Source organism: Nonomuraea sp. NPDC026600 (genome assembly GCF_040638335.1).
Lineage (GTDB): Bacteria > Actinomycetota > Actinomycetes > Streptosporangiales > Streptosporangiaceae > Nonomuraea.
The window spans coordinates 112299-166778 of sequence record NZ_JBEZYD010000026.1; the positions used below are offsets into that span (position 1 = coordinate 112299).

68 protein-coding genes (1 of these 68 cut by a window edge) are annotated in these 54480 nt (G+C 69.1%); 13 read left to right on the top strand and 55 right to left on the bottom strand.

What is annotated here, in order from left to right:
• The 6 genes from AB0F17_RS43105 to AB0F17_RS43130 form a co-directional block, all read right to left on the bottom strand.
• On the bottom strand, nt 1-222 hold the 5' portion of the coding sequence (locus AB0F17_RS43105) for a hypothetical protein (RefSeq protein WP_358035618.1). Its footprint begins 141 nt before the window's first position; only the first 222 of its 363 coding nucleotides appear in the window; its start codon is at nt 220-222; its stop codon lies off the left edge, out of view.
• Between the two features lie 378 nt (nt 223-600).
• On the bottom strand, nt 601-1227 hold the full coding sequence (locus AB0F17_RS43110; RefSeq protein ID WP_358035620.1) for a hypothetical protein: 627 nt from the start codon (nt 1225-1227) through the stop codon (nt 601-603).
• Between the two features lie 63 nt (nt 1228-1290).
• On the bottom strand, nt 1291-1500 hold the full coding sequence (locus tag AB0F17_RS43115; protein WP_358035622.1) for a hypothetical protein: 210 nt from the start codon (nt 1498-1500) through the stop codon (nt 1291-1293).
• Complete coding sequence (locus AB0F17_RS43120) at nt 1497-1700, bottom strand: hypothetical protein (RefSeq protein WP_358035624.1); 204 nt, start codon at nt 1698-1700, stop codon at nt 1497-1499. Before AB0F17_RS43120 ends, AB0F17_RS43115 begins: the two co-directional genes overlap by 4 nt.
• A gap of 60 nt (nt 1701-1760) precedes the next feature.
• Entirely contained in the window at nt 1761-2084 is a 324-nt protein-coding gene (locus AB0F17_RS43125; protein WP_358035626.1) for a hypothetical protein, read from the bottom strand.
• A gap of 123 nt (nt 2085-2207) precedes the next feature.
• On the bottom strand, nt 2208-2420 hold the full coding sequence (locus AB0F17_RS43130) for a hypothetical protein (protein ID WP_358035628.1): 213 nt from the start codon (nt 2418-2420) through the stop codon (nt 2208-2210).
• Between the two features lie 563 nt (nt 2421-2983).
• Between AB0F17_RS43130 and AB0F17_RS43135 the strand changes: the two genes are divergently transcribed.
• Nucleotides 2984-3340: a hypothetical protein gene (locus AB0F17_RS43135; RefSeq protein ID WP_358035630.1), complete on the top strand. Its 357-nt coding sequence runs from the start codon at nt 2984-2986 to the stop codon at nt 3338-3340.
• 91 nt (nt 3341-3431) lie between these two features.
• On the opposite strand, the gene AB0F17_RS43140 is transcribed toward AB0F17_RS43135, so the two are convergent.
• The gene (locus tag AB0F17_RS43140; RefSeq protein ID WP_358035632.1) at nt 3432-4868 is read right to left on the bottom strand and encodes a hypothetical protein; all 1437 of its coding nucleotides are present in this window, start codon (nt 4866-4868) and stop codon (nt 3432-3434) included.
• 225 nt (nt 4869-5093) lie between these two features.
• Here AB0F17_RS43140 and AB0F17_RS43145 point away from each other — a divergent pair, with 225 nt between their 5' ends.
• Together AB0F17_RS43145 and AB0F17_RS43150 are read left to right on the top strand one after the other, a co-directional pair.
• Entirely contained in the window at nt 5094-6389 is a 1296-nt protein-coding gene (locus AB0F17_RS43145) for a Scr1 family TA system antitoxin-like transcriptional regulator (RefSeq protein ID WP_358035789.1), read from the top strand.
• 90 nt (nt 6390-6479) lie between these two features.
• The gene (locus AB0F17_RS43150; RefSeq protein ID WP_358035634.1) at nt 6480-7280 is read left to right on the top strand and encodes an SAM-dependent methyltransferase; all 801 of its coding nucleotides are present in this window, start codon (nt 6480-6482) and stop codon (nt 7278-7280) included.
• 3 nt (nt 7281-7283) lie between these two features.
• Here the strand turns inward: AB0F17_RS43150 and AB0F17_RS43155 are convergent, their stop codons facing one another.
• The 9 genes from AB0F17_RS43155 to AB0F17_RS43195 all read right to left on the bottom strand — a co-directional run bounded on the left by AB0F17_RS43155 (nt 7284) and on the right by AB0F17_RS43195 (nt 13479).
• Nucleotides 7284-8459 (bottom strand): cytochrome P450, encoded by a 1176-nt coding sequence (locus tag AB0F17_RS43155; RefSeq protein WP_358035636.1) that lies wholly within the window; start codon nt 8457-8459, stop codon nt 7284-7286.
• A 177-nt stretch (nt 8460-8636) separates the two neighbouring features.
• Nucleotides 8637-9020 carry a hypothetical protein gene (locus AB0F17_RS43160; RefSeq protein ID WP_358035638.1) on the bottom strand — a complete coding sequence of 128 codons (384 nt, stop codon included), beginning with the start codon at nt 9018-9020 and terminating at the stop codon, nt 8637-8639.
• Between the two features lie 71 nt (nt 9021-9091).
• Complete coding sequence (locus AB0F17_RS43165) at nt 9092-9904, bottom strand: peptidoglycan-binding domain-containing protein (RefSeq protein ID WP_358035640.1); 813 nt, start codon at nt 9902-9904, stop codon at nt 9092-9094.
• Between the two features lie 177 nt (nt 9905-10081).
• A complete protein-coding gene (locus AB0F17_RS43170) occupies nt 10082-10963 on the bottom strand; it encodes a hypothetical protein (RefSeq protein WP_358035642.1) in 882 nt (293 codons plus the stop codon).
• 68 nt (nt 10964-11031) lie between these two features.
• A complete protein-coding gene (locus AB0F17_RS43175; RefSeq protein WP_358035644.1) occupies nt 11032-11328 on the bottom strand; it encodes a hypothetical protein in 297 nt (98 codons plus the stop codon).
• A gap of 56 nt (nt 11329-11384) precedes the next feature.
• Nucleotides 11385-12032, bottom strand: coding sequence for a hypothetical protein (locus AB0F17_RS43180; protein ID WP_358035646.1), 648 nt, complete (start codon nt 12030-12032; stop codon nt 11385-11387).
• A 62-nt stretch (nt 12033-12094) separates the two neighbouring features.
• Nucleotides 12095-12346 carry a hypothetical protein gene (locus tag AB0F17_RS43185; protein WP_358035648.1) on the bottom strand — a complete coding sequence of 84 codons (252 nt, stop codon included), beginning with the start codon at nt 12344-12346 and terminating at the stop codon, nt 12095-12097.
• 10 nt (nt 12347-12356) lie between these two features.
• Nucleotides 12357-12512 carry a hypothetical protein gene (locus AB0F17_RS43190; RefSeq protein WP_358035650.1) on the bottom strand — a complete coding sequence of 52 codons (156 nt, stop codon included), beginning with the start codon at nt 12510-12512 and terminating at the stop codon, nt 12357-12359.
• Between the two features lie 79 nt (nt 12513-12591).
• Complete coding sequence (locus tag AB0F17_RS43195; RefSeq protein WP_358035652.1) at nt 12592-13479, bottom strand: hypothetical protein; 888 nt, start codon at nt 13477-13479, stop codon at nt 12592-12594.
• 200 nt (nt 13480-13679) lie between these two features.
• Between AB0F17_RS43195 and AB0F17_RS43200 the strand changes: the two genes are divergently transcribed.
• The 3 genes from AB0F17_RS43200 to AB0F17_RS43210 all read left to right on the top strand — a co-directional run bounded on the left by AB0F17_RS43200 (nt 13680) and on the right by AB0F17_RS43210 (nt 15127).
• Complete coding sequence (locus AB0F17_RS43200) at nt 13680-14231, top strand: hypothetical protein (protein ID WP_358035654.1); 552 nt, start codon at nt 13680-13682, stop codon at nt 14229-14231.
• A 63-nt stretch (nt 14232-14294) separates the two neighbouring features.
• A complete protein-coding gene (locus AB0F17_RS43205) occupies nt 14295-14639 on the top strand; it encodes a hypothetical protein (RefSeq protein WP_358035656.1) in 345 nt (114 codons plus the stop codon).
• A gap of 104 nt (nt 14640-14743) precedes the next feature.
• Nucleotides 14744-15127, top strand: coding sequence for a hypothetical protein (locus AB0F17_RS43210; protein WP_358035658.1), 384 nt, complete (start codon nt 14744-14746; stop codon nt 15125-15127).
• A 185-nt stretch (nt 15128-15312) separates the two neighbouring features.
• Here the strand turns inward: AB0F17_RS43210 and AB0F17_RS43215 are convergent, their stop codons facing one another.
• The 26 genes from AB0F17_RS43215 to AB0F17_RS43340 all read right to left on the bottom strand — a co-directional run bounded on the left by AB0F17_RS43215 (nt 15313) and on the right by AB0F17_RS43340 (nt 30145).
• Entirely contained in the window at nt 15313-15579 is a 267-nt protein-coding gene (locus AB0F17_RS43215; RefSeq protein WP_358035660.1) for a hypothetical protein, read from the bottom strand.
• Nucleotides 15576-16121, bottom strand: coding sequence for a hypothetical protein (locus AB0F17_RS43220; protein ID WP_358035662.1), 546 nt, complete (start codon nt 16119-16121; stop codon nt 15576-15578). Before AB0F17_RS43220 ends, AB0F17_RS43215 begins: the two co-directional genes overlap by 4 nt.
• Complete coding sequence (locus AB0F17_RS43225) at nt 16118-16462, bottom strand: hypothetical protein (RefSeq protein ID WP_358035664.1); 345 nt, start codon at nt 16460-16462, stop codon at nt 16118-16120. The genes AB0F17_RS43220 and AB0F17_RS43225 overlap by 4 nt, the downstream gene beginning before the upstream one ends.
• The gene (locus AB0F17_RS43230; protein ID WP_358035666.1) at nt 16459-16608 is read right to left on the bottom strand and encodes a hypothetical protein; all 150 of its coding nucleotides are present in this window, start codon (nt 16606-16608) and stop codon (nt 16459-16461) included. The genes AB0F17_RS43225 and AB0F17_RS43230 overlap by 4 nt, the downstream gene beginning before the upstream one ends.
• A gap of 12 nt (nt 16609-16620) precedes the next feature.
• Nucleotides 16621-17271, bottom strand: a complete 651-nt coding sequence (locus AB0F17_RS43235; RefSeq protein WP_358035668.1) for a helix-turn-helix domain-containing protein — start codon at nt 17269-17271, stop codon at nt 16621-16623.
• Entirely contained in the window at nt 17268-17741 is a 474-nt protein-coding gene (locus tag AB0F17_RS43240) for a 6-carboxytetrahydropterin synthase (RefSeq protein ID WP_358035670.1), read from the bottom strand. Before AB0F17_RS43240 ends, AB0F17_RS43235 begins: the two co-directional genes overlap by 4 nt.
• Before the next feature lie 8 nt (nt 17742-17749).
• Nucleotides 17750-18010: a hypothetical protein gene (locus tag AB0F17_RS43245; RefSeq protein ID WP_358035672.1), complete on the bottom strand. Its 261-nt coding sequence runs from the start codon at nt 18008-18010 to the stop codon at nt 17750-17752.
• A complete protein-coding gene (locus AB0F17_RS43250) occupies nt 18007-18231 on the bottom strand; it encodes a hypothetical protein (protein WP_358035674.1) in 225 nt (74 codons plus the stop codon). The genes AB0F17_RS43245 and AB0F17_RS43250 overlap by 4 nt, the downstream gene beginning before the upstream one ends.
• A 110-nt stretch (nt 18232-18341) precedes the next feature.
• Complete coding sequence (locus AB0F17_RS43255) at nt 18342-19235, bottom strand: hypothetical protein (RefSeq protein WP_358035676.1); 894 nt, start codon at nt 19233-19235, stop codon at nt 18342-18344.
• Between the two features lie 69 nt (nt 19236-19304).
• Nucleotides 19305-19883 (bottom strand): hypothetical protein, encoded by a 579-nt coding sequence (locus AB0F17_RS43260; protein WP_358035678.1) that lies wholly within the window; start codon nt 19881-19883, stop codon nt 19305-19307.
• A 20-nt stretch (nt 19884-19903) separates the two neighbouring features.
• The gene (locus AB0F17_RS43265; protein WP_358035680.1) at nt 19904-20593 is read right to left on the bottom strand and encodes a histone-like nucleoid-structuring protein Lsr2; all 690 of its coding nucleotides are present in this window, start codon (nt 20591-20593) and stop codon (nt 19904-19906) included.
• Nucleotides 20590-20940, bottom strand: coding sequence for a hypothetical protein (locus AB0F17_RS43270; protein ID WP_358035682.1), 351 nt, complete (start codon nt 20938-20940; stop codon nt 20590-20592). Before AB0F17_RS43270 ends, AB0F17_RS43265 begins: the two co-directional genes overlap by 4 nt.
• Complete coding sequence (locus AB0F17_RS43275) at nt 20940-21605, bottom strand: hypothetical protein (RefSeq protein WP_358035684.1); 666 nt, start codon at nt 21603-21605, stop codon at nt 20940-20942. The genes AB0F17_RS43270 and AB0F17_RS43275 overlap by 1 nt, the downstream gene beginning before the upstream one ends.
• A gap of 53 nt (nt 21606-21658) precedes the next feature.
• Nucleotides 21659-22300: a hypothetical protein gene (locus AB0F17_RS43280; protein ID WP_358035686.1), complete on the bottom strand. Its 642-nt coding sequence runs from the start codon at nt 22298-22300 to the stop codon at nt 21659-21661.
• Nucleotides 22301-22354: 54 nt separating this feature from the next.
• Nucleotides 22355-23410 carry a phosphoadenosine phosphosulfate reductase family protein gene (locus AB0F17_RS43285; protein ID WP_358035688.1) on the bottom strand — a complete coding sequence of 352 codons (1056 nt, stop codon included), beginning with the start codon at nt 23408-23410 and terminating at the stop codon, nt 22355-22357.
• A 10-nt stretch (nt 23411-23420) separates the two neighbouring features.
• Complete coding sequence (locus AB0F17_RS43290) at nt 23421-23807, bottom strand: hypothetical protein (protein WP_358035690.1); 387 nt, start codon at nt 23805-23807, stop codon at nt 23421-23423.
• 87 nt (nt 23808-23894) lie between these two features.
• Nucleotides 23895-24245, bottom strand: coding sequence for a hypothetical protein (locus tag AB0F17_RS43295; protein ID WP_358035692.1), 351 nt, complete (start codon nt 24243-24245; stop codon nt 23895-23897).
• Nucleotides 24246-24367: 122 nt separating this feature from the next.
• A complete protein-coding gene (locus tag AB0F17_RS43300) occupies nt 24368-24715 on the bottom strand; it encodes a helix-turn-helix domain-containing protein (RefSeq protein ID WP_358035694.1) in 348 nt (115 codons plus the stop codon).
• 122 nt (nt 24716-24837) lie between these two features.
• Complete coding sequence (locus tag AB0F17_RS43305) at nt 24838-24999, bottom strand: hypothetical protein (RefSeq protein WP_358035696.1); 162 nt, start codon at nt 24997-24999, stop codon at nt 24838-24840.
• Nucleotides 24996-25223, bottom strand: coding sequence for a hypothetical protein (locus AB0F17_RS43310; RefSeq protein WP_358035698.1), 228 nt, complete (start codon nt 25221-25223; stop codon nt 24996-24998). Before AB0F17_RS43310 ends, AB0F17_RS43305 begins: the two co-directional genes overlap by 4 nt.
• An 80-nt stretch (nt 25224-25303) precedes the next feature.
• Nucleotides 25304-26221, bottom strand: coding sequence for an ATP-binding protein (locus tag AB0F17_RS43315; RefSeq protein WP_358035700.1), 918 nt, complete (start codon nt 26219-26221; stop codon nt 25304-25306).
• A complete protein-coding gene (locus AB0F17_RS43320; protein WP_358035702.1) occupies nt 26218-27336 on the bottom strand; it encodes a helix-turn-helix domain-containing protein in 1119 nt (372 codons plus the stop codon). Before AB0F17_RS43320 ends, AB0F17_RS43315 begins: the two co-directional genes overlap by 4 nt.
• Before the next feature lie 445 nt (nt 27337-27781).
• Nucleotides 27782-28111: a hypothetical protein gene (locus tag AB0F17_RS43325; RefSeq protein ID WP_358035704.1), complete on the bottom strand. Its 330-nt coding sequence runs from the start codon at nt 28109-28111 to the stop codon at nt 27782-27784.
• Nucleotides 28108-28356, bottom strand: a complete 249-nt coding sequence (locus tag AB0F17_RS43330; RefSeq protein ID WP_358035706.1) for a WhiB family transcriptional regulator — start codon at nt 28354-28356, stop codon at nt 28108-28110. Before AB0F17_RS43330 ends, AB0F17_RS43325 begins: the two co-directional genes overlap by 4 nt.
• A complete protein-coding gene (locus tag AB0F17_RS43335) occupies nt 28353-28946 on the bottom strand; it encodes a hypothetical protein (RefSeq protein ID WP_358035708.1) in 594 nt (197 codons plus the stop codon). The genes AB0F17_RS43330 and AB0F17_RS43335 overlap by 4 nt, the downstream gene beginning before the upstream one ends.
• Nucleotides 28943-30145, bottom strand: a complete 1203-nt coding sequence (locus AB0F17_RS43340) for an AAA family ATPase (RefSeq protein WP_358035710.1) — start codon at nt 30143-30145, stop codon at nt 28943-28945. The genes AB0F17_RS43335 and AB0F17_RS43340 overlap by 4 nt, the downstream gene beginning before the upstream one ends.
• Nucleotides 30146-30470: 325 nt before the next feature.
• Between AB0F17_RS43340 and AB0F17_RS43345 the strand changes: the two genes are divergently transcribed.
• Entirely contained in the window at nt 30471-30986 is a 516-nt protein-coding gene (locus AB0F17_RS43345) for a hypothetical protein (protein WP_358035712.1), read from the top strand.
• Nucleotides 30987-31142: 156 nt separating this feature from the next.
• Here the strand turns inward: AB0F17_RS43345 and AB0F17_RS43350 are convergent, their stop codons facing one another.
• The 13 genes from AB0F17_RS43350 to AB0F17_RS43410 all read right to left on the bottom strand — a co-directional run bounded on the left by AB0F17_RS43350 (nt 31143) and on the right by AB0F17_RS43410 (nt 49310).
• Complete coding sequence (locus AB0F17_RS43350; RefSeq protein ID WP_358035714.1) at nt 31143-31487, bottom strand: hypothetical protein; 345 nt, start codon at nt 31485-31487, stop codon at nt 31143-31145.
• An 80-nt stretch (nt 31488-31567) separates the two neighbouring features.
• Nucleotides 31568-31894 (bottom strand): hypothetical protein, encoded by a 327-nt coding sequence (locus AB0F17_RS43355; protein WP_358035716.1) that lies wholly within the window; start codon nt 31892-31894, stop codon nt 31568-31570.
• A gap of 95 nt (nt 31895-31989) precedes the next feature.
• Entirely contained in the window at nt 31990-32409 is a 420-nt protein-coding gene (locus AB0F17_RS43360; protein ID WP_358035718.1) for a hypothetical protein, read from the bottom strand.
• The gene (locus tag AB0F17_RS43365; protein ID WP_358035720.1) at nt 32406-34991 is read right to left on the bottom strand and encodes a fibronectin type III domain-containing protein; all 2586 of its coding nucleotides are present in this window, start codon (nt 34989-34991) and stop codon (nt 32406-32408) included. Before AB0F17_RS43365 ends, AB0F17_RS43360 begins: the two co-directional genes overlap by 4 nt.
• 73 nt (nt 34992-35064) lie before the next feature.
• Entirely contained in the window at nt 35065-37902 is a 2838-nt protein-coding gene (locus AB0F17_RS43370) for a fibronectin type III domain-containing protein (protein ID WP_358035722.1), read from the bottom strand.
• A gap of 70 nt (nt 37903-37972) precedes the next feature.
• Nucleotides 37973-40228 (bottom strand): fibronectin type III domain-containing protein, encoded by a 2256-nt coding sequence (locus tag AB0F17_RS43375; RefSeq protein WP_358035724.1) that lies wholly within the window; start codon nt 40226-40228, stop codon nt 37973-37975.
• 152 nt (nt 40229-40380) lie between these two features.
• On the bottom strand, nt 40381-45963 hold the full coding sequence (locus tag AB0F17_RS43380; protein ID WP_358035726.1) for a hypothetical protein: 5583 nt from the start codon (nt 45961-45963) through the stop codon (nt 40381-40383).
• A gap of 72 nt (nt 45964-46035) precedes the next feature.
• Entirely contained in the window at nt 46036-46212 is a 177-nt protein-coding gene (locus AB0F17_RS43385) for a hypothetical protein (RefSeq protein WP_358035728.1), read from the bottom strand.
• Nucleotides 46213-46274: 62 nt separating this feature from the next.
• Nucleotides 46275-46877 carry a hypothetical protein gene (locus tag AB0F17_RS43390; RefSeq protein ID WP_358035730.1) on the bottom strand — a complete coding sequence of 201 codons (603 nt, stop codon included), beginning with the start codon at nt 46875-46877 and terminating at the stop codon, nt 46275-46277.
• Nucleotides 46878-46969: 92 nt separating this feature from the next.
• Nucleotides 46970-47557, bottom strand: coding sequence for a hypothetical protein (locus tag AB0F17_RS43395; RefSeq protein ID WP_358035732.1), 588 nt, complete (start codon nt 47555-47557; stop codon nt 46970-46972).
• Nucleotides 47558-47672: 115 nt separating this feature from the next.
• On the bottom strand, nt 47673-48113 hold the full coding sequence (locus tag AB0F17_RS43400) for a hypothetical protein (protein ID WP_358035734.1): 441 nt from the start codon (nt 48111-48113) through the stop codon (nt 47673-47675).
• Entirely contained in the window at nt 48113-48370 is a 258-nt protein-coding gene (locus tag AB0F17_RS43405; protein ID WP_358035736.1) for a hypothetical protein, read from the bottom strand. The genes AB0F17_RS43400 and AB0F17_RS43405 overlap by 1 nt, the downstream gene beginning before the upstream one ends.
• Before the next feature lie 166 nt (nt 48371-48536).
• Nucleotides 48537-49310, bottom strand: coding sequence for a GntR family transcriptional regulator (locus AB0F17_RS43410; RefSeq protein WP_358035738.1), 774 nt, complete (start codon nt 49308-49310; stop codon nt 48537-48539).
• A gap of 77 nt (nt 49311-49387) precedes the next feature.
• Here AB0F17_RS43410 and AB0F17_RS43415 point away from each other — a divergent pair, with 77 nt between their 5' ends.
• From AB0F17_RS43415 to AB0F17_RS43440, 6 genes are all read left to right on the top strand, one after another.
• Nucleotides 49388-49588 carry a hypothetical protein gene (locus AB0F17_RS43415; RefSeq protein WP_358035740.1) on the top strand — a complete coding sequence of 67 codons (201 nt, stop codon included), beginning with the start codon at nt 49388-49390 and terminating at the stop codon, nt 49586-49588.
• The gene (locus tag AB0F17_RS43420) at nt 49585-49977 is read left to right on the top strand and encodes a hypothetical protein (protein WP_358035742.1); all 393 of its coding nucleotides are present in this window, start codon (nt 49585-49587) and stop codon (nt 49975-49977) included. Before AB0F17_RS43415 ends, AB0F17_RS43420 begins: the two co-directional genes overlap by 4 nt.
• 13 nt (nt 49978-49990) lie before the next feature.
• Complete coding sequence (locus tag AB0F17_RS43425) at nt 49991-50149, top strand: hypothetical protein (RefSeq protein ID WP_358035744.1); 159 nt, start codon at nt 49991-49993, stop codon at nt 50147-50149.
• A 39-nt stretch (nt 50150-50188) separates the two neighbouring features.
• The gene (locus AB0F17_RS43430) at nt 50189-50485 is read left to right on the top strand and encodes a hypothetical protein (protein WP_358035746.1); all 297 of its coding nucleotides are present in this window, start codon (nt 50189-50191) and stop codon (nt 50483-50485) included.
• A 38-nt stretch (nt 50486-50523) separates the two neighbouring features.
• The gene (locus AB0F17_RS43435; protein WP_358035748.1) at nt 50524-52788 is read left to right on the top strand and encodes a hypothetical protein; all 2265 of its coding nucleotides are present in this window, start codon (nt 50524-50526) and stop codon (nt 52786-52788) included.
• A gap of 154 nt (nt 52789-52942) precedes the next feature.
• Nucleotides 52943-54409, top strand: coding sequence for a hypothetical protein (locus tag AB0F17_RS43440; protein WP_358035750.1), 1467 nt, complete (start codon nt 52943-52945; stop codon nt 54407-54409).
• Nucleotides 54410-54480: the final 71 nt, after the last annotated feature.

Sequence of the window (54480 nt, forward strand, 5' to 3'; positions counted from 1 at the left end):
TGCGCTGATTTCGGCTATGCCGCCAGCGACGGCGTACTCGTGGGAGACGACGGCGACGTGCCACTGCTTGACGGTGTGCGCGTCGCGGTGGTTCAGGTAGCGCGCGTCTCGGTATCCGGCGACGAGGCGGCCGCCGAGGAGGAGGGGCGCGCCGTGCTCGCTGTCGGGGAGGATGTCGTAGCGGTCGCCGGTCCATTCGATGCTGGCGGGGCGGGTGGTCATTCGTCTTCCTCCCACGTGTGTCCGTAGTGCACGTTCTCGTGGGGTTGTCCGGTGTGTCCGGCTGGGAGGGAGCAGGGGACTTCGCTGGGGTAGGGCGGGCGGGGGAGTCCCATCCTTCGCAGGCGGGGCCGCCTTGGCGGGCGGCTTCCTCCATCTCGTCCATGCGGCGCTGCTCCTCCTCCCTTGCTTGGGCGGCGGCGCGCTTCCTGGCGTGGGCGCGTTTCGCGGTGGCGGAGCGGCGTTCGCGGGTGGCGGCGCGCTTGGCGACCTGTTCGGGGAACGCCTCGAACGCCTCGTGCTCCTGGCGCTGCTGCTCGAAGAATGCTTCGACGGAGCGGACGATGTCGGCCCATACCTGGTCGGGGTGGCGGGCGCCGTTCACCAGACGCCTTTCTCGTCGCGCTTCGCGAGCTCCCAGCCGCCTTCGAGCTGCTCCATCATCCATTCGCGGTACTCGCGGTCGCCGTATGTCTTGCGCTGCTCGGGGGTCATGGCGTCCCACTCGGTGATGGGGATGCCGGTGTCGTGGGTGTCCGACACCTTGGACCCGTGTTTCTCGGTGCTGACGTCGAATTCGAGCTTGACCGTGTCGGTGTCGGTGGCTAGGTGGGGCATGGAGCAGCGGACGCTTCTGCATTCCAGGTTGGGGCCGTGGGCGGCGATGCGGCTACGGAGGGCGCAGTCGTCGCAATGGCCTGGGTTAATCGCGTTCTGGGGGCAGTGGTGCTCGTTGTACGGCGTGGTGGCGATCGTGTGGACGCGGCCGGTGTGCCGTCTGTCGGTGGTGACGCGGACCTTGGAGGGGCAGCCGCAGGGGTATCGCCAGATGATGACGCCGTATCGGGGGGTGGCGAGCTGGTGGGCGTGGTCGGCGATGAGGTTGCGGTGGGTGGGGTCGAGCACGGTGGCGTGGGTGTCGCCGAGGTCGGTGACGGCATGGATCGCTCGGCGGGGGATGCCGAGGACGGCGACGGTGTCCTTCATGTGCTTCGTCTCGGGGTACACGGTGGGCTCCTGGCCTTGGACGTGGGAGGGGCCGCCGGGCGGGGTGCCCAGCGGCGGGAGGGTTTACCAGATGCCGTTGCGGATCATTTTGAGGAGGCGTTGGCGGTTGCGTTCGTGGACGCCTGCCATGGCGAACGTGGTCTCGACTTCGAGGCGGAGTCCGGCGGCGGCCTGCTCCTCGGGGGTGACGGCGCGCTGTACGTCTTCGAGGGCGGAGATCAGGGTGGCGACTTCGAGGATGGCTTCGCGGGCTGAGTCGGGCGTGTGGGTCACTGCGCGATCGTCCAGCCGCCTTCGACCTGGGCGAGCATCCAGTCGTGGTAGCGGGCGTCGCCGTGCTCCTGGCGCTCCTGCTCGGTCATGGCGTCCCAGTCTGTGACGAGGACCTGGGTGTCGATGGTGTCCGAGATCTTGGAACGGACAAGGTCGGTTCTGAGGGTGACGTGGAGCTTGACCGTGTCGCTGAGGGTCATGGGGTGCTTCCTTCCGGAGGGGTTGGGGGCCGCCGGGCGGGGTGCCCGGCGGCCGGTGGGCTAGCGGATGGGGAAGCCGAGGAGGTGCGGGTCCACGGTCCAAGACGTGTACTGGCAGGTGACGATCACCTCGTGCTCCACGTGGACGGTGCGGAGATTCTCGCCGGTGCCGACGTGGGCGCCGAGGGCGGCGGTCACATCGAGGGTGATGCCGGTGTGGTTGCGGAGGGTGCCGTTGAGCAGGTTGGCGATGTCGCGGTCGTCGGCTTCGCGAAGCGGCTTGTACTCGCCCTGCTGGCATTCATTGCAGCCGCACTGCCAGGGGTCGATGGCGATGAGCTTCGGGCGGGGGTAGTTCTCGGCGAGGACCTCGCTGAGGGTCACGGGGTGCTCCCTTCCGGTGGTCGCTTGGTGATCATGTGGGCGATTAGTTCCTGGAATCTTCATTCCAGCTACTAATGCTGTGGGGCTGGTGAGGACGCTGAGACGAGCGATTGCGTACAGATCTCAGGCGTTGTCGAGGCGTCGCCGCACGTCGCCCACGAAGTTGGCCGGGGCGGTCAGATAGATGGGCGTCCCGTGGGCGTCGGTGCCGATGGAGACGCGGAGGCTGGCGGCGGCGTTGCGGCGCCGGTTCCGTCGAGCGAGGAAGACGAAGAGAAGCATGGCCGCCTTGATCGTCAGGGCAATGGCGATAGTGGCGATCTGGATGGTGGTCACGTGCAGTCTCCTCAAGGCCAAACAGGTGGGGCCGGTTGACGCGATCGGCCTGCTTACAGATCAAAACTTTAGCATGATTCTTTATTGGTGTCTATGACGGCATTGCTGGGATGTGGAGCAGTCGGGCAGCCATGCAGACTTGGGCATTACCGCGCGATGCCGAAGCGCTGCGCGTCGGGAGAGGCCGCGCCCACGTCGAGCACAGAGCGACCGCGTGCGCCGAGAACATGGTGATGGCCGTCCGCCGGGCGGTGGCGGGAGCTTCTACTGGCGTCCTGATCGCCCATTCCCCGGGCGGCCCGTCGTCTCGCACCGTGCGAGGCGGCTGGCTGTATCTGTTCCGGGGATGCCGGAGTGACGGAAGGCGCTGTGAGCGGCCGGGGGCGCTTGACCCCCGGTTGCATCCCATCAACCCGAGGACGCCGAGTTCGCCTGGGAGCGCCCCGTACGGAGAACCAATTTTCGCCGGCCTTGCGAGAGTGCAACAGACTGCGCTGCCTACCGAGTAGCTCCTCCCCCGGCTGTCTTGCCGGTGTAGCTCACGTGTTCGATAGCGTGGGCGGGTGGAGCTGTTGCGGGTGGACCTGCTCAACTGGCCGGCGGATCGCGGGTCGGGCGGCTGGGTGGTCCCGTACGATGACCCGCTGGTGTGGTGGGTGGTGACGGCGGTCCACGCCCGGTACGAGGCTCCGCGGGTGGTCGTGGACGAGTACGACGCGCTGATCGGCATGGTGGTGCCGAAGGTGAAGCGCATGAACACGCTGCGTGCGTATCTGCTGGACTTGGACGGGACGAACACGGGGCTGGACGTGCGGGAGCGTGTGCTGCTGCATCAGCGGGGAGAGCGGGCGGCGTGGTGGTTCCTGCGCGAGGTGACCGCGAAGGAGCTCGAGGAGATGGAGCGGTACCGGAAGGGGTAGGGCTTCGCCTCCGCCCCTCCCGCCAAGCAAGGGCGAGCTCTGCGCAGTTCGCCAAGAGGCGGAGACGGAAGCCCGGTTCAGGGGGCGCCGGTCAGGGGCCGTACCACCACGCCACGGCGGGTGCGGGTAGTCCAGGGGGCGGGCCGGTCGGCACGTTCGTGGGTGGTGGCGGTTCCGTGGCGCCGGCCTCGGGGGGAAGAGTGGCGGTTGGCCCAAGGGTGGGGGTTGGCCCAAGGGTGGGGGCGCCGGGGCCTGGCGTGCCGGGGTCCGGCGTCGTGGGCCCGCCGGGCGTGGGGGTGAATGACGGCGTGGGGGTGAACGTCGGCGTGGGGGTATATGTCGGCGGGGGGGGCAGCGCCGGAGTGGCTGTCGGCTTCGGCGCGTTGGCGGGGGCCGTGGCGATCACTGTCGCCGAGACGGTAGGCATGGCGGTCGCAGGCTTCTGCGTCGGCTGCACCGTGGGTGCTGCCGCCGACTTCGTTGCCTTCGATGCTGAGGTGATGGGGTTCGCCGATGTGAGAGAGGTCGTCCTCACGGGCGGGGCCGCCGTGTCGGCGGGCGGGGACGTGAACATGGTGAACGTCGGCGCGGCGGTCGGGGTGTCCCGTCCGGCGGGCTCGCCCCAGAAGGGGACGACTGAAGGCTCGGCCGTGTCCGGTTCGGCGAGCGCGACGATGGGAGTTGGCTCCCGCGGCAGGTCGAGGACGATGGGCGCGGCCGCGACCAGGCCCGTGGCGGCCATGGCGGTTGCGGCTTGCGTGAAGGTGATGCCTACGGAGTTGGCAACCTGGGTGATGACCTGACTGGCCACACCGACCAGGGTTGTCCCTCCCCCGCTGACGGCGGCGGTGCCTAAGCTCGTGGCGGCCGCGGTGCTGGCGACGGCTGGGGCCGCCGCTCCTGCGACGCCTGCCGTGCCAGCGGCGCCGGCGGCTGCTGCTGGGGTTGCGGAGCCTGCGGCGGCGGCTCCTGTAGCACTGCCGGATGCGGCTGCCGCCTTGCCTCCGAGGATCGCGCCGACCATACCGAGGGGCAGGACGCTGGCGACCGGGATGCGGCTGAATCGGCCGACGAGCTGCTTGGCTGCGTCGCGCATCTGGATGATGCGGGCGTGCGCGGCGAGCCGGTAGGCGGCTCCGGTGCGCGGGTCCTGGACGGCCTGCTGAAGGAGGACTGCCTCTCGGGCGAGGATGTCGGCGATCAGTTCTCCAGCCTGAGGGGCCCTCTTGATCAGGTCGTACAGGAAGGTCTTGCCGCGGGTGAGGGGGGTTCGGGTGGACAGGTGGGTAACGATGCGCTTGGGCTCGACTCCGTCTTCATTGACGAGGCGTTCGCACTCCAGCGCCAGGAGGGCGAGCAGGGCGGACTCACGCTGCTCGAAGAGCGCGAGCTCGCTCACGAGAGAGTCGAGCATGCCGAACTTGTAGCCGGGCACGTCGCTGTTGTTGAAGGCGGCGCGGCGGTACAAGTCCGTGATCATGGTGAGGTCGGCTGGTGGAAGGCTGTCGCCTGGATGCTGCTCGTTCAAAGCGCGGCTCCTCCCGGTAACGCAACGTATACGTCAAGATCGTGCTTACTGGCGTCTGCCATCTAGAGTTACCTCATTGGCAGCGTCAGTTACCATTTCGGCGTTTGATCGTGGCGCTCACGGGCACTCTCTGTCAACACTCGGGGCTAATGTCTTGGTGCTCTGTACGCTGATCCGTCAACAAGGGCCGCACCCCCGCGCCCTGACAGGAGGACCCGGGTGGACATGTTCGCCGCACGGCTCGACGAGATCATGAAGCGGCGCGGCCTGACTGACCGCAATGTCCGGGACAAGCTCGCCGAGCTGGACGTCAAGGTCAGCCACGTCTACGTGGTGCAGATGCGCCAGGGCAAGGCCACGAACCCGACCATCGGCGTGGTCAAGGCGCTGGCCGAGGTCCTCAACGTGCGCACGTCATGGCTACTCGGCGAGAGTGACCCGTCAAGCGACGCCCCGTTCGCCGGCTTGTCCAACGCATCCCGTGAGGCGATGCGGGTCATGCTGGAGTTGGCCCGGCGCGCGGACCGGCTCGCGCCGATTGGGTGGGACATCCCGCCGCCGCCCCAGCTCGGCGAGCGCGCCGATGCGAAGCTGTCCGCGGTTCACCCGTACCTGCCGGAGGAGGTCGAGCGGGCGCTCTCCCCCGACGCGGATCACATCCCGCCGAACAGGGTCGGTGCCCGACTTCGCGAGCTGCGTCTGAAGGCTGAGCTGTCCACGGCGGAGGCCGACCTGGTGGTCGGCACGGAGGCGGGCTGGGTGGATGGGGTAGAGGCCGGCAGCACGACGCCGTCCACAAGGATGCTGCAACAGCTCCTCTCGCGGTACGGCGTCATGGACCCGTTCCAGCAGCAGCTATTCGCGGCGGCTGCCCGGGGAGACCTGGACGATCGCTGGTGGTTCCCCTACTTCCAGCGGTTGCCGATGTGGCTGGTCGTCTTCATGGAGATGGAGGACAGCTCCGAGTTGATCCGCACGTTCTCCAGCGACAGCGTGCCGCCGTTGCTCCAGCATCCCGAATACGCCGTGGCGGTGCGGCAGGCGGCCCATCATCCGGAGACGGCGGCCGATCAGGTCGAGTTCGGGGTGAAGATTCTGCGCGACCGGCAGCGGCGGCTACTCGAGGAGCGGACCACGAAAATTTGGGCGGTGATTCAGGAATCCGTGCTGCTCGACGATCTCGGCGGAACCGACGTCCAGGTGGCTCAACTCGACCTTCTAATCGAGCTGGCGCAAAGACCGGAAATAACCATCCAAATCAACCCTGGCGGGCCCGGCCGGTACCGTCCGCGCGGCGGGCCGTTCACGCTGATGCGGCTGCCCGGCGACGGCCGCCCAGATGTGGTGTGGCTACCGCACCTGGTCGAGGATCTGCTGCTCTCGGACATGCCGCTGGTGAAGGCATACCACATGGCGCACACCCGGTTGAGCATGTCGGCGGGCGATCCGGACCGGTCCGGCAATGGGCTGGCGAGGATTCGGGAACGGGTGGTTCGGGAAGCGCTCACTGGTAGGGGTTGACAGAATTTCGGTCATTTAGTTGGGTTGCCGAGTTGTGCCGCCGCGTCTTAAATCCGGCATCCCCCCTCAAACTCCCCTATGGTGATCATCATGGGCAAGGATTCCTCCTTAGACTGGCGTGCCGGCATGGACCCCACTGTGCCGAACTCCGCACGCATGTACGACTACTACCTCGGCGGGTCGAACTCGTTCCCCGCCGACATCGCCGCGGCGCGGCGCCTGATTGAGATTCAGCCACTCATCGAGCCGGCGTCCCGCGAAAACCGGCACTTCCTACGCCGTGTCGTCTGGCATTTAGCCGACGACCTCGGCATCCGCCAGTTTCTCGACATCGGCGCCGGCTTGCCGACCGCAGGCAACGTGCACGAGGTCGCGCCGCGCGCGAGGGTGCTGTACGTGGACCACGACCCGGTGGTGGGCGCGCACGCTCGCGCGTTGATGGCGGGCGAGGACCGGGTGCAGGTGCTCCAGGGTGATGCGCGGGAGCCGGACGCCATCCTGGGCGATCCGGTCACGACCGGGTTCCTCGACTTCGAGCAGCCAATCGGGCTGCTGATGATCGGCTTGTTGCACTTCGTGCCGGACCGGGATGGCGCACACAAGGTGGTGCCCCCGTTCTTGAGGGCGCTGCCGCCCGGCTCGTACCTGGCGATCAGTCACGGCATGACGGATGGCTTCGACGCGGGCACAGTGGACGGGATCTCGCAGGTGTACGAGGACGCCATGCCCTACCAGTTGCGCACCCGGCTCCAGATCGCGGCGTTCTTCGATGGCCTGGAGATGCTGGAGCCGGGGTTGGTGCCTATCACGGAGTGGCGGCCAGACGGCGTGGGCGAGGGGATCACCGCGCAGGAGGTCGGCGTCCTGGGCGGTGTCGCGCGCATCCCTTGACCTTTAGCTGGGTTTGACGGTGGTGGGCAGGCTGGCCAGGCCGCGGATGTTCGGGTGGTGCATTCGGGTCGGCGTGCCGATGTCGTAGTCCTCGGCGACGGCGGCGACCAGTTCCTCGAGCACGATCCGCGTTTCGAGGCGGGCGAGGCTGGCGCCGAGGCAGAAGTGCGGGCCGGTGCCGAAGGTGAGCATCCGGCTTGTGTCGCGGTTGAGGTCGTAGCGTTCGGGGTCGGGGAAGACCGCCGGGTCGTGGTTGGCGGCGGCGAAGATGAGCAGCATGCGGGAGCCTGCCGGAACCGTCGTGCCGTGCCATTGGACGTCTTCGGTGACGAGGCGGGCGGTCATCTGGCCGGAGGAGTCGTAGCGGAGCGTCTCCTCGACCCAGGAGCCGATCCGGCCGGGCGTCCACGCGATCGTCCGCTGGTCGGGGTGGCGGGCTGCCTGGTACCAGGCGTTGGCCAAGACCTTGGTGGTGGACTCGTTGCCGGCGATGCCGAGCAGCATGCAGACGGCGACGATGTCGCGGTCGGTAAGCCGCTGTCCGTCGATCTCGGCTTCGAGGAGGGCGGAGACGAGGTCGTCGCCGGGATGGCGGCGCCGGTCGGCGACGAGTTGCCCGTAGTAGGCCACGATCTCCATGGTGGCGGTCGTGGACTCGGGCGAGATGGCGGTGCTGCCTTCTTCGCGTGCGATGACGGCGTTACTCCAGCCGAGCAGGTCGCCGCGGTCTGCGGCGGGGACGCCGACCAGTTCGCTGATGACGTCCACCGGGATGGGAGTCGCCAGGTCGGTGACGAAGTCGAACGTGCCCCGGTCGATGGCCGCCGCGAGGTAGCCGCGGGTGATCTCGCGGATGCGAGGCTCCAGCTCGGCCACGCGGCGGGGTGTGAAGCCGCGGCTGATGAGGGCGCGGAAGCTGGTGTGATCGGGCGGGTCCATGCTGATGAACGACGACCGCTTCCGGGCGTCGGGTGACCACAGTTCGAGGCTGACGCCGTGGCTGTTGGAGTAGACGGCCGGGTTACGGGCGGCAGCGTAGACGTCGGCGTGACGGGTGAGCGCCCAGAAGTCCACGTCGGCGTTGCGGTAGAGCGGCGCGCGCTCGCGCATGGCCGCGTACGTGGGGTACGGGTCGTCGTGGATGGCGAAGTCGTACGGGTCGTACAGCACGTCGTTCACGGTGCCCCTTGCTCGTATTCGGGTTGTTGTTGATCAGCCTCTCAGCGGGGGCATATCGGGGCAACGGCAGCACATATCGGTCGTCCGGTATGGGGCTGGTCGGGTGTGGGGGTTATCGGCGGGTTCTGGTGGCGGCCGCCTGATAGCGGAGTGTTGCGCCGGTGGCGCCGCCGGCGGTCACTGCTTGACCTTGCCGCTGTCTGTGGGCGCAACCGCGGCCGAGCGGGCGGTGTGGGCCCGGTTGAGCAGGTCGAGGGCGATCCGTTCGGCTTCGTCCACGGGCAGGCGGGAGGTGACCTGGCCCCAGTTGACGATCAGGTCGTCGGGACTGGGCTGATGGTCGGGCGGCAGGTGCGTGGTGGTACGGCCGGGAGCGGGCTTGGCCCTGCTGGGCATGTGGCTGAAGGCAAAGGCGACGAACAGAAGCCAGCCAAGCACCAAAGCGGCCACGTACGCAGGGAAGTTGCCGGGCCACCACTCGCCGGCGTACGCCTGCGGGAGCAGCATGGTGGCGATGCCGGCCATGCCGGTGGTGATCGCTTGCAGAGTGTTGCGTGACATGTGGGCTCCAGGGATGTGACCTGCGGGAGTGCAGGGTTGTGTAGGGTCTGCGGGTTTGTGCGGGGGCGGGGTCAGCCAGCGGCGCGCCAGGCATTGGGGCCGACGATGCCGTCCACGGGGAGGCCTTCGGCGCGCTGGAAAACCTTGGTGGTGGCGGCAGTCATGGGCCCGTAGCGGCCATCCACGGTGATCGTGTACTTGAGCTGCTTGAGGCGGTTCTGCCAGGTGGTGATGTCGGCTCCGCTCATGAGCGGCTGGCCGGGCCAGTAGGTGAGCAGGCGGCCGGGGAAGGCGGGCCAGTCGGACGGCTTGGAGGTGGATGGCTTGCTCGGGGTCGGCTTGGATGGCTGCTCGGTGGTGCCGCCGTCGAGGTAGTGCTTGACCTTGGCGATGAACGAGGTCCACGGGAAGTTGCCGCCGGGGTCCCAGTGGTCTGACCGCTTGTAGACGGCGCTCACGTCCTGGTGACCGACGATGCCGCGCTGGCCGGCGCGGAGCTGCGCGCGGGTCAGCCGGCGGGCGGGGATGCTGTGCTTCTTGCACCAGCCGGCGACCTGGCGGGCGGCGAGGTCGAGCAGGTCCTTGCTGTACTCGTCGGCCCACTGGGCTGCGTTTTGGCCGGCGCGCCCGGCGAGCTCAATCTGGAGCCCATCCGAATTGCAGCCGGGGGCGGCCCACGCCGTGTCCGAGTCCGATACGCAGCGGACGACGCTGTTGTTGTCCACGCACAGGTGGGCGGACGCGTTCGTGCTGGGGCGGGCGAAGTAGGAAGCGACGTTCTCGGCGACGTTGCCGGACTCGCCGGTCTCCATGGTGTGCACCACGATCACGCGGATCGGTGCGACGCGGCCCCTGGTCTTGTTCGGCGACGTGATGGTTTGCACGGGTGTGCCCCCTCGTTCGCGGTCCAGGCCCTCGAGGTCCTGGCGGTTGAAGAAGGGAGGGTGTCGGGCAGGGCGGGTTAGTGTCCGGGCCCGAACGCTGGTGAACGCTGCCGAACGGTTCTGAACGCGGCCGAGCGCCGACCGCGCGGGTCGGTCGGCGCTCGGGCCGGGAGCGGGTCAGGCTGCCTGCGGCAGGTCCTGCCCGGTCTCCTCTTCCTCTTCCTCGTCGTCTTCGTCGAGGACCAGGCTTTCGGCGGTCGCGGCCGCCTCGTCGGCGTCGTAGGCATGAACGGTGACGGCGTATCGCTGGTATTCGCCGAAGTCGCCGCTGTTGCTGTCGCTGTCGCACGTGTCGCGTTCGCCTTCGACGACTCCGGCGACGTACAGCGGGGATGGCGACATGTCGAGGTCGAGCAGGCCGGTCACGGTGTACGGGCGCGGGCTGGGCTCCGCCTCCTGGCCGTCGATCTCGACCACGCGCGGCGGCTGGGTCATGGTGGCCTCGGTGATGCAGATTGAGCCGACCGCGCCGAACGGGGCGCGCTGGAGCGCGTCGGCGAGGATCCGCTTGGCGTCTTCCACGGTGTGGGCGTCGAGGCGGGCCACGGCGTCGAGCTCGACGTCGAGGGCGTAGCTGTGCAGGACGGGCGCGTCAGGTGCGACGCCGAGACGGACGTTCGTGACTTCGATGCCGTCGTCGTTGTCGTAGTAGTGCTCGGCGAGCTCCAGCCAGTAGACGCCGCCGTCGTTGAGGTGGTCGCTGATGGCGTCCGGGTCGGTGGCGATGGCGGGGGGGACATCCACGGCGACGGTGACGGTGCGGGATACGCGCGCGTACGTCTCCAGGGTGACGATGACGCGGGTGAGGTCGGGGTCGGTGGCGGGCGGGAGCTGGTAGTCGCCCTCGCCCGGGTCGAGAAACATGCGGCAGGCGCGCTCGGCGAGTTCGCGTTGCCGGTCGGTGACGTCTTCGGGGTCGTGGCCTGCGGCGAACGCGGCGGCCACGTGGACGAGGGCGTCGAGCTCGTCCGGGGCGAAGAATGTGTAGGGCTGAATCATGAGGGTGGTGCCTTCCGGTGGTGCTGGTGGCCCGTACGCCGCTCGTACGGGCGCGCCGGTGGGTTCATTCAGGGGTGGGGCAGGAAGATGTCGAGCCCGTCGTACAGGCGGGGGCCGGCCGCGCCCGGGTCGGCGTCGTGGCCGGCCGCCGGGACGTCGGGGGCGGGGGTCTCGTCGAGGACGTCGATGTCGCCGTCGATGCTCAGCCCGTCGAGGGTGACGTCCGGGTCGTCACTGGTGAGGGCGAGGCTTTCGACGACAGCGCGCAGCTTGGCGCGGGCCTCGCTCCTGGTGCGGGCGGTGACGTCGCCGACGATGAACGTCATGGCGTCGAGCCTGAAGACGGTCAAGGGAGTGTTGCTCACGGGTGGTTCCTGGGTGTGGGGAGCCGCGCCGTGTGGGCGCGGCTCCGCCGGGGCGGTCAGAGGGGGATCTCGGTGATGGTGGTCTCGGTGACGGGCTTCAGTTCGGGGCCGGGCGGGGTGACCTTGAGGATTTCGCGGTCACGGCTGATGGCCTGGAAGGTGAGCCGGACGACGCCGTCCCCCCGCCAGAGGGTGACCGTGGTGCCGGTGATGACGTCGAGCCGCTCATGTGCGGTGTCGGCGTTGGGGGCGTCCACCGCTGCCGTGACGCTGACTGAGAGGCCGAACTCGTAGCAGCGCTGCACGGGCTGCCCGGCTGGTGCCGACGTGGGCTCGGGCTCGGTCAAGCGGTGGGCGAAGAGGGCCCAGGACTCGCACGCCCAGTAGCAGGGCTGGCCGCGTTCGGCGTCGCAGTACCGGCAGGCGTACGGGTAGGCGACGGGCGGCCGGTCGCCGGGGTCGTCGGCGCGGGCTTCCTCGCGGTAGCGGTCGTACGCCTGGCGGAGGATGACGCCGGGGTGGACGCGGGCGCGTTCGAGCCGGTGGAGGATGTCGCCGATCGTGTCGCGGGCGGCCTGGTCGAGGTCTGCGTCGTTGCTGAGGTCGCGGTTGTCGGCCATGTAGGCGTCGTTGACGTAGGCGCTGATGGCGATGATGCCGCTTTCGGCTCGGTCGCTGTTGGTGGGGTCGTTCGTGGCGTTCACGGTGTTTCTTTCCAGTGTGGTGAAGGGCCCGTACGCCGCTCGTACGGGCCCGTGGTGATCGGTTAGCGGTTCCGGTCGGTGAGGTTGATGCGGGCGGCCAGGAGGTCGCCTTGGGCGCGCTCGTAGCGGTCTAGGAGTTTGGCGACGAGCGGCCGGGTCTCGGCGTCGCGGACGGCGAGCGCGTGGGCGATGTCGAGCGGGGTGGCCATCGGTACGCGGACCGCGATGCGCAAGAAGCGGCCCCAGTGGGTGACACTGCGGTGGGCCGCGCCGAGCGCGTGCTTGGCGTGCCAGAGTTCGGCGTCGGGGTGCATGCGGGGGCTCCTAGTGGCCGGTGTTAGCGCAGACCCAGCCGAAGCCGGGGGCGTAGCGGGCGGCGGGCGCGTCGCAGGTGCGGCAGTAGGTGTTCGGCGGGGCGGGCTCGTCGTCGCAGCGCGGCGGGAAGATCAGGTCCGTCAGGTAGCGGCGGCTAGTGCGCAAGGGTTCTCCACTGGGCTCAGGGGGTGGGGTGCCTGCCCCGGCGCGGATGGTGCCGGGGCAGGCGGGGTTAGGTCTGGGCTCAGTGGTGGCGTCCGCGCTTGCGGTAGACCTTGATGCCGATCCAGGCGACGGCGGCGATCATGGCGACGATGCCCATGAAGCCGATCACGCGGAGGATGGCGTCCCAGATGCTGCCGTCGTCCTTGGTGTCGGCGGACATCTTCTGGAATGCGAGCCAAGCCGCCGTGTAGTCAGGCTGGGCGGTCACGGTGGTGACCGGGGCGGCGGCGGTCGGGAAGGTGACCGTGTTGGGGTCGGTGCCGCTGGGGGCGGCGGTCGGGATGGCCGGGACGTTGTTGATCACGGTGGGCTGCTGGGCGGTGGCCGGTGCAGGGTCGGTGACCTTGACGGTGGTGGTCGCGCGGGGCTTGGCCGTGGCCGACTTCTTCGGGGTGGCGCTGGCTTTCGGCGACGGGGTGGCGGTCTTGGTCACGGTCTCGGTGGGCGTCGGGGTGGCGCTGGCGCTGGGCGTCTGCGAGGCGGTGGGGGTTGCCGTCACGGTCTCGGTGACGGTCGGGGTCGGGGTCGGAGCGGCGGTGGCCGTGAGGCTGACCTCGCTGAGGGGGACGCTGCCGATGACCGTGAGGGCGTAGTCGCCGGGCTTGTCGGGGGTGAAGGTCCCGGTGAGGGTGATCTCACCGAGGCAGGTCGGGTTGCCCGACTCCTTTGCGAGGTTCGTCTTGTCGCCTGCGGGGGTGCGCAGGGTCAGGGTGGCGGTGCAGGCGTCGGTGACGACGGCCTTGGCCGTAACCGGCTTGCCCGTGGTGAGGGCAGTGCCGGGGGTGGGGCTGGTGATCTGCCCGGTCTCCGCCGGAGCCGCGTGGGCGGCGGCGGGGAGGATGAAGAGGCAGCCGACCGCGAGGGCGACCAGAGTCGCGAACAAGCAGGTCAGAGTGGCGAAACGCATGCGTTTCCTTCCGGTGTGTTTCCTGCGAGAGCGCCGCTCGCTCCCGCCGAACAATTAAGACCTTAGCAGTGTTCTTTAATGGTGTCCACACAGGCAAAGAGGGGGATTGCCGATATAGACAACATTAAAGAAGACTGCTAATGTTTGGGGTGTCGGAAGGGAGCGAGCGGCGCTCCCCCAGCCGGAAGGAAACACCCCAGATGAGCAAGACCCGCGAGTCCTCGCACCAGACCCACCTCCTGTGGATCCAGCGGCTGGCGATCACGATGCTCACCACGTACTACGACCTCACCCCCGCTCACCTGCGGGAGGCGCGCGACCGGATGACGGGCTCGCTGGCGCTGGCGAAGCAGATCGCCGACCGGTACAAGGGCGACCACACCGCGTGGGCCCAGATCCGCAACAACGTCATCGACGCGCTTGCCCAGATGGGCCGCATCGTCGCCGTGGAGCCGGACTTCGCGCTGGTGGAGAACTACTTCGTGGAGGCTCGGGAGCTCTGCCGGTCGTACCTGGTGGGCTTGACCCACGAGCAGCGCGTGCAGCTCGCCACGTGGGAGAGGTTCGAGCATGCGCACCTGGTGGAGGAGTCGCACGAGGAGGGCCGCGACCCGGCGCTCGTGATCGTGCTCCAGCCGGTGTACGCACCGGAGACGCCCGCCAAGAAGCGGGTGCAGAGCAAGGCGAACGAGCGGTTCGCCGAGCGGTACGGAGAGTTGGCCGTGATCAACGTCATCTTCGCCGCCGCCTGATCGTCCCTCCTGGGCCCGCCCGAGCGGCGGGCGGGCCCCCTCCCCCGGAAGGAAACACCCCCTGTGAGCGCCTCGATTCTGCTGCTGCCCAACCGGCAGATGCGTGTCGTCAACCTGCCCGCCACCGCCTGCACCCTGCCCCTGACGCTGGACCTGCTCAACGCCTTCTCCGCCGAGCGTCACCAGCTCGCGCCGGACGTCGGCATGTGGATCGACCCGAACAGGCAGGGCCTGGGCCTGGGCGAGGGCAACATGCCAGCGAGCAAGCTGTCCGTCCGCCTCGGTGGCCTGTGGATCCCGTGGTACGGCCCGGCCCTGGTGTGCGGCATCGACGAGCAGGGCCACAGCCGCGACCTGACCGCCGACCAGCTCCGCCGCCTCGCCCCTTACCTGCTCCGTCTCTCCTGACCCCACGGGCTCGCCCGCGCGGCGGGCGGGCCCGTTCCCCTAGAAGCCACTCCCCTGGGCCCGTCCGAGCGGCGGCCGGGCCCATCTACCGGAAGGAAATCCTCATGCGGTTCACGCGTTCCGACCTCATCCGCGTGCTGTTCGATGCGCAGCGGCGCGGCGACATTCCCAAGGCCGACATGCGGGCGTTCCCGCCGCTCGCGCCGCTCGACCTCGACCCGCGCCATATGACGGAGGTGGACTCGGCCAACCGGGTCATCCGGGTGTTCGTGCTGTCGAGCGTCCCGCGTCCTGAACTGGCCCGCGCCTACTTCGACGCCATCGCCCGTCACCTGGAGGGCAAGTGGCTCCTGGAGGTGATCGCAGCGCACGGGGACGCCGCCGAGCACACCGCGCACATAGCGCAGTGGTGGTTCGAGGGTCCGGCTGAGCCTGTCCCGGCGCGTCCGGTCGCGTCGTCTCCGTTGCAGCCCGCCATCCCGGCCTGAACCGGGGGTGCGGCGCGGCGGGATCGGATAGCCAGCCATTCGCCCTTTAGTTGGGCGCTGGAGTTTCCCTCGCATGAGCGCCACCCCCGACAATCGAACGGCCCGCCAGCGTCAAGATCGCTGGCGGGCCGTTCCACGTTGCAGGGCAACGCATCTCTAGGGCGCGGGCCGCCACGCCGACGAGGTCAGGAGCTGGCCCCCGCAGGCAGCTCCCGATGGATGCCGAGCGCCAGGCGCGCGGCCTGTCCGTAGGCGTGGTGTTCGCCGCACGCCGTGCAGGAGGGGCGGCCGCCGGCCGCCGGGTGATCGGGGCACGGCTTGCGGCCGCGCAGGATGCGTTCGGCGATCTCGCGGCGGAGCGCGTCTTCCAGCGCCTGATAGGCGACGGCGATGCCGGGCCGGTCAATGACGGTGGCGGCGTGCCGGAAGGCGCGCGGGCTGGGGTGGGTCACGGGGTGGCCTCTCCCCCGTCGCTGTCGCCGGCCTGGACGTCGCGGGCGGCCTGGGCGACGCGATCGGCCAGGCCGGCGAGGTCTACGCCGGCGACAGCGACGGGCCCGCCGTCCTTGCCCGTGAGTTCGATGGCCTTGACTGGCTGGTAGCGGTCGCGGCGGGTGCGGGCGAGGTACTCCAGGGCGAGCTTGCCGTTCGGCGGCGTCCACTGCTCCTCTACGCTGCCGTCCGGCCGCTCGGCCCGCTTGATCAGCACTCCGCCCTTGAAGTCCTTGAAGATGACGTCCACGGCGAGGCGCTCGGCCTCCGCGCGGGCCTGCTCGACCGCTTCGGCGAAGTCCCTCAGGTCCTGGGGGGCGTCGTCTTTGGCGGCGTCGGCGAGCCATCGGTAGACGGTGGTTTCGCCCACGTTGGTGAGAGCGCACGCGGTGGCCAGGTAGAGCCCTTCGCGGATGTGTCCGCACAGCCGTTCCTGAAGATCGGGCGTGAGCTTGGTGCGGCGGCCGCCAGCGTGCTTGGTCTCGTCGTCGTCGGTGCTCATGGGCTGCTGCCTCGCTCGGGTGTCGGCTGGGTGGTAGCGGTGTAAGCGGGTTCGCCGTCACGCCACGGGTCGAGCTGGATGGAGAGGACGAGTTCCTGTTCCTCCTGGCATCGGCACGGCACGGCGAACTTGGGCCCGGCGAGGGCCATGTGATGTGTGCAGGAGCGGTACTCGTCGCGGTAGTCGAGCGATGCCCCCAAGGGCTCGGCGACGTCCAAGGTGATCGTGTTGCCGTCCGACATCGCGGCGGTGACCGTGAGCCGGTCGATCCTAGGGACGGCGTCGCGTACCCTGGCCGGCTTGAAGAGGGCGGTCAGGGGCACGCGGCGGTTGAGGCTCAATTGCCCTCCGTGAGGTAGGTCTCGAATCGGCGGGCGGCCTCCACGATCTCGTCGGGCTTGGCCTCGTAGGTGCCGACGTACTCGGCGGCCAGCTTGAGGCACTCCAGGCGGGCCTCGTTGAGGCACTTGGGGCCGAGGTAGGGCACTGCTGTCTCCTGTCAGTGGCTGGGGCACGCTGTGGCGCGCCATCTGGTGCGGTTGCTGTGGATCTGCCGCTCTACGAGGTGGAGCGCTTCTAGCGCCCGCAGGACCTGGAGAGTCCGGTCCCGGCCGGTGGTGAGGTGATCGAGCTGCACTCTCGCGACGCTGCGCGGGTAGATGCGTTGCAGGCTGGCGAGGATCTCCTGATGGTCGTTGGCGTGGCCGAGCGGCTCGGCTGCGGGGGCTGCTTGAGGCCCGGCGGGTGCTGGGGCTTGCGCGGTGTCGGCGTAGTGGCGTTCGATCTCGATCACGCCGTCCGGGTGCTGACGGATGATCTCGCGGATCATCGCCGGCGTGGGCGCGGCTGGTGGTGTGGCGATGTGCGTGGGCAGTTGCCGGAGGACAGGGGCAGGGGCGGGCCGCGGTTCGGTACGGGCACGGTCCACGGCGGAGCTGAAAGCGGGGTGGCGACGGCGCCAGAGGTAGACGGTGGACGGGGAGATGTTGACCTCGTGGGCGGCTTGGGCCGCCGAGTAGCCGGCTCCGAGCAGAGTGATGAGGCGGCCTTGCAGGTCGGGGGTGAGCTTGGTCGGGCGGCCGGGCCTGCGGCGTGCGTGGGTCACGTCGTACTCCTGGTGGGGTGCGCTGAAGGGATTGAGCTCGGTCATGCAGGCGTCCAGGTGGCGCGGTTGGGGTTAAGCCACGTGACGGCGTTAGTGAGCGTCGCGGCGACGTCCACGCGGGCGACGTGCGCGTCGGGGCGCGGGGTGTGCAGGTCGCAAAGCCACCGGTCTGCGTAGTGAGCGATGAGGGCGGCGACGGTCTCGACGGTCGGCCAGGAACTGGCGTGGCCGGCGCTGGTGTCGAAGACGAAGACGCGGCAACCTTCGGCGCGCAGGGCAGGAAGGAGGGGGTCGCCGGCGCCGAGCATCGCGCTGTGGTCGAGGTGGGTGTCGATCCAGTCGCGCATCAGAGTCTTGTAGCTTCCGAACTCGACGAGGACGCCGGTGTTCAGGGTGGGGGCGGCGATGGTGACGCTGGCCCGCCAGGTGTGGCCATGCAGGTTTGCGTCCTTCCCAGGCAGGTTCGGGAGCCGATGGGCGGCGTCGAAGGTGTGGGTGAGCTGGGTGGAGAACATGCGGCGTCCTATCGGCTGGTCTTGACGGTGGTTCGGGCAGGCGCCTGCCGTGGGCGGCGGGCGCGATAGGTGCGGTTCGCCGCGCGGATCGCGGAGAACGCGATGAAGGCGGCGGTAGCGGACCACAGCACGCCGGACAGCACGCCTGTGGTGGCGATCGAGGCGATGAGCAGAGCGGCGATGACGAGGTTCCGTATGAGGGTGCCGACGAAGGCGCCGCAGCCGGCGAGGAGGGCGGCGTCCTCGTCGTCCAGGTTGGGGGCGTTCACGCGGCCGCTCCGGCGGGGATGCGCGGGGTGAACCACGGGTTGGGCGGGGTGATGCGCGGGATCACGGCGGTGTCGATGCTGGCCTGGTCTGCAGCGGCGGCCGAGGCTGCGGCTGCGTCCCAGGGGGCGCGATCGAACAGGCCGGGGTGCTCGGCAAGGAGCTGGTCGTAGATGGGTGTGCCGGTGTCGGCCAGCGTGGGCGGCGTGGTGTGGGCGATCATGCGCGGGAGCATCCCGGGCGGACGGGGTTAACGTCTCACTTCGATTTGCTGGGCCAGTGTCGCGCGAACGCCCTCACCGCGCGGGGCGGTGAGGGCGTTCGCGGAAGGGGCTACTTGACGGCGGGGGCGTACTCCTCCGCGCCGTCCCACACGTAGCCGTGGCCGTGGCAATGGTTGCACGCCTTCGCCGATGCCGAGCGGACGACGTCTAGCCAGAACTCCACCTGCTTGTCCCAGTTCTTGAGGGCGTCGGCGTGGCTGGCGCCCTGGACGCGGTCGGGTACGGGCAGGTGAAAGCTGCGCTCGGCCTTGATCTCGCGCAGTTCGGGCTTGGGCTTCCTGCGCCGGTTGAGCGTGACCGGGGTGACCCACTTCTGCTCAGGCATTTCGAGGGGGACCCTGATGTAGACCTTGAGGACCTGGTCTTGGTTGAAGCAGTACTGGACGTTCGGCATGCGCTTGATGCGGTCGGCGAGGTGCTCGCGTAGGCCGGACAGGTAGCCGGGGAACAGGTGCCGGTACTCGGGCCGGTGCTTGAGGGCGTTGGGCAGGCTGGCGGTCCACGGCGGAAGGGTCTTGTCCTGGGGCGGGAGCAGGGCGTCTTCGAGGATGGTCCACGGGCCGTCCACGGGGAGGATGGTGGGTTCGGCCGGTTCCTGGACAGCGGAGTACATCGCGTACATGACATCGGTGTCCTGGGATGACTGCCTGAATTGCTCGGGCGTGAGGGTGCGCGGGAAGCTGGCGCTTTCGGCTTCGGGGTCTTTCAGGTCCCAGCGCACTGTGACGTCCATGTTGGGGATGTGGACGACGATCTCGTGCGGGCCGGCGCTGGTGGTGCCCCACCAGCCGGAGACGTTGAGCTTGGTCATGGGCTCGCCGTTGGCGTAGGCGGTGGCTGCGTCGCCGCGCCAGTTGTAGTTGCTGGTGACGGATGCCAGGTAGTACATCGACATGCCGTCCTGGGCAAGGACATAGCGTTCGTTGATGTCGGGGGTGGTCACGTGGTGGTTCCTTCCGGGTACCGGGCGGGGAGCGCCGCGCCCGTACTGGTCGGGCGCGGCCGGGCGTGGTCAGGGGTAGAGAATCTGCTTGCCATCGGGCAGGAACACGCGGGCGTCGCACTTCTTGCAGCCGAAGTGATCGGTCTCCCAGTTGCCCATGTCGCCGAAGTCGGCCACGATCTCGCCGTCGTCGAGGCGGAGGCTGTTGGTGCGGCTGGTCGCGTCGTGTTCGACGATCGTGTCTTCAGCCCGGCAGTACGGGCAGACAAGGTGCCCGTTCTCCACGGTCACAGTGTTCGACGGGTCGGCCCAGAAGTCGTCCGGGAACGTCTCGGCGAGGATGGGGCGAAGCTGGTGGAGGTGCTCCATCAGGGCGTCGAGGCTGGCGACGGAGGCGAACCGGAGCGCCAGGCCGTAGGCGCCGAGCTCGTTGGCGCCGCTGGCGTCGGGGATGACGAGGCTCGCCGAACGGTAGCGCTGGCCACCGGGCCGATAGCCGGGGTCGTCCACGTCGGACTCCGACTGGCAGGTGTACGGCGTGAGCGGGTCAGAGCGCCTGTGGGTGGCGAAGTCGATGGTGAGGGTGTCGGCGCGGTGCGAGCGGGTGGCGCTCGCGTTGAGCATGGGGGTGTCGTCGGTGGCAGTCATGGTGCCATTCCTTTCGGCGGTTAGGCGGTGGGGTGGGCAGCGTCGTACTGGTCGCGGATGTGGCCGGGGATGCGGCCGAAGTCGCCGATGCCGAGGTTCTGGGCCTTGGCCCAGGCGCGGATGGCGCGGTCGCGCTCGCGGTCACCGGAGGGGGTGCGCTTGGGCACGCCCAGGGCCTTGGCCTTCTCTTCTGCGGCGGCGAGCTCCAGCTTCAGCGTGGCGACGCGGTCGGCGGCGGTCTGCTTGGCGGCTTCGAGCTGCGCTGCGGCGATCCGGCGCTCCTCCGCCTCTGTGAAGAGGGTGTGGAGCTTTTCCATGGCCTTCCGGGCGCGGTCGAGTGCGGCCTGCACCTGGCGGTCGTCGCACTCGGCGGCAGCGGCGAGCAATTCGCTGGCGTTGTACGGCTCGGCGGGCTCGTCGAGGTCTTCCACAACACGGGGGCGGCCGATGAACTGGGCGGCCAGGGCCTGGAGGTCGGGGGCGAGGACGGGCGTGAAGTTCTCGCGGTTGGGGTCGGTGGCGCGCTGGGTGGTGGAGTGGATCTCCCATCCCTGCTGACGGGCGAGGGCAACCAGGTGGCCGAGGGCGACGCCGGTTGCAGCGGCTGCGTCCTTGGCCTGGTGGCCCTGGGTGAGGAGGAGCAGGGCGCGGGCGTAGGCCGGGGTGATGGGCTGCTGCGGGGTGGGCCCTTCGGCCACGGCGGCGGTCATAGGTGGGTGTCCTTCGGGTCGGTGGTGAGCCAGCCCGCGCGGGTGCGCAGGGTGGTGATGAGTGGGGTGGTGACGAGCCAGGCGTGCGGGTCGTCGCGCATCTCGGCCGTCTCAGAGGAGAAGGCGACGATGTCGTAGGCGACGGTGTCCACGTCGGGGAGCGGCGCCCGGTCGATGGCGGCGGCGGCCGCGTTAGTGACGTCGCCGGCGTGGCGGTGGAGCCAGGCCAGGACCCGGCGGCAGTACGCCGGGTCCATGGCGGCGATCTGGTGCTCGCGTCCGTCTCCGTCGATCCAGACCTGGTCCTGGTCGAGCAGGTCGAACCAGTCCATGACGTGATCGCTCATCAGTCGAGGTGGTCGCGCCAGGCGTCGAGCGGCTGCTCAGGGAGGGTCGCGCCGGGGTGGCCGGGGATCACCCTGGGCATGATGAGGGCGAGAAAGACACCGCCAGCGGTGGCGATAAAGGGGCGGTCGCTGCCGCGCAGGTGGATGTTCATCGGCTTGCGTGGCTTGGCGAGGACCTTCGCCGGTCCGAGTCTCGCCAGGTGGGATGCGTCGATCATGAAGCGGTCGGTGAGAACGTCGTCGGACGTCAGGTGGTCGGTGATGACGCTGCGCCAGGGCAGTTCGCTGGGGCGGGCCGGGAGCCGAAGCTCGGTGCGTCCGTAGGCGAGCGTGATCTGTTTCAGTTCGATGGCGAGGGAGACGCGCATCTTGTCCTTGATGTCGTCGAGGCGGCAGGCGATCGTGTAGGCGGGCACGGACACGCGGACGGCGAAGTTGACGGACGCGACGGTGAGCGGCTGCCGGACGACGGCGATCGTTCTGCGATCGGTGCCGATGAACAGCAGTTCGTTGTTGACGGCCTCGATGTGCAGGTGCGTGATGGGGGCCGGGGCATCGTCCTCCTCACGTTCGGCGACGAACGGGAGGATGGATCCGGCCAGGGCCTTGAAGCGGGCTCCGCTGGTGTTGAGCAGCGCGGCCGGGCCGGTCACGGTGATGGTCACGGGGTGTTCTCCGGTGGGTGGCGGGGCGGCAGTGGCGCCGCCCCGGCGGGTTGTCAGTCGGTGGCGTCGGGCGTGCTGGCCTTGTCGGCGGCGATCTCGTCGATGAGGTCGCGGGTGTTGCCGTGGCCGTACTGCTCGATCAGGTAGGGGATCTGGGTGCCGAGGCCGTTGTTGTTCGTGGCGCTGGCGTGCTCGCTGGCGACGTCGTGGACGGTGTCGTACAGGTCGTCCTGCCTGATGCCTCGGTGCTCGGCGTAGCCGACCAGCCCTTCGAATTCGAGGGCGGCGAGCGCGAACGCCTCGCACATCTCGTTGCGCTCGGCGATCAGGCAGGAGAAGACGGCGCGGATGGCGGGCTCGCCGGGGGTGGCGTTGGCTGTGTCCTTGAGGTCCACCATGTTGATGAGGTCGGACTGGAGGGTGAGCCGGTGGGCGAGGTTCACGGCGAGGAGGAAGTCATCGTTGCGGCCGTCAGCGACGTACCAGAGCTGAATGTCGGTGATGGCGTCGATGCGGCGCTCGTCGTCCTCGAACAGGTTCTCTCGAAGCGCGTTGTGTGCCCGGATGAGGACGTTGTGGACGCTGTTGAAGTCCTCGACGGTGAAGCCGTTGACCCATGGGGTGTCGGCGAGCAACAGGGCCCACTGGGCGTCTGTGAGGGTGATGGTGCTGGTGTCGCGGAGGGTGTCGATCACGGGGGTCCTCGGGTGTGGGGGCCGCGCGGCTGTGGGCGGGGCGGCCGGGATGGGTTAGGCGGCGAGGTCCAGCGCACGGCGCGCGGCGGCCACGGTGCGGGTGGTCTCGGCGGTGGCTTTCGCGGCGATGCGCGTGGGCGACCACATCGGGACGGGCTTCTCCTTGGTGAGGCTCTTTTCGTGGCGGCGGCGCTGAATGGTCTCGATGCGGGTGTAGGCGAGCTGGTAGACCTGCTGCCGGGCCTTCTCGGCGTCGTCCGGGGCGGTGGTTTCCAGTTCGGCGGCGTCGAGCGCGGCGCGCATCTCGGCCAGGGACAGGTCTTGCTTGAAGCTGTGGCCGATCTGCTGCTCGGCCTGGATGAGTTCGGCGAGGAGTGTGGGCCTGCGCTGCGCTGCGATGGCCAGGTCCTCGACGGTGGCGAGGACGCAGAACGAGCAGGACAGGCGGGTCATCCCCCAGGAGTAGGCGGCGTGCGGGCGGAGCCCTGCCTCCTTGATCTGGTCCCAGACCTGGTTCCACGTCCAATCCCGCAAGGGGTGCCAGCGGTGGATGGTGCGGTTACTGCTGGAGTGCGAGGTGTCCACAGCCAGGATTTCCATGCCTGCGCGCCGGTCGGACTCCTCTCCTCTGATGCCGAGCGCGTACAGAACCTCGACCGGGCGGTCGGTGATGCCGAGTTGCTCACGCAGCTCGGTGACCAGTTCCGTCACGAGCTTCATGCCCTGGGAAGTTTTTTGATCTGAGGTGCACCATCGCGCTGAGCTGGATGGCCAGTTATGGCGTTCGTTGACGAGTTGGTGCCACAGTCCGCCTAGTTCGCGCCTGCGGATGACGAACTCGAACCCGTACTTGTCGGTGTGCTCGCGGGCAAGTTCTGCCACTTCTGGCCACTCGATTGGCTGCCCGGAGGGGGTTTTGCCGAGGTCGTTGTGTTGCACCACGACGCGGCCGGTGTAGTCCTGATCCTTGATGAGCTTGGCGACGTAGGCGAGCAGCGCCATGGAGTCTTTGCCCGCGCTGCTGTTGATGACGATGACGTCGTAGGCGTGCAGGTTGACGAGGAGGGGCGCCGGAGGGGCGAACTCCGGCGCGTCGAGCGTGAGCTGCATGGGCCTGCGGTCAGGCGGCCATCGGGAAGGCGGCGGCCAGACTGTCGAGTGCTGGCGAAACGCGGCTCATCACGTCGCCGAAGGGCCGATCGACGTGGTGGTGCTGGGTGAGTACGACCCAGGCGGCGATGCTGACGGCCGAGATGTCGGCGCCCTTGAAGGTGCCGCTGGTGAAGGCGATGGGCCAGCCGTTGGTGTCGTCGGCGTCGTCGGCGAGGCGGTTGACGGTGACGTCGCCGGTCTGCTCGTTGACGATGACCTCCGCCTGCTGGTGGCGGTAGGTGCGCAGGTACCAGTGGCCGGTGTCCTGGTCGCCCTGCTCGATGACGCCTTCGGGGAAGCCGAGGTGGGCGAGCTGGGGGGCCAGGAAGCCCTCGTACGGGGTGGTCATGCCCATGGTGGTGGTTGTCCTTCCGGTCACAACTGGGAGTGCCGCTCACTCCCGCTGACAGATCAAAACTTTAGCAATGTTCTTTAATGATGTCTACACGGGGCCTGAGTTGAATGAGTCCTCCAGTGCGACCAGCGCATCCGCCTCCTGGCCCTCGTGCTCGACCAGCACGGCAACGATCGCCAGGTCCCGGCGGGCGATGTGGAGGTCTTGGCCAGTGCGGGCGCGGGCGGCGATCGGCGCGAGGACCTGGCGTAGGCGCGCGAGGCGACCAGCAAGGCGCCGCTTGTCCTGCTCGGCCGTAAGCGCGCTCGTCACCGCTTCGGCCTGGGCGATGCGCAGCTCGGAGATCCGCCGGCGGGAGAGGATCCGAGAGCGGAGCAGCAGGATCAGCGCGATGTTGATGCCGATGATGTAGAGGACCAGCGCCGTTCCGGGCGTCATTGCATCGCCCCAGGTCGGGGTCGGCCTTGCTGTGGTGCGGGCATGAAAAATCCTCCCGGCGGTGTTGGCTGGCCGGGAGGATGTCGCGTAGACGCGACTAACGTCTCGCTTCGATTGGCTCGCTAGGCCGCGACTGGTAGAGCGGCCTTCCGGCGACGAGAGGGCGGGTTGGCGCGCAAGCCGGTTTGCTTGAGATAGCGGCGGATGGTGGATTCGCTGACGCGGTGCTGTGTGGCGATCTCCGCCACGGTGAGCCCCGCCTCGTGGTCAGTGATCACCTTGGGCGCATTGACGTGCTTGGGGCGGTTCTGTGGGCATCTGAGGGGTATCTGGGCGGCGGCAGCGATCTGGGAGATTCGCGCGGAAGTGAGCCCGAACTCGGCGGCGATGTCCTTGACGGGGATGTCGCCTTGGTAGAGCGCGATGATCTGGGCGTCGCGGTCGATGAGGTCGGTGGTGGTGGTTGCCACGGGGTGCTCCTGGGCGGGGGTCTGCCAGTGGGTGCCGCACTGGCAGACGAGGCGGGGGTCGTCGGTGTCGTCCGGGTGGCGCCCGGCGCAGGCCGGACACAAGGACGGGGTCGGGTCGCCGGTCATGGTTGGTGCTCGCAGATGCGCGTCACGGCGAGGGCGATGAGCCAGGCGAGCAGCGCCGCGGGGACGAGCCACGGGTGGGCGCCGGTCGTGGTGGCGACGGTGATGGCGGCCGCGGTGACGGTCCAGCCTGTCCAGAACGTGATGTCGAGCGGGGTCATGGGGCGCTCCGGTCGGGGGCGGCCGCAGTGGGCGGCGTGTAGTGGAAGTAGTCGTAGTGCTCGTTGAAGCCGTCGAGGGCTCCGCGTTCGGTGTCGGCTTTCTGCGGGCGGCCTTTGAGGGGGCAGCGGGGGACGAGGCAGCGCCAAGTGCGGCCGGGGTTGGGCGTCTGGGTGACTTTCGCGCCGCTGGGAGGGGGCGGCGTTTGGGCGGGACCAACCGGCACGCGTTCACAGCCTTTCTGCGGGCCGCTGCGGCGGCACATGAACATGTGGCCTGTCCAGGCGGGGGTGATCGGGTCGGCAGTCACCACGGCGCGGGCTTCCGGAAGGATTCGCCGAGGACGCGCACGACGGTGGCCTCGTGCATGATGCGGTGGACGATGCGGGCGCCGTACCGGTCGATCATGTTCGGGGTGACGGGCTGCTGCTCCTTCGGAGTGTCAGCGAAGCCGCGCTTGTCGTAGGGCAGGTTCGTGCTGAGTCCGGTGCGGCGGCGGTTGCGGACGCGGGCGTCGATGAGCCGGTAGAGCTGCTCAAGCGTCCACTCACTGATCTTTTCCGCGCCGAGGTCGTCGAGGAAGAGAAGGTCGCAGCGCTCGGCGAATTCGTAGGCGCGGATCGACCCGCCGGGGCGGAGCTGGTCGTTGAGGTCGGCCACGTTCCAGGCGATGGTCCACATGTCGCGGCGTACGGCCTCGTTGCACACGGCGAACCCGGTGTGGGTCTTGCCGAGGCTGTTGTCGCCGACGAGCACGAGGGTGCGGGAGTCGGTGTCGAGCCAGCGGGAGACGCGGCCGTCCGGGTCCTGCTCGGGGAGGAGCCCGGACAGGGCGGCGTCGGCGTAGTCGGCGTAGGTGCCTTCGAGGCAGCGCCGCCACGCGGCCTGGCGGAACTCCCGCTGCTGGGCGGACACCGACGCGGCGGTCTCCTCGCGGGCCTGCTGGCAGGCCGGGCACGCCGGGCGCTGGCCGGGCCTGCCGGTCTTCGGGCAGGTGCAGGCGTCGCCCGATGCGGTCGCCAGCGGAACGACGTTGCTGCCGCGCTCCAGCGCGGCGAGGGCCTTGGCGCGAGCCTCCGGCGACAGGGCGGCCAGCCACGCGGGCGTGCCAAGGTCGGCGTGGGGGACGTCGGCGGGGTCGGTGCGGCGGTCGCGGGCCTGGGCGAGCAGGTCCTGATCGTCACGGTCGGCGGGGTCGCCTGCTGCGATGGCGGTGACGGTCATCCCCATGCCTTCCTGTTCTGCTCGTTCGTCGAGTCGTCGGGGTTGTAGGGGGCGAGGTGGTTGCCCGGGGTCTGGTTGCGGTTGATGGTCCGCACAGGGGCGATGCCGCGCACTTCCATCAGCGCGTCCTCGAACACGCTGAGGTGTGGGAAGCGCTTGCGCTTGATCCGCAGCGCGTCGGCGATCTCCCGCTGCGTGTAGTCGTCAGCGAGGGCGGTTTCGAGCATCTTCACCAGGCCGGGGAAGCCGGTGCCGTTGGCCGAACGGCCGATCTTCGGCAGCTTCGCCTTATCGCAGTCGTCCCACCACCACTGGGCAACCTGCGTCGCCTGGTCGAACCGGAGCTGCTCCTCGGGGGTGCGCTCCTTCGCCTTGCGGGTGCTTGGTTTCTTCTTCGCCGTGGCGGCGGGAGGTGGCGTGTCGTCGCCGAGAAGATCCTCCTGCTGCGCCTCGCCCGCAGGAGATGCCGACGAAGGAGGCATCTCCTGAAAAGAGGAGTTATCTGAAGGGAGTTCTCTAGGGGAGTTGGGGGATTCTGAATCCCCTCTGGCGGGATTCACAATCCCCCCTGGCTGGGATTCAGAATCCCCCCTGGGCGTCTCCGGCAGGGGGGACTGAGAATCCCCTCTAACCTCGGATGCCTCTTCCTGCTGGTCGCGCGGCCCGAGCGAGCGCGGCCGCCGCTGCGGCACCTTCGTGCCCTTGTCGCTGCGCGATGGACGTTTCGGGGCCGGCGACAGGTCGGGGCGGTCGTCGGGCTGGAGCGGCGGGCGGCCTTTGCGGGCGCGCTCGCTGTTGACCTGCTCCATCTGGGCGGCGCTGTACCAGGAGTGCGGGATCTGGATGTCGTAGACGACGGGCCGGTACCGGATGTCGATGTAGGCGGCCACGGACTGGTCGCCGAGCTTGATGAGGCCGCGCTCCTCCAGGTCGCGGAGCACGCGCTGGACGGTCTTCGGATCGCACATCGCCGCCTGGGCGAGCGTGCCCTTGGACTTGTAGGCGTCACAGCCGTCGTCGTCGGTCCGGTGCGCGAGGGCGACGAGGACGAGTTTCTCGGTGGCGCTCTTGACCGGGGCGTAGTACATGGCCCAGTCACTGGACAGGTAGCTCACGCGTTCGGCCCCTCAACGTGCAGGTCGGAACGCATATAGAGCACAGGGCAACCACGGGCAGCGTCAGCTACGCTCACGGTGGCCTCCTTATGTTGCTGTGGAAAGTTGCTGAGGGGGGCACCCAGGCGTCAGAGCGTTGGCGCGCTCTGCCTGGCTGCGACGGCGGCCCCGTGTGGGGCCGCCGTTGTGGCTAGAAAGCGGTCGGCAGGATCGCCGGAGCCGCTGAAGTTGATGGGGTGGGGCAGCGCACAGGGGTCACGTGGGTCCTCCTGGTGGGGTGGGGACGCTTCCTGACGGCGCGGTCCTCGCGGGCACGCCCGCTTGCAGACAGCGTTGATCGGGCGGTGGCCTCGTCGAGGACCGCGCCATCAGGGAGCGCACGCACCCCACCAAGGGGCAGACGTTTACGTCTGCCTACGACCCAGCACGGGCAGTGTGATCTGCGTCACGCCACGGCGGGGGTAGGGGTCACGTGCCAGTGGCCCGCGCACGGCGCGACCACACCACCGACGCGGTCCGCGTACGCCTGCGCGCCGCGCTGCTCGTCGAACACGGGGCTGGTGTCCGTCTGGCAGCGCAGCCACGGTCTGCGAGCTCCGGACTCGTCGATCGCCCCGCCGATGTGGAAGCCCTGGCAGGAGTCGCACACGTAGGTGTGCTTCTTCTCCCCCCGGTGCGCCTGCCGCGCGACCCTGCGGGCAGAGCGGCGGGTGCCGTACCGGATCTTCCCGGACTTCATGCAACGCACGAAGGTGACGTCCTCGCCCCGGCTCATGACGTCCTCCCGTGCGCGCCGCTCAGGAGCCCGCGCCGTGCGCTCTCGCTCTCGCCGCCCCACACGCCGTGGGGCTCGCGGGACTCGATCGCCTCGTCCAAGCACCTGGCCCGCACCGAGCAGCTCCCGCACACCTGCTTGGCCTGGGTCTCGGCCGCCTCCCCGGCTTCGGTGTCCGGGGACGCGATGGGGAAGAAGATCTCCGGATCGACGTCACGGCAGGCCGCGCGGTACATCCAGCTCATTGCGGGTTCCTCTCCGCGTCGGTCGAGACGGACAGGCCGGGCAAGGTGGCCAGGCCGGTCAGCAGCGCGTGCGCCAGCGTGCGGATGCGCTCCGGCGCCAGCACTTCGGCGACGAGCTGCTTGTCCAGGTGCTTGAACGGGGTGGGGTCGCCCTTCTTGAGGACCAGGCCGGGCACGACCTCGCCGTGCCGGTCCACGGGCGCGCCCATCTTCAGCGCATGCTTCTTGATCTCGGCCACCACGGCGGGCGCCAGGACCTGCACGGTCAGCACGTTGTGCCGGTAGTGGTCCGAAGCGAGCGCCCACGCCACCAGGCGCGGATCGTCGGGGGCGAGCTCGGGGGTCGTCTTGCCGTCGTTCATCTGGGTGTAGCCGAGACGGGTGCCGCCGATCCAACCGCTCTGGCGGTCTTCCACCGGCATCACCGGCTTGCCGCTCTCCTCGATGGCGGTCAGCCCGTCATCGCCGAGCGCGATCAGCGCCTTGCTGATGAGCTCCAGCAGCCGTCCCGCCAGGTACAGGCTGGAGGCAGCCTCACGGTCCACCACGGCGGGCGCAAGGCCCGCCGTAGTCTGCTCGACGCTCGTCATTGCGCACCTGCCGTGGCGTCGTGCGGCTGCCCGTACGGCAGGCCCAGGCTTGTGCGGCGCTGCTCCAGCATCCGGTAGACGTGGACGTAGTCGTGCTGGCTGACCGCGCCGTCCGCCTTCTCCTGGCGGAGGTTGGCCTCCACGGTGTTCAGGTCCTGCTCGGCATTCTCGCCGCCGCCGATGCCCGCGATGGCGTGTGCCCACTGCGCCACGAACGCCTTGTCGTCAGGCACGTACTCGGGCGCGGGCGGCGAGTCCTGCGCCTCCCTGGCGGGCTGCTCCGGGGCAGCGGCCGGGCGGGTGCGCCTGCGGTTCTCCTTCTTCGCCTGCTCTCCCTCCCGGACGATCAGCGCGCCGAGCGCTTCCACCTCGTCGTGCTCGTTCAGCACGGCCGCGCGCAGAAGATTGGACTTGCCCGCCAGCCTGTGCAGTTCGCGCAGGTCGTCATCCGTCATCGCGGGGTCAAGCGCCTGGTCGCGGATGTCGAGCGCGTCCGGCATCTCCGCCCCGCTGCCGAGCCAGGAGGCGACCAGCTTGCCGAGGTCCTCCCCCGGCTCCTCGATCGCAGCGCCGACCGGGATGTCCAGCACTCGCGACTTCGTCACGGTGCCCGCGTGCGCCATGTCCAGCGACAGCGTGAAGTGGAAGTCCGCGTCGAAGTTGTCGCGCTGCTCCGGCTTCGTCCCGTACTTGACCACGCCCATCCGGCCCTCGCCGAGATCCTGGAGCTGATAATCCGCCCGCGTGCGCAGCGTCACGATGAGGTGGCCGGGGAAGGACAGCAGCGCGTCGAACAGGTTCTGCTCAAGCTCTCGGGTCTCGCCCCACGCCTTGTTGTTGTTGCCGTTGTACTTGTTCAGGGTCAGGTGGTCCACCTGGGACATCAGACCGCCCCGGCCGGACCAGAACGCGGTGCCGGAATCCACGACCAGCGTGTGGATTCGCTGCTCGGCGGCGACGGCAAGCGCCTCGATCAGCAGGTTCGGCTTACCCGAGTTCATGGGCAGGTGGACGAAGTCGAAGTGCTCGGCGTACAGGGCGGCGGAGCCACGGTTGGTGTCCACGACACCAACCGTCCCGCCCATGCCCTGAGCCATCCGCAGCGAGGTCCACGTCAGGCCAGAACCGGACGGGCCCTGGATCACGACACGCGACTTGAGCGCGACGCGGACGGGAGCCTCGAAAGCGAGGTTGCTCACGTGTTTCCTTCCGGTTGTGCGGTCGGAACTGGGGCCGCTCCCCTGCTCCGACCACGGCTGAAGTGCCGACCAGACCGGAAGGTCAGCGGGTGAGGCGCATGAAACCGCCTCGCCCGGGTTACCGTCCCGATCCGGCCGCACATCAAAAAACTATACTGGCTCTTTAGTCAGCCTAGTCCGGAAGACGGCACCCCACAAGTCTCAGGTTTGATCGCAGACCCCTGGGAAAGTCCCCCAGCGCGCCCTAAAGTTGGGGCGGACGGTCTACCCTTGAGCCGTCACTCAGGAGCCCCCGCAGCTTCCCCACCCTCGGAGGTCCCGCCCGGTGCCAAACGACGAAGTCGCAATACGCGTCGCCCCCGAACTCGACGGGCGTCAAACCGCACGCGTCGGCTACAGCAACGTCGCCAAGGAAATCGCCGACCACGCCGCCAGCAAGGTCACCACCCGCGACGACGCCAACGCCGCCCCGGGGGACTTCATCGAGCACGCACGCCAGACACAGCGGATGGCGATCGAGATGCTCCACCGCGCCGTCACGGTCGAGCGCATGAACGGCACCGATTGGGAGATCATCGCCCAGAAGCTGCGGCTACCCCTCGCGCAAGTGCTCGACCAGTTCGAGCACTGCGACCTCACCCACCTGGCCGAGCAAAGCGGCGAGACCGGCGTGTGGCGCGCCCTCGCCGAAACCTGCGTCTCCCCCGTCCCGGGCATGTGCGACCCCCACCCGGGCAAGGTCGCCCTCGAACTGGACGACTGGTACAAGGCCTACGCCGCAGGACAGCCCGGCGACCCCGCCGGCGCTGCCACTCCCAACCCAGTCTCAGCCCACCTGTAGCCAGCCGCCGGCGGGGCGGCCCAGAAAAAAGTACGCCGCCCCCCAGCAAGGGCTTCACGGCATGCGCGAGGAGCGGCCTCTACACGAATGCCACCCAAACCGGGAGACGGCGTACCACCGGAAGGAAGCTCAGGGAGCTCACCTTCGCCGCAGAGTTTAGGCCCTACGGTCCTCCCGCAGGAACTCCTCGTAACCCGTGTACGGCTCACGCTCCGCCGCCGACGCCTCGCCCGAACCGCCAGACTCCGAGCCCGCGGCCGCGCCGTACGCCGGGCCCGCCACGAAACCGACACTCAGCAGGAACTTGCCGAGCCACGCCAGAGACGGCACCTTCTCCAGCAGACGCGCCAGCGTGTAATAGCCGCTGATCGCCAGACCGGTGACGACCGTGGTCGTGGCGTCCACGTCCAGGTCGAGACCCTTCGCGCCGAGCATCGCCGCCACTGCGGCGACCCAGACCGGCACGTACGTACGCAGATGAGACTTGAAGAAATCGGACATCGCTCTGCCCTCCATCGGGGGTTGTCGTCCATCGACCCCGGGAGGATGCCGCCCCGGCCGAGCTAGCGTCCGCTTCCGCTTCACTTCCCGATCAGGTTGAACACCAGCGTAACCACGAGACCCGCAACGGTGATCGCCGTAGCAATCCACATGTTCGTCCGCCGCGACTTCTCCGCGGACTCCTTCCGGCCGGCCAGGTCCTGCTCCACCAGCCGCAGCCGCGCCTCCTGGTCGCCCTGGGACGTCTCGAGCTGCCCCACCCGCTGACTGAGCAGCGCGCCGGCCGCGATCTGGGACCGCCACTCCGCCGCAAGCTCGCGAATCTCCAAGCTCAGATCACCAATCCGACCCTCTACCCGCTGAATCAGCCGCGACAACTCCCCCGTGGTCGGTTCCTGATCCGTCATCACTGCCCCCGCGCGCCGATCGACCTCTGCCTGTCGAGCGGGCATGCTGCCGAACCGGCACCGTTACCGTCCCAGCCCAGCAGCACACGCCCACGTCAGCGATGCCACGCACCCAGCACCGTCACCGACACCGCGCCCGAACCCGACGTCCGGCGGGCCCGCACCTCGACCCGCTTCCGGTCGCCGAACTTCCACGAGGCAGCCAGGAACCCGGACACGGTGATCGTGCCGGCGGCCGTGGACGTCTTTGTGCCGATCGCCACGCCGTCCACCGCGAGCTGCACCTCCAGCACACCACCAACGGTCACGTCCACCGCCAACGAACTGCCCGAACGCGGGAACACGCTCCAGGCAGCCACCTCGAAACTGGTGCCCGACACCGATGTCGCCTGCGTCGAGAACGTGACCCCGCGCATCCCAATCTGAAGCTCCAGCCGCTTCACCCGCGCCTGGAGGTCCTTCACCAGCGCCACCAGGTCGTGCAGCCGTTGATCGCTGGCCTTGATCTGCGTCACGACAGGCCCCCGATCGGCAGCGACTCGTCCACGGTGGTGGTGAGCTCCGCTGTCGTCACCGTCACCCGCTCGCCCTCATCGGTGTTCGGGTCCACCCGGATGCTGATGATCTTCATTTCGCGGTCCAGGCCCGGCGACCCGTCCGGCCTCTCCGGATACAGATGGTCGTGCTGAATGATTACCGGCACGTTCGCGCCGAGCTCCCAATCCCACCAGCGGACATTCGTCCCCGGCACGAGCGTGAACTCGAACACCATCCGCGCGCCCTTCGACGCGTCCGCGGCCCGCTGCGTCTCGTCCTTCAGCGCCTGCGGGCTGGTGAGCCCCTCGAACGTGTAGGCCTGTTCCAGCTTCGGCCAGCCGGCCGCGTGCAGGTCGTCCCGCACCACCTTCTCCAGCAGCACCCCGCCCTCGCTGAGGGCGAGCTTGCCGTAGACGACGGTGGCCAGGCCCGGCCTGGTGCTGCGCCGGAACTTTGCCACGTTGCCCGGGTACTCCAGCGTCAGGATCGACGACGGCGGATCGTCGCGGTTGACCCTGGACAGCTCGAACCTGGGCCGGTCGTTCTCCGGATCCCACGCCGGCTTCGCCCACCACTCGAACCCGCCCGGCGCCGCGGCGATGTCTCCGATCTGGTCGCCCGCCCGGGAGAAGTCCTCTTCCCTGTACTCGCGGTCCACCGGCGTGGTACCGACCACGCCGGACGTGACGAGCCACCGCTTGTCCGCCTCCCCGCCGGTCAGATTCAGAATCCAGTCGATCTCTGAGTGGGCCAGCGTGCCCGTCCTGGGCCCGGTGAAGGGGATAAAGCGGCGCTCGTAGATGCCGGTCACGTCCTCGACGCTGATCCGCAGAATGCCCGTCTCAGAGTCGTAGTCGGTCGGGTCCACCACGCGGCCGCCGCCGACGAACCGCTCCCCGCGGTAGATCAGCAGCATCGTGCGCTCGCTGCGCGTGGCCGCCTCGACCCGGCCGACCGTGTAGTCCTCGTCATACAGCGGGATCTCGGCGCTCAAGCTACCGGCACCGCTGAGCGCCAGCTCGAAGGACACGTTCTGCAACGGGAGGCTGTCGAGCGGCCGGTGAGAGGCCCAGTCGTACAGCACATACTCATACGGCGGGGTGCTGCCGCTGGAGTCCTCCAGCGTGGTCGCCGTCAACGGCACCTTCACGGTCCGGTTGCCGAGCTCGTCCACCGCGTCCACGCCCAGGCTGTACGTGATGCCCGGCGTGAGCTGGGTGAAGGTGAACACCTGGCTGGCCGGCCCCACCTGCGCGATGCGGATCGCCCCCAGATACAGGCCGTACCCGTCGAGGCCCACGTTGTCGTCGCTCGACGGATCCCACGTGATGGTGACTGCGGTCTGCGTGACCGCGACCAGCCGCACCGACCCGGGCAGGCTCGGCGCGGTCGTGTCCGCCTGAGCGCGAACGGTCTTCGTCCCGATCGCCGACCGGTTGCCGAGCAGATCCTTGGCGTCCACGCCGATCGTGTAGAGACCGCCCGCCGTGAGCCCGGTGAACGTCCTGGCGCGCGTCGTCTGGTCCGAGCCTTGCTTCTGCCCGTTCAAGAAGATGCCGTAGCCGGTGATCGTCGTCTGGTCGTACGGCTGTTCCCAACCGACCGTGATGCTGCCGGCCGCGAGCGCCGTCACTCGCACCACGGGCGTCTCGGGCGGGGTGGTGTCGTTGATCGGCGTCAGCGTGATGCTGGCCTTCTCCGACCGGTTGCCCTTCCCATCGACGGCGTCCACCTCGACGGTGACCGGCACCCCCGGTGTCAGCCCAGAGAACGTCTTCGTCATGGACGACTGGTCGCTGCCGTCCTTGGCACCGTTGCGGTAGATTCCGTACCCCGACACGCCCGTCCCGGAGTCGCTGGACGCATCCCAGGTGACAGAGAGCGACGTCGGTGTCATCGCTGTCAGCCGCAGATTGCCCGGCATGGTGGGCGGCTCTTCGTCCGGCGTGGGCCCCCACGTACCAGCAGCCCACGCATAGTTCGGCGTGCCGGACGGCAGACCGGTGATGAGTTGCTGCGACCACGACACCGACCCGGACACGAACTCATCCGCGGCCGACGTCGAGTAGACGCGTTTGACCGCCCCGTCGTTCCAGTCGCGGAACACGTACCCCTTGTGTGTGTAGCCGGACGGCCACGAGGCTGAGGAGTTGTCGCTGCCCTGCACGTAGACGGCGCAGCCGATCAGCGACACGCACCCGTCCGGCAGGTCCGACGCGCTGTAGGACGCGGAGCCGGAGTTGAGCCCGGTGCTGGAGCCGTAGAAATGGTCAGCGTCGGACAATTCGTACATCCAGATGCTGATGCGGTCCGTCGAGTCGCTGACGTTGACCGTGACGGACGAGTCACCTCCAAAGGAGATCTTGCTGAGCATGCGGATGCCGAACGTGTGCCTGGTCCACTCGTGCTCCTCGTAGCCGCCCGAGACGCTCGTCACGGCCGAGTAGCTGTTGACGAACAGCACGATCCTGTTGCCGTAGCCGACGCTGCCGAAGGAGTACGTGTGGCTCAAACTCGGCGACTGCGTGTTGTACGGCGTAGCCATCCTGACCAGCGACATAGCAACCCCCCGTGGCCGATGCCGTGATGAGGGCTGCACCATGCCCGGCCAGGGGGGCTACCGTCCGCGCTCGTCAGCTCCAGGCGTCGTACGCCTCGATCACCAGCCGCGGCGTTCCGGCCTCGCCCGTGACGGGCTCGCCCGCCAGGGTGATCGTGTTGATGCCGGGGATCAGGTGGAACCACGCCGGCAAGTGAGCCAGCGCGCTGCGGCCCGGCCGCGGCTCCGGCCACACCTCCGGCGGCACATGCCCCAGCACCTGGCGAGCCGCCAAGTCGATCGTGTACGAGTAGCGCGGATCAGCGGGCAGCTTCGACGCGTCACCAGGCATGCCGCGCATCACCGTGCCCGTTTCCTCGTGCGTGATCGTCCACGACCTGAGCGGCCCGTACAGACGCATGCGCGCCGGAACGGTCGCGTACGTGCCGGACAGTTCGATCGTGGCCGACGCCTTCCCCGGCAACGACGCGATCAGCGCCGTGGCGCTCACCGGCACGAGTGCGTACCGGCGAGGGTCGGCGACCTTGAGCGGCAACTCCCACTCGAACGCCAGTGGCCCATCGTCGGTGATGCGGATCTGCCCGTCCAACCTGACGCGCACCTGCCTGGTCATGCGGGCGTCCGCCACCCGCAACCACGCCTTGTTACTCGGGTGGATCGCGCGCAGGAGCCTCTGCTTGGCCGCCAGCATCGCCAGGTTGCTGTCCGCCACAGCGGTGCCCGCCAGCACGATCCGGCGCGGCCCATGCCTGCCAGCGCCATCCCAGCCGCCGTCCACACCGCCCCGGCCAGCGGAGACCGGCGACACCGGCGCCGACGACGCCCACCCCTCCGCCTTCTCCACCGTCCATGTAACGAGCTGCGCGTCGAGCACGTTGCCCGCCCACGCGCCCAGCCGGTACACCGGCGTGGCCACGGGCACGTACGGCAGACCCACCGTCATCACCTGCTGCGTGTTGTCGGCGGAGCGCTGCCCAATCGAGTCCACCGCCGCCACCCGCACGTCGTACGTCGCCCCCGGCGTCAGCCCCGTGATGGTGTGGCGGCGGGTCAGCAACCCGTCCACCGTGTAGTCCACGCCCGGCGTGGTGTGCACAGTCTGCTGGTCGAGGATCACCTCGTAGCCGACCACCTGGAAGTCGTCGCTCGACGACGTCCACGACACCGTGAGGGAGTCCTCCCCCGCCGTCGCGGTCACCGCCGGCGTGGTCGGGTTGAAGTCGTTCAGCGTCCGCACCACCAGTTCGGCCGGGGTGGTGGAGCGCTGACCGATGTGATCGACCGCCCATACCCGCACCGTGTACGGGGTGTCGTCCGGGAGCCCCGACCGCGACAGCGCCCGCACGGTCGTGCCGAGCGACGCCGTCTGCCCGTTCACGGCGACGTCGTAGCCAGCCACCTGCACATCATCAGCCGCGGTGTCCCACTCCACCGTCCAGCTCACGTACGACAGGGCTGTGACGCGCAGGTTCGGCGGCGTGCCCGGCGGCATATCCGCGGGCGTGACGTGCGTGAGCTGCGTCAAGCTGGAGCGGTTGCCGCTGGAGTCGGCGGCGTCCACCGCGACCTGGTAGGTGCCCGCCGGGGTAAGGCTGGCGAAGGTGTACGTGGTCCCGGTCTGGTCGCCGCCCTGTTTCTGCCCGCCGACGTAGACGCCGTACCCGGCCACGCCCACGTTGTCGCTCGAGGGATCCCACGCGACCGTGAACGTGTACGGGCCGCCCGAGGTGACGCGTAGGTTCGCAGGCGCCGCCGGCGGCTCCACATCCGTCTGCGTCTGGACCGGCAGTGACGCCTTCGCCGACCGGTTACCGGCCGCGTCCACTGCGTCCGCCTCGACGAGGTAGGTGTGGCCGGGCAGCAGCCCCGACAGCGTCCTGCCCAGCGCGGCCGCGTCCGCGCCTTGCTTGCTGCCATCCAAGTAGAGGCCGTAACCCGCCACTGCCACGTTGTCGGTCGAGGCGTCCCACGCCACAGACACCTGAGTCAGCCCCGCTGCGGTCAGCCGCAGGTTGCCCGGAACCGTGGGCGGTGTCCCGTCCGCGGACACCGACAGCGACGCCTTCGCCGACCGGTTCCCCACCGCGTCCACCGCGTCCACCTCGACGAGGTAGGTCTGGCCCGGGGTGAGGCCCGTCAGCGACGCGGTGAGGGCCGTCTGGTCAGAGCCTTGCTTGACACCGTCCTTGTAGAGCCCGTACCCCACCACCCCCACGTTGTCGGTGGACGCGTCCCACGCCACGGCCACGCTGGTTCCCGTGATAGCTGTCGTGCGCAGGTTGCCCGGTACGGTCGGGGCCTGGGCGTCGGTTGTGCCGTACCCCACCACCGCGAACGGCGTGGCGCTGGTATTGGTCGGCACATTCGACGCCGTCCACGTACGCGCCCCTGCCGCAGGCACCGCGCCAGTCGCGAACGCCGAACTGCTCGTTGTGCCGAGCGCGGTGAAACTAGAGGCGAGCCCCTGGTTATAGGTGACACCGGAGAGTGAACTGCCGGTAGGCGAATTGAGAGCCGTGAACACACGGCCGGTCGCGCTCGCTGGCACGGTCGCGGAAGCGGAGATGCTGGCGACGTTCGTTCCCTGCCCGCTGGTGGCGAACAGGCGCGTCTGGCAGTCCTCCCGCTCGTACAGCACCGCGTGGACGCGCGAGTCCGTATTGCCGGTGATATCGAGGGACGTCTCAGTCCCGTCCGAGATCTTGGAGTAGATGTAGACAAAGTTGAAGGCGGACAGGGTCACATCCTGCGTCCAGGCAACCCCGCTGGAGGACACGCCGGTGACGCTGTTGTAACTGCTGATCGTGATGATCAGCCGCGCCCCCACCTTGGCAGGAGTGCCGATCGTGATCCGATGACCGCCAGAGACAACGTTGGTGCCGCTGTATTGGGTTATGACCCGGTTCGCCACTGCGCCCCCCGCCTACGCTGGACCGGTTACAGCTAGGCACTATGGCGACGAGCGAGGGTTAGCGTCCGGGTCAAATCCACGCATCGGTCGCCTGGATGATCAGACGCGGCGACATCGCCTCCTGGCCGGCCACGAGCCCGCCCGAAAGCCGGATCGTGTTCGGGCCCGGCGCCAGCGAGAACGCGATGGGGAAGCGGGACAGCATGGTCCGGCCGGGCCGCGGCTCCGGCCACACATCAGCAGGGACGATCGCCCACACCTCGCGCGTCGCCAGGTCAATGTCCAGCGCGTACCGGGCATCCGGGAGCACCGTGCCCGGCCGGGTCCGGATCTCCAGCCCAAGTTCCTCAACCCTGATCACTGGATCGACCACCGGCCCGTACAGCAGGAACCGCGCCGGAATCGTCGGATAGTCGCCCGCCATCGTGATCGTCGTAGAGCCACTGGTGTGCGCCGGCTCGAACACCACCTCGGCGTACACGCCCCGCCGCGCGAATCGGCGCGGGTTCGACGCCTTAACCGTGAGCGTCCAGTCGAACGCGAGCGACCCCCGATCGGTGACCTCGACCTCAGACTCCAGCCGCACCCGGGCCTGCCTCGTCAGGTGCGCCTCAGCCACCCGCAGGACGCCGACGTTCGACGCCGGCAGCACACCCGTCAGCCGCTCCTGCGCCGCGAGCATCGCCGGCTGGTCGTCGGCGACCGCCGTCCCCGACAGAGTGACGATGCGCGGCCCATACCGGCCTGGCCCGTCAAACCCGCCATCGGCGTGGTCTGCGTCGGAGCCGAGAGTGATGGGCTGCGCCGACGATGACCAGCCCTGCTCATCCTCGACCGTCCACGTCACCCCGTGCACGTCGCGGGCGTTGCCCACCCAGCCGCCCAGACGGTACACCGGGCTCGCGACCGGCACCCAGTCCCCCACCGGCACCGTCACCGTCACCGTCACCGCAGGCCCGCGCGCCAACCCGGCATCAACCGCGCGCACCGCAACCTGGTGCACGCTCCCGGCGTCCAGGTCCTCGATCACATAGCCGAGCTGCGTCGTCGAGGCGGCCAACGCCCCGTCAAGCAGCACCTCATAGCGGGCGATCGGCAGCGCCCCGGCCTCGGCCGCGCCCCACGCCAGAGTGATCTGGTCCCGCCCAGCGGTGGCCGTCAACCCTGGCGGCGCGGACGGGTCTCCGCCGGCCAGCGTCGTCCCTGTAATCGTGGCTTTGGCCGACCGGTTGTTCATCGCGTCGGCTGCGTCCACCCCGATGCTGTAGGCCGTGCCGCGCGCCAACCGTGTGATCGTGTAGAGCCGTTCGGCCTGGTCGGGGCCCTGCCGCACCCCGCCGACGAACACGCCGTACCCGGCGACGCCCACGCTGTCCGAGGACGCGTCCCATGCCACAGTGATCGACGTGTGCGAAGCCTCGACGACGCGCAGGTTCGGCGGCACCGTGGGCGGTGTGACGTCCACCTCGGCCACCACGTTGATCTGTGCCCGGGGCGACCGGTTCCCGGCAGCGTCTCGCGCATCCACCCCGATCACGTACGTCTGGCCGGCCGTCAACCCGGTGACGGCGTAGGACAGTCCGACCTGGTCCTGGCCCTGCTTGCCGCCGTTGACGTAGATGCCGTACCCCGTCACGGCCACATCGTCGGTCGCGGCGTCCCATTCGACCGAGATAGCCGTCCCCGTGATTGACGTCGCGCGCAAGCTGGTCGGCGCTGACGGTGCGGCCGCATCCGTACTGCCGTACCCGACGACCGCCAGCACCGCAATGTTGGAGCTCCCCGGGGTCACGCCCAGGTTGCTGACGGTGAACGTGCGTGACCCCGGCGCGGGCATCGCGCCGTGCGCGAACGCCGAGTTGGACAAGCTATCGTCCACGCTGAAATGCCGAGCCAGACCCTGATTCCAGGTGGATGACGACGCCGACCCGTTGGGCGCGTTCACTACACCGAACTGCCGCCCGGTCGCGTTGGCAGGAACCGTCACCGCCAGCGTGGATACCGATGCGCCGGAGCTCGTGCCCGCCGTAGAAAAGAGCCTGGTCGGGCAGTCGTCGCGCTCATGCAGGACTGCGTGCAGCCGGGAGTCCGACATCTCCAGGACGACGGACGTCTCATCGCCTACGGCGATCTTGGAGAGGACGTAGACGTGGTTGTACCCGGGGGCGTGGTAGTCCTCGCTCCAGCCGGCGGGGGTCTTGTCGAGCGCATTCCAGCAACTGACAACAAGGATCAGCCGGGCGTTCGTCCCAGGGGCGGAGAAGTTGATGGTGTGCGGCCCGCCGAACTCGGCGCCCTCATAGGTTGCCGCGATCCTGTTCGCCACATTTGCCCCCGCCCCTGGGACGATGAGACGCACGATCTGTGGAGATCGATCGCCCCCGAACGACCCGGAATGGTACGCACGGACCTCGCTAACGGCAGGCCCCGATCAACCCGCCGCAGGGCGGCCGCCCACCCGGGCGGCCGCCCGCGAGGTCACGGCGAGCCGACCAGCGCCCCCAGCCGCCGAGCTGCGGCCTCGCCGATCGTGACCTCGTTCTGTCCGGGCTGCGCGTGCACGATCACCGTCGCCGTCGTCCCGTCCCCGGTCCGCTGCGGCGCGGGCATCGCCCTCGAGGCCGCCCGCGACCCGCGGTACAGCGCGGCCGCGCCCCTCTCGTTGAGCGCCTGGACCGCCTTCGGCCCGCCCAACGCCTCCAACGCCTCCGGCGTCAGCACCCACTCGTCGCGGCCGGTCGAGTTGTTGACCATGCTCCGGCCTCGCGGCAGCACCCCGCCAGAATCGCGGTTGATCTCCTTGTCCTTGCCATCGAAGCGAGCGATGACCGCGTCAATCACCTTGTGCGGAATCGCGCCGACCAGCCGCTGCAACGCCGTACGATTCCCGACCGCGCCCACGATCGCGTTCTTGATTGGGTTCAGCGTCGCCCTGGCGCCAGCGCCGAGCCCCTTAGAGAACACGTTCCGGACGGCCGACGACACCCCTTGCAGGATCTTCTCCAGCGGAGACAGCTCCTTGGCCTTCGTCTTCGGCTTCGGCCCCGAGCTGCCGCCCACGGTGCCGCCGGACGCGAACGCCAACCCGGTACCGGCCAGGAAGCGGGCAGCACCGGTCACGCCGCCGGTCCGGGCGGCCGCGTTGCCGCCGTTGATGAACGGGGCGCCGAGCGCCCGGGTCAGTTCAGGCCGTAGCCAGCTCTCGCCCTCGCCCACCATGGCGAGCAGCCGGTCCCGGCCGGGCGAATATCCCGGCTGGACGCCGTAGCTGGTTGCAGTGCCGACGATGCCGCCGTCAGCAAAGTTGATCGACACGTCCGGTAGCTTCGGTAGCCCGACCGCGCCAGCGATGCCGTCCCACATCCGCTTGATCGCCCCGTACCCGGAGTTGATCACCCACCGGATCGGTGCCTTCAGCCCGTCCGGCAGGGCGCCCCAGATTTTCTCGATGCCGGCCTTGGCTGTGGAGAAGGCCTTCTCCATGGCGCCCGTGGTCTCCGACACCTTCTTCTTGGCCGGATCAAGCCCGGTGGTGGTCGCCGCGGTGACCTGCTGCCACGCGGCCTTCGCCGTGGCGGGGGCTTCTTTCTTCAGCCTGACGAACGCGAGCCCGCCATCGCTGATGAACTTGTCGATCTTGGCCTGGGACGGTGGCAGCCCTGCGGCCGCGTCCGACTGGATCGACTTCCAGGCGTCTTGCAGCGACTTGGGGGCCCCGGCCTTCAGCTCCGCGAACTTGAGATTCCCCTGCCGGGCGAAGTCCGCGAACTTCGCGCTGGTGATCGGCAGGCTCGCGGCTGCGTGGTTCTGGATGTCGGCGAGCATGCCCTGCATCGCCAGCGGCGCGTCCCGCTTCAAATCCAGGAACTTCGCCCCTCCGGCCTTCACGAACTCGTCGATCTTGGCCTGGCTCGGCTGCCGCCCAGCGTCGATGTCGGCCTGGATCGCCGCCCACGTGTCCTTCACATGTTGCGGCGCGGTCGTCTTCAGGGTGGCGAACTTGGCGGTCGCCCCGGAGGTGAAGACGCCGATCTTGCGGTCAAGGTCGGTCGAGTACTGGTTCGACTCGCCGGTCAAAGCCGTCCACATGTCGGCCCACGACTTCTTGATCGTCATGATCGTCGGCATCATCTTCTTGGCCGCTTCCTCGGGCGAGCCGAGAAACCCGAGCGTCAGCGCCGTGGGGGCGCTCACGAGCGACCCGACCGCGGCCAGCGCCTTGTTGCCGCCGCCGCCCTCCACAGCGCCGTTCACGGCCCCGTACACAGCGCCGATCAGCGCGCCGATCGGCCCGGCGATCTCCCCGACCAGCCCACCGTTGATCGCCCCCTTGGCCGCGCCCGCGCCGGTCTTGCCGAGATGCTCCTCGGTCTTCTTCAACACCTCGTTGATCCAGTCGCCGCCGAACATGGCCGCCACGGTGAGACCTACGGCTGCTGTGCCGCCGCCGACCTTCGCCGCAGTCCCGAGCTTGGACGACTTCCTGTCCGCGGTGGGCGTCTGTGTCGTGGTGAGAGGGTTGCCGCCCCCGCCGATGCTGCGGGAGTTGGTGTTGAAGAGGGTCGAGGGCGCGATTTTCGTGAACCACGGACTGGGGTCGATCTTCTTCTTGCCGTCGAACACACCGCCCGGGTCAACCTTGGTGAACCAGCCGCCGGGATTGATTTTCTGGCTGCCGCCGACATCCCCGATCAGGCCCTTCGGGGGCACCTTGGAGAACCATGACTGCGTGTTGATCTTCTGCCCGGACGCGTTGCTGATCAGATTCTTCGGGCTCAGCTTGGAAAACCACGAGCTTGTGTTGATCTGCCCGGCGGGCTTACCGATCAAGCTGGCGGGGTTGACCTTCTTGAGCGCCCCTGTCACGTCCACCTTGGACAAGGAGTTGCGTAGCTTCGCGCCGATGTCGCCGACCTTGTCCAAGCCGAGCTTTCCAGCCAGCCCGCCCAGCGCGACGCCCGTCTTGCCGGCCGCCGTCTTGACCCCGTCCAGCGACCGGGACAGCATGCTGGACTTCTTCGTCCCGCCATCCGCCTTGCGCCCCGTCGTGTCGATGTCGGCGCCGAGATCCCGCGTCTTGCGCCCGGCCTGGTCCGCTGACCGGCCCACGCCGTCGTACGCCTTGGCGAGCTTGTCGGCGTCCCGCGTGCTCGTCTTCGAGCTGCCGCCTGTGCCGCCCGTGCCGCCCGTGCCGCCTGTGCCGCCCGTCTTGCTGGATCCGCTGCCGCCGGTGGTCTTGCCGTTGACGATGACCGTCCCGGCCGTCACCCGCATGGTGCCGACCTTCGTGGACCCCTTGTCGTCCTTGGAGTCACCACCGCCGAAGGATGGCAGCTTGCCCAGCAGCTTAGACAAGCCGGTGACCTTGCCCAGACCCTTCGCCAGCTTGCCGACCTGGTCCCCCAGCGCCTTGACCAGCTTCGTCAAGCCGGGGACCTTGCCGAACACCTTGATCAGGCTGGTGACCTTGCCGATGATCAGCCCGATGGCGAGCGCTACCCCGGACAGGTACAAGGTCCACTTGATGATCTCGCCCGCGACGGGGTGCCCGGCCATCTTGTCCAGCCAGCCCACGATCGCGCTCAGCGTGTCCACGAACCCCGCCAGCGTCCCCCCGCCCACCGTGTCAGTGATCGTGAACAGCAGGTCCGTGACCACCTTCAACAGCCGGCCGAGCGACTGGAGCAGGACCACGCTGTCCTCGAAGAACTTCTTGGCCTTCTCCTGCGTGGCCGGATCGGACGCCCACTCGCGGAAATCCTTCGCCGCCGCCGACAGGTCGTCCAGCAGCGTCCCCCCAGACGGCGCGGCGATCTTCCCCAGCTCGTAGATACCGGCGCCGACGTCCTTGACGATGTCCCAAAGCTGCTTGGCCCGCTTGAACCCGTTCTCGAAGAACGCGGCCATCGACCCGTCCTTACGGGCCTCGCTGGTCCACTCGGCGAACTTGTCAGCGCCGCGCTCGATCCAGTCGCCAAGCTTCTCGGCGTATGGCGCGGCCACCACGAGGATGTCCATCACGCCCTTGACGGCCGACTTGCCGGCCCGCCCGAAGTTGCCGACGATCTTCGTGTTGGAGTTCAGGATCGCGGCCAGGTCGGTGCGGAATCCCTTCGACCCGACCCACCGGCCCCACTCCTTGGCCACCGTGCCGATCTCCCGGCCGGTGCCGGCGAGTCCCTTCTCCAGGGTGTCGAGCATCGGCAGCCCGTACTGGATCGCCTCCTGGAGCGGCGGCAGCAGCGCCTCCTGGACGGCGAACCGCAACTCCTTCATCCGCGGCTGGAGGGTGCCGGCGACGAACCGCGCGAACCGCTGACCGGCCGGCGACAGGTTGTCCATGGCCTTGGCCACGGCGGACACTCCAGCGCCCTGCTGCTTGGCCGCCTCCGCAGCCGCCTTCTGAGCCTTAGCCAGTTCCTTCTTGGAGTCGGCGAGACGCTCGTTGGCGAGCATCTCCGCCCACAAGGCCTCCCGGACGTCACGGCGGGCCCGCTCCTCGGCCTTCTTCGCCTGCTCGACGTCCTTCCCCGCGTCACTGGCGCGCTTCATCGCCTCAGTGACCCCGCGCTGGGCCTGCTCGATGGCGCGTGCGCCCTCGACGGCCGCCTTCGCCGCGTCCTCGCGCGCCTCGGCCAGGGCGTGCTCGGCGTCCTTTTCGGCCTGCGCCGCCGACGCGATGCGCTCCTTCGCCGCGGTGACCTCGTCCGACCCTTCGACGCCCTTGGCGTTCGCCTCCTCCTGCTCGTCGCGGAGATCGCCGTTGCGTTCGCGGACCTCGTTCAGCCTCTGAAGCGCCTGCCGATAGGCAAGATCCGCTTCCTTCTTGTCCAGGTCCTTCGCGAAGGGATCAGCGACGACCTTGTCCAGCCGCTGCTTGGCCCGCTCGACGGCGAGCGCCGCCCCCTCCTCATCCAGCGCGCCGCCCCGCACCGCAAGCTCAAGATCCTCAAGCCTCTCCTTCGCGGCCCGCCTGGCGTCGTTCAACGCCTCAGTAGCGCGCTGGCTGGCGCGCTGCGACTCCGCATACCGGCGTTCCGCCTGCTCCACGCGGTAAGCGGCGTCCTCCTGCCGCTCAGCCGCCTGTGCGGCAACCTCGCCCACGCGAGCCCGCGCATCCCCCACAGCGGACACCGCGTCCGCCACCCGCTGCTCGGCCTCGACGATGGCGTCCGCGGCCGCCGTCGCCGCCTCCTTCGCATCCGCGGTCCGCTCGGCGGCGAGCATGCGGGCGTGGTTGGCGTCGCGGATGGCCCGCTGCGCCTGCTGGATCCGCTCGGCCGCCGCCTCCTGCGCCGCGGCGTACGCGGACGCCGACTGACCACCGCTGGCCTGCGCCGAGCTGAGCGCGTTGACCGCCTCCGACACTCCGGACAAGCCGAGCAGCATCGTGCCCAGCCCCTGCACCGCCGCGCCCGCCAGGCCGGGCAGCGCGCCGAGCGCGCCCACCGCCTGCGCGGCGCCGGCCGCGAGCGCGAACAGCCCAGAGCCGGCAGACACGGCGGTGGAGGCGAGCACCGCTAGGCCGCTCACCATGAACGGCACCTGGGCCAGCATCGTCAGCGCCTGGCCCAGCGCCCCCACGCCCTCGACGCCAACCTTGACCGGGATGTCCCGGCGGCCCTTGCTAGCCAGTTCGGCAAGCTTCTGCTCCAACGCGGCGATCCGCGCCTGCGCGTCGCCGTCGTCCACCTCGGGACGGATCGTGGTCTTGGTGTCGCGGCCCAGGTCCTCGATCCGGGTCCGCGCCTCCGAGTCGTCCACGTCCGCCCGGACGGTGACAGTCTGCGTGCCCGACAACCCAGACAGCGCGGTCCGCAGGCCGGCGTTATCCACCTCGACCTGCATGCGGATCTTCGCGACCCGCTCGGCCGCCTCAGCCGCCGCCTTGGCCTGGATCTCTACCCTCGCGGCGTCGATCTCCGCCACGATCTGGGCTTTGACGCCCTTGACCTCGGCGTCGATCCGCTTCTGGAGCTTGCCGCCCCAGCCGGCGCCCAGGTCCGCGACAACCTCAAGCTCGATCCGGCCCGCAGAGATGCTGTCGTCTTCGTCTGCCACCCCGCCCACCCCCCGATGTGCTGGGGGTGAAGGGTGGCGGGAACGCGCAGCTAGCGTCCCCGCCCAACCAGCTCAGCGCGGCGCCCGCGTGGACCCGAGCAGCATGTTGATCGCCCGATCAATCCCGCTGCCGCCGCCCTGCTGCCCGCGCTCCGGCCGCCCACTGCTGCGCTTCACGTGCGGCGGACGGTTGATCTTGATGGGCTTCTTGCGCCGGTGATCGGCCGCGAGCACGCCGATCTCCTCCACCGCCTCCGCGACCAGTTCATGGAGCGACGTCCACGGCTGCGCCCGCTGCTCGGGCGTGCTGTTTACTCGGGCGTCGGGAGGGAGCTCGTCGGCGAGGTCGAGGAATCGCCGGGCAGAAATCCACCCCCGCTGTCCGGGTTCGAGCCAGACTCCAGCGATGTCGAGTCCGTTGAAGTGGTCGAGGAAGTCGGCGTCGAGGCGTCGCCATTGGCGGAGTCGCTCGACGACGGCTTGGATTCCCCCGCGCTGAACGCGTACCTCCCGGCCAGGCCCTTGAGTAGCGCGCCCACGTCCAGGATGCTCGGCCGCTCTGCCACGAACGCTTCGTAGCCGCCGTCGCTCATCAGCCTGCGGCCCATCAGGCGGACCGCGTCGAGCAGTTCTCCGGGCAGGGACGGGTTCTGGATGACGAGGTCCACCACCATGGAGGCAATGGACAGGCCGGCCTGGACCTGGTTGGTCTCCTTCAACGCGTTCAACACGGTGCGCGCGATCAGCGCGGTGTCCACGTTGAGATGCGCGAGCGGCTCCAGCACATCCACTGGAAGCTCCGCCGGCAGAAGAATGACCGCCCCACCGAGACGCAGTTCGATCGGCTTCCCCTCGGTACCGCTCCGGCTCGCCCTGGCCGCGTTGAGATCTAGAACTACGCTGTCGTCCACCATCAGGAGACCCCCGTCCATCGACTCTTCGAGTGATGGCCGGGGACGGTACGGGCGGGCCGGGGCTTGCGTCCCAGCCCGCCCACACCCCCTGGTTACGGCGTCACGACCGCCGGCGCGAAGCTGGCGAACGCAGTGTTGAACGTGTCGTAGAACGCGCTGCCCACGTCGGAACCGAGCACGGACAGGTTCAGCGGCAGCGTCGCCGACTCGTCACGGCTGAGCTCCTGCTGGACACCCTCGCGCTGCATGCACCGCGGGATGATCCGCCGCATCCGGCGGGTGCCGTCGCCAAGCTCCAGCACGGCCGCGACCTCCGCCCGCGTACCGATCGACGGCGGGGTGTACTTGTAGTACTTCGCCCCGCCACCAGACGGCGTGACCTCCTCGATCGAGCCGCCACCATAGACCGCCTGAAAGTTCAGCGCGGACCACTCCAACAGCTCAACCTCAAGCGAGGCGGCGTCCTTGGTCTGCCACACCTTCACCGGGTAGGCGGACTGGTGCGCCTCGGTCTCGCTGAACTCCGGGTCACCGCTCCAGCTCAAGCTGTCCGGGGTGAACAGTCCGACGTTCCGCCAGCCCGTGGGCATGGTGACGGTCGGGCCTTCCGGCGCGGTGGTGCCGACCGGCGCCAGCCACAGGGCGGCGATCGACGCGGTAAAGACATTCTCGGCACCCATGTGGGCCCCCTCCACGCGGAGCCGCCCCCCGACGTACGGGGAAGCGGCGGAACGGGTTGGGGACCCAGGGCCGGAATCATGGAGAGCAGGAGGCTCTTGCGTCCGCCTCCGACGATCAGACGCTCTCCGCCGACCAGCGCGGGCGGCAGCGCACCGTGGCCCGCGCCACGTACCGCGGCCGCTTGTCCGCCTCTGGCAAGAACCCGCCGCCCTGCGCCGGCCGGACCGACCCGATGACCGGGCCAGCAGGCGGCGGATCCGCGCGCGGCAACTCCTTCAGCGCGCCGAGCGCCAGATACAGCAGCCTGCGCAGTTCGGCCTTGCTGCCGTCCATCTCGCCGAGCGCCTCGATCTGGATGCGCACCTCGACCACGGCGGTGTCGTAGTTCTCGATCCCGCCGGGCACGTCCGTGACGCGGAGCCGCGGATACGGCGGAATCGAGTACGCGCCGACCCTGTCCGGGCCCAGCTCTGCCAGCACGGCCGGATGCGTCGTGAGCCATGAGAGCACCACCGGCAGCGGATCAGCGTCGGCCAGGTCCTCGACGCCGGCCACTACGACGCCGGCGTGCTCGGGGTGCTCGGCTTCGCGGCCGCAGGCTTGCTCTTGATCGGCTTCATGGCCGCTTGGACGGATGCGAAGTCGGACGGGTTTGCGCCGACGACGTAGCCCGCGGAGACGAGCCGGTGCGCCTGCTCGCGGTGCAGCTCCAGCTCCGCGCCGACCGGGTGCTCCGCCTCGTCGAGGCCAAGCTGACGGCAGGTGTGGACGCCGATCGGGTGGGCGAGCGTGATCTTGACCATGTCACTCATGCCGCGCAGGATGCCGCCCGCCCGCGCCTAGTGTCTCCGCCCGATGGTGCCGTGCTCACAGGGAATGCACAGCGCATTGTCGTTCTGTCGGCGCCCCGCCAGGCACGTAGACCAGCTCGTAGAACGCTGCCCCTTGCCCGGCCCGGCGACGTCCTCCGCGCCAGTCTCAGACCACCCCTTCCCACTCCAGGAAGTTCCGGTCACCGGCCAGAAGCCACACCCGCAGCAGCAGAGTGTGGTCCTCACGGTCACACAGCGCCGCGAGATGCTCCAGGACCGGCGTCTCCGGGCTCACGTTGAGCAATTCCTGCTGCCCGGGAGTAGGCGGGTAGACGCGCACCTGCACGCGCGGCCGCGCCACCGTCAGCCCGGCCCGATCGAGCAACACCACATCGTCTTCTTCCAGCGGCGCCGCCCTGCCCAGCTCCGGAACCGCCGTAATAGCCCGGCCGGAGTAGTACGACGACATCACCGCGCCCGCCACGACCCGCCGACAGACAACGTCCTCGTCCTCCCGCATGAATTGCGCCACCCGGCCGGACGGGATCACGGTGGTCACCGACACCGCGGCACCGAATTCCCGCCCACCGGCCACAGTCAGCTTGGCGTTAAAAGGCTGCGGATCCCACAACCGCACCACATATCCAGCTTGCGGCCGCGCCTCAAGCAACCCTTCCGTTTTCAATGCGAGCAGAGCGGTGCGGGCCGGTGTGCGAGAGACGCCGTACTGCGTGGCAATCGCATCCTCGGACGGCAACTGATCACCCGGGCGCAAGTCCTGACCTATCCGCTGGCGTAGGTCAGCGGCGATCCGCTTCGCCATATCTCCGCGCCCGGCGTTCGCCACCAGGTCCTCCCCCCACCGCCGGCCGTTCAGCGCAATGGCCGCCGCCGGGTTACGTGCATCTGTCGGGGCAATGGTGCCTGCTCCGGTTGACATCCTCAACTCCCTCGATCTACGTTAGTCGCACTAGTGCTACTAGTACCACTAATCAAGATCCGAGGAAAGGGCGCGACGTGCCACTCATCAGGCGGACCCGCAAAAACGCGGACCAGCCCGAGACCACCCCGCAACGGGTGTGCTTCGACGGGCAGCCCGCCACCGAAATCGAGCGCACGACCGACTTCGTGACCGTCCAGCTCGGCGATGGCACCCAGCCCAGCGTCCGCCCCGACCGGATCACCACCTGCACCTGCGGCGGAAGGGGCTGCACATGAGCCTGATCATGGACGCGCTCTGGTGGATCGGCCTGGTCTGCGTGCCAGCCAGCATCATCCGCCGCGCCACCTGGGACGGCCAGCGTCAGCACCCCACGCCCGCCGACCGCTGGAACGACCGCCCCCACTCCCCCTGGCCGACCACCTGGACCCGCCGAGCCTTCCGCGCCGCCTACCACTTCGGCCGTGCCCTCGGCTGGACCTTCCTCCTGCTCGTCTGGATCACCATCGGTCTCACGCTCGTCACGCTCGAGCTCAGCGGCGAAACCTGCAAAGCCCTCGCCTACGCCGTCGCCGGCATCGCCATCGGGCTCGCCTACCTCGTCCAGCACGCCAAGGGACTGATGACCGGCCCCACCACCGTCAACGCCCCCCACCTCACCGCCTAAAAGGACCCCCGCGATGGACCTCGACCTCGGCCTCGGCTACCTCGACATCACCCTCTTCACCCTCATCCAGTGGCCGATCGGCTTCACGGCCCCCTGGTGGGCGGTCGGTCTCGGCACCCTCGCCCTCATCTTCTTCCTGGCCAGGCTCATCCAGTCCTCACGACGCGACTAACCCCCACCCTCCCCCCAAAAACCCGAAAGGACCGCCACCATGGGCTTCTTCTTCGGCAACAAGACGAGCCTCGGCTACCCCAACAGCGAGCGCCTCGCCAAGAAGATCACCAGAAAGGGCGGCCGCTCCTCCTCCGGCGCCGCCGCGCTGCTCAACATCATGAGCGGCCGTACCAACTCCACCACCCTGCGCGGCGAACAGGCCGAGCAGGCCGCCCGCTCCCTCCGCGAGATCGCGCCCCGCCTGAGCGACGCCGACCGCACCGATGTCCTCGCCATCGCCACCGACGCCGAGCACGCCTCCAACAACGGCGGCGGCTGGACCATCACCGGCTAACACCCCTCCATCCCCTCCTCGCAGAAAGGAAACCCCACGTGTTCGGCAAGCCGCTCCAGGCCGCACTCCCGCCGGCCAACTCCGACGCCGACCAGGCGTCCCAGCCCAAGCGCGGGCTGCTGGAGCGCGCCGTCCGAGCAGTCGCCCGATGGGCCGCCTACCACCTCGTGTGGCGGCCCATCCGCTGGGAGCTCCGCCGCATGTGGAACCACCGCGAGTTCCACGCCGCCTGGGCAGGCGCCATCCCCGCCTACGGGTACGCCGCCATACACCACGCGGTCAGCGGCCCATGGTGGTTCACCCCTGCTGCGACCGCTACGGCGGCATTCGGAGCCCACTGGCTCCTGTCTCGCCACGACGTCCTGCCCGTCACCCCCACGACCGCAGCCTCGACCGTCGCCGTGGCCGGAGCGTGGACGACTGCCGCCGCGTTCGCCCCGTTCGACCCCATCACCGCCACCTCGTGGGCGGCGCTCACCATAGGCGGCACCGCCACCTGGGGCTTCTCCAAGCACGCGCGCCGCTGGCGGTCAGCCCAGCTCCGCGTCCGCTACAGCACCCGCCGCCTCCCCGGCGTGCTGACCGCGCTCACCTTCTCGGGCGTCGTCGTCGCCGCCCGCCCCACCGTGTTCGGCACCGGCCGCACCGCATACCCCCTGCGCCTGCCCGCAGGCGTCACCCGGCGCAAGCTGGAGAAGGCCATCCGCGAGATCGAGTCCGGCATGGACTGGTCAGAAGGGTCCGTCCGCGAGGTCGTCCACGACCCCAAGCACAGCGCCGCCTCCCGTGTCCTCCTCATCCACCACGAAGGCGGTATCAAGGCCCGCACCGTGCGGTTCGACCCGCCCGAGATGCCGCGAAGCGTGTACGACCGGCGCTGGATCGGCATCACCGACCAGGGCGAGCCGTACTACATCACCCCGTTCATCAAGGGCTACGGCGCCACCCACTCCATGTCCGGCGGCGCGACCGGCTCCACCAAGTCCAACCTGCTGCGGCTGCGCGCCCTGCTCGGCGCCTACACGCCCACGCTCCTGTGGGTCATCGACCTCAAGTCCGGCGGCAAGGCGTACGCCCACCTGCTCCCCCGAATCGACCGAATCGCCGTCACCGAGGAGCAGGCCGCGGAGATGATGGCCGACGCCGCCGAGATAATCCCGCTCCGCGCCGAACTGCTGCTGCCCGAGCACAACCAGGTCCTGCCCGCTGAAGACTTCTGCGCTGTCGAGATCCTCGGCGACGAGATCCGCACCATCTGGGCCAAAACCCGCCGCAGCGCAGCCCCGATCGTCGAGAACACCAACAAGGTCATCTCCGAGGCGCGCGCCTTCCTTCTCGGCGTGCACGCCGCCACCCAGTACTGGAACCAAGACAGCGCCCACCCCAAGCTGCTGCCGAACTTCGCCGACGCCTACGCCGGCCGCACCCGCTACGACTCCGACAGCCAGTTCCTGCTGCGCCGCTGGAACCGCTACAAGACCAGCGAACTCCCGGCCGGCGCCTTCTATGTGCAGGCCAGCGGCAGCGAGGACCCCACCCTCATCTACACGCCGGAGGTGACCGACTCCATGCTCATGCAGACCGCCACCGAGACCGAGACGCTCGCCCCCACCCTGGAGGCGTCCACCGCCGACCGGCTCCCCTTCTACCGGAACCGCTGGGCGCACCTGCCCGACCACCTCCTCCAGTACGCGAGCGAGGCGCAGAAGCGCGAGGTGCGCGAAGCGCGGATCCGGCTCGGCATGGAGCCTGCCCCGGGCTCCGAGCGCGGCCGCGCGGCCGCGGCCGACGACAAGCCGGTACGGCTGGTCGTGTCCGAGCGCATCGACGACACCGCCGCACTGGTGTCCGAGATCACCGACCCGCACCTGCGGGCGCTCGCCGCCGCGCACCTCTCCCCCGGCCTGGTGTCCACAGCGACGTCGAACGCCGCCGTCGCGCCCGCGCGCAGCCGTCAGTGGGCGCACGAGCGCCGCGCCGAGTGGCGCGCGAAGGAGCTCGTCGAGCAGACGGAACGAGGGAAGTGGCGGCGCATCGTGGGGGAGCGCGACTTCGTCGTCGGCGTCTTGGCCGCAGAGGAGACCATCAGGTCCCGACGAGGCACCGGCGCCGGCGGCGGGGGAGAGGCGACAACCACCGGCCCCGACGACACCCCTGACGACCTGCACATACACCCCCTGGACGGGGTGGCCGACCTGGACGTATACCCCGATCCCCGCAGCCCGGCAGGGGCGGTCGGGGAGGGCGGCCCCGCCGGGGGAGCGGCCGACCCCGGGGGAGTGGCTTACACCTACTCCCCGTGACCCAGGCGGCCGCCCAGCCGGCCGCCCCCACTCCCCGCCCGTACACACGCGCGTGCGCACGCGCGTAGGGGGGTGGATGTCCAAACGCCCCGATTTGGACATCGCCGTGGACATCCCGTGGACATCCTCGTGGACATACTGAAGGTGACTTACCGTGATCGATATCGTCGGATTTGACCCGCTGCGTGACGTGGCGCCGCCCTACTGGGCCGCAGCCGGCGCGTCCGCCTTGGCCTTGCTGCTCGGGCTGTTCCGCATGCTCAGGCGGTGGGTCTTCCCCATGCGGGCGCAGCAAGAGCGGCCGCGCCGCTCACTGGCCGACGCCGTGACCTGGGCCTGCGCCTCCGCCGCCCTCGTTTTCGCCGGTGAGGGCATGTTCGAGGTCATCACCCGGGCCGCTCCCGGCGTGCGGTGGCTGCCGTGGCTCGGCATCGGCCTCCTGGAAGGCCCGTTGCTGGCGTTCGCACTGCGCGCCAAGGAGCTGATCGGCCAGAAGAGGCACATTGAGGCAGGTCAGGCCACACGAATGACCTGGCTGCTCGCCTCTGCGTCCGCAGTCATCTCTGCCTCCGCAGCCCTGGACACCGGCACCCCGAGCATCCCCCTACTGCGCGCGGCCGCGCCCATCGTCGGGGTCATCCTGTGGCACCACGCCCTGCGCATCGAGCAGGAGGCCAACGGCAGCCGCCGCCGCCGTGAATCCCGCTGGGTGTGGACGCCGGAATACATCCTGACCCGTCTCGGCCTGGTGACCGCCCGCGCGACCGAGACGGCCGACGCCGAGGTTCACCAGCGTCTCACTCGGGTCGCTGACTGGGTCATCCGGTACGCGCGCAGCGTCAAGCGGAACGCCGATCGGAACGGCTGGTGGGACACCCGGTGGAACACCTACATCCGGTTGCGGATGGAACGCATCTACCGGGCCGCGGAACGCGACCTCGACCTCACCCGGAACGCCGACCGGCGCGCCCTGCTGGAACAGATCATCGTCTCCCGTAGCGACGCCGTCCTCCTCACGACCCTCGCGGGCGTCACCCGTGCTGACCTGGGACTCTCCGAAGCGGAACAGCCCTTGGGACAGCCTGAGCGGAACACCCGCATCGTGTTCCACAAGCCGGTGGAACAGGCGGTGCGGAACACCCGCATCCTGTTCCACAAGGAGATCGTGGAACAGCCCGTGGAACGCCCCTCACGGCCTATCCGGATCGTGTTCCAGAAACCTGTGGAACGCCCCGCAGGCAACGACCGGAACGCCCCTGAAACAGGACACCGGGCCACCAGCGGAACAGCCGAGCGGAATAGCCGGAACGGCGGCAGCGGAACGCCCGACCAGAACGGCGGAACGCCCAACCGGAACACCGGCGCGGGCGATCGGAACAGCGATGGCAAACCCACCCGGAAGGAGATCTACGACGCCATCGCCGACGCCATCACGCCGACCGGCGAGGTGCCCATCCGGCCCCTCGCCACCCAGCTCGGCATCCCCACAGCGACGATGCACCGTCACGTCGCCAAGTACCGCGAGGAGCACAGGCAGACCTCGCCGCCCAAGGAGGTGATCCCCCCTCCCCGCGCCAACGGCCACCAGCTCACCACCGTGGGGGGCGGTGATATCGACTAACACCGGACAACTGGAAGGGGCGGCAGCCCTAAAGGGGGCGCCCCGTCTGCGGCCCGCCCGCGATCGGCGCT

What these genes read in the sequence shown, in the direction of transcription:
- AB0F17_RS43145 (WP_358035789.1), top strand. Translation starts at nt 5,094, where the DNA reads ATGTTCGCCGCACGGCTCGACGAGATCATGAAGCGGCGCGGCCTGACT.
- AB0F17_RS43290 (WP_358035690.1), bottom strand. Translation starts at nt 23,807, where the DNA reads ATGGGCATGACCACCCCGTACGAGGGCTTCCTGGCCCCCCAGCTCGCC.
- AB0F17_RS43265 (WP_358035680.1), bottom strand. Translation starts at nt 20,593, where the DNA reads ATGACCGCCGCCGTGGCCGAAGGGCCCACCCCGCAGCAGCCCATCACC.
- AB0F17_RS43315 (WP_358035700.1), bottom strand. Translation starts at nt 26,221, where the DNA reads ATGACCGTCACCGCCATCGCAGCAGGCGACCCCGCCGACCGTGACGAT.
- AB0F17_RS43350 (WP_358035714.1), bottom strand. Translation starts at nt 31,487, where the DNA reads ATGTCCGATTTCTTCAAGTCTCATCTGCGTACGTACGTGCCGGTCTGG.
- AB0F17_RS43240 (WP_358035670.1), bottom strand. Translation starts at nt 17,741, where the DNA reads ATGTTCTCCACCCAGCTCACCCACACCTTCGACGCCGCCCATCGGCTC.
- AB0F17_RS43160 (WP_358035638.1), bottom strand. Translation starts at nt 9,020, where the DNA reads ATGTCACGCAACACTCTGCAAGCGATCACCACCGGCATGGCCGGCATC.
- AB0F17_RS43355 (WP_358035716.1), bottom strand. Translation starts at nt 31,894, where the DNA reads ATGACGGATCAGGAACCGACCACGGGGGAGTTGTCGCGGCTGATTCAG.
- AB0F17_RS43420 (WP_358035742.1), top strand. Translation starts at nt 49,585, where the DNA reads ATGAGCCTGATCATGGACGCGCTCTGGTGGATCGGCCTGGTCTGCGTG.
- AB0F17_RS43150 (WP_358035634.1), top strand. Translation starts at nt 6,480, where the DNA reads ATGGGCAAGGATTCCTCCTTAGACTGGCGTGCCGGCATGGACCCCACT.
- AB0F17_RS43235 (WP_358035668.1), bottom strand. Translation starts at nt 17,271, where the DNA reads ATGACCGAGCTCAATCCCTTCAGCGCACCCCACCAGGAGTACGACGTG.
- AB0F17_RS43210 (WP_358035658.1), top strand. Translation starts at nt 14,744, where the DNA reads ATGCGGTTCACGCGTTCCGACCTCATCCGCGTGCTGTTCGATGCGCAG.
- AB0F17_RS43330 (WP_358035706.1), bottom strand. Translation starts at nt 28,356, where the DNA reads ATGAGCTGGATGTACCGCGCGGCCTGCCGTGACGTCGATCCGGAGATC.
- AB0F17_RS43390 (WP_358035730.1), bottom strand. Translation starts at nt 46,877, where the DNA reads ATGGTGGACGACAGCGTAGTTCTAGATCTCAACGCGGCCAGGGCGAGC.
- AB0F17_RS43120 (WP_358035624.1), bottom strand. Translation starts at nt 1,700, where the DNA reads ATGACCCTCAGCGACACGGTCAAGCTCCACGTCACCCTCAGAACCGAC.
- AB0F17_RS43220 (WP_358035662.1), bottom strand. Translation starts at nt 16,121, where the DNA reads ATGAGCACCGACGACGACGAGACCAAGCACGCTGGCGGCCGCCGCACC.
- AB0F17_RS43270 (WP_358035682.1), bottom strand. Translation starts at nt 20,940, where the DNA reads ATGAGCGATCACGTCATGGACTGGTTCGACCTGCTCGACCAGGACCAG.
- AB0F17_RS43430 (WP_358035746.1), top strand. Translation starts at nt 50,189, where the DNA reads ATGGGCTTCTTCTTCGGCAACAAGACGAGCCTCGGCTACCCCAACAGC.
- AB0F17_RS43335 (WP_358035708.1), bottom strand. Translation starts at nt 28,946, where the DNA reads ATGACGAGCGTCGAGCAGACTACGGCGGGCCTTGCGCCCGCCGTGGTG.
- AB0F17_RS43200 (WP_358035654.1), top strand. Translation starts at nt 13,680, where the DNA reads ATGAGCAAGACCCGCGAGTCCTCGCACCAGACCCACCTCCTGTGGATC.
- AB0F17_RS43295 (WP_358035692.1), bottom strand. Translation starts at nt 24,245, where the DNA reads ATGACGCCCGGAACGGCGCTGGTCCTCTACATCATCGGCATCAACATC.
- AB0F17_RS43170 (WP_358035642.1), bottom strand. Translation starts at nt 10,963, where the DNA reads ATGATTCAGCCCTACACATTCTTCGCCCCGGACGAGCTCGACGCCCTC.
- AB0F17_RS43250 (WP_358035674.1), bottom strand. Translation starts at nt 18,231, where the DNA reads ATGATCGCCCACACCACGCCGCCCACGCTGGCCGACACCGGCACACCC.
- AB0F17_RS43185 (WP_358035648.1), bottom strand. Translation starts at nt 12,346, where the DNA reads ATGCACCCCGACGCCGAACTCTGGCACGCCAAGCACGCGCTCGGCGCG.
- AB0F17_RS43195 (WP_358035652.1), bottom strand. Translation starts at nt 13,479, where the DNA reads ATGCGTTTCGCCACTCTGACCTGCTTGTTCGCGACTCTGGTCGCCCTC.
- AB0F17_RS43365 (WP_358035720.1), bottom strand. Translation starts at nt 34,991, where the DNA reads ATGTCGCTGGTCAGGATGGCTACGCCGTACAACACGCAGTCGCCGAGT.
- AB0F17_RS43395 (WP_358035732.1), bottom strand. Translation starts at nt 47,557, where the DNA reads ATGGGTGCCGAGAATGTCTTTACCGCGTCGATCGCCGCCCTGTGGCTG.
- AB0F17_RS43410 (WP_358035738.1), bottom strand. Translation starts at nt 49,310, where the DNA reads ATGTCAACCGGAGCAGGCACCATTGCCCCGACAGATGCACGTAACCCG.
- AB0F17_RS43285 (WP_358035688.1), bottom strand. Translation starts at nt 23,410, where the DNA reads ATGCAGCTCACGCTCGACGCGCCGGAGTTCGCCCCTCCGGCGCCCCTC.
- AB0F17_RS43260 (WP_358035678.1), bottom strand. Translation starts at nt 19,883, where the DNA reads ATGACTGCCACCGACGACACCCCCATGCTCAACGCGAGCGCCACCCGC.
- AB0F17_RS43305 (WP_358035696.1), bottom strand. Translation starts at nt 24,999, where the DNA reads ATGACCCCGCTCGACATCACGTTCTGGACAGGCTGGACCGTCACCGCG.
- AB0F17_RS43405 (WP_358035736.1), bottom strand. Translation starts at nt 48,370, where the DNA reads ATGAGTGACATGGTCAAGATCACGCTCGCCCACCCGATCGGCGTCCAC.
- AB0F17_RS43325 (WP_358035704.1), bottom strand. Translation starts at nt 28,111, where the DNA reads ATGAGCCGGGGCGAGGACGTCACCTTCGTGCGTTGCATGAAGTCCGGG.
- AB0F17_RS43425 (WP_358035744.1), top strand. Translation starts at nt 49,991, where the DNA reads ATGGACCTCGACCTCGGCCTCGGCTACCTCGACATCACCCTCTTCACC.